The 55,433-nt window shown below is 61.3% G+C and carries 54 protein-coding genes, 2 tRNA genes and 2 pseudogenes (2 of these 58 running past the window's edge); 41 read left to right on the top strand and 17 right to left on the bottom strand.

The window, feature by feature from the left end:
* From ACX3P1_RS04765 to ACX3P1_RS04665, 21 genes are all read left to right on the top strand, one after another.
* Positions 1-464 carry the 3' portion of a NuoB/complex I 20 kDa subunit family protein gene (locus ACX3P1_RS04765; RefSeq protein WP_459078405.1) on the top strand. 118 nt of this gene lie to the left of the window's left edge, so only the last 464 of its 582 coding nucleotides appear in the window; its start codon lies off the left edge, out of view; it ends in the stop codon at positions 462-464.
* 4 nt (positions 465-468) lie between these two features.
* Positions 469-1,074 (top strand): NADH-quinone oxidoreductase subunit C, encoded by a 606-nt coding sequence (locus ACX3P1_RS04760; RefSeq protein WP_459078404.1) that lies wholly within the window; start codon positions 469-471, stop codon positions 1,072-1,074.
* Positions 1,075-1,082: 8 nt separating this feature from the next.
* Positions 1,083-2,273: an NADH-quinone oxidoreductase subunit D gene (locus tag ACX3P1_RS04755; RefSeq protein ID WP_459078403.1), complete on the top strand. Its 1,191-nt coding sequence runs from the start codon at positions 1,083-1,085 to the stop codon at positions 2,271-2,273.
* Positions 2,273-3,517, top strand: a complete 1,245-nt coding sequence (locus tag ACX3P1_RS04750) for an NADH-quinone oxidoreductase subunit E (RefSeq protein ID WP_459078402.1) — start codon at positions 2,273-2,275, stop codon at positions 3,515-3,517. Before ACX3P1_RS04755 ends, ACX3P1_RS04750 begins: the two co-directional genes overlap by 1 nt.
* Positions 3,518-3,527: 10 nt before the next feature.
* Positions 3,528-4,832, top strand: coding sequence for an NADH-quinone oxidoreductase subunit NuoF (gene nuoF, locus ACX3P1_RS04745; protein ID WP_459078401.1), 1,305 nt, complete (start codon positions 3,528-3,530; stop codon positions 4,830-4,832).
* A gap of 2 nt (positions 4,833-4,834) precedes the next feature.
* Positions 4,835-5,350 carry an NADH-ubiquinone dehydrogenase gene (locus ACX3P1_RS04740; RefSeq protein ID WP_459078400.1) on the top strand — a complete coding sequence of 172 codons (516 nt, stop codon included), beginning with the start codon at positions 4,835-4,837 and terminating at the stop codon, positions 5,348-5,350.
* A 73-nt stretch (positions 5,351-5,423) separates the two neighbouring features.
* On the top strand, positions 5,424-7,505 hold the full coding sequence (gene nuoG, locus ACX3P1_RS04735) for an NADH-quinone oxidoreductase subunit NuoG (RefSeq protein ID WP_459078399.1): 2,082 nt from the start codon (positions 5,424-5,426) through the stop codon (positions 7,503-7,505).
* Positions 7,506-7,507: 2 nt separating this feature from the next.
* Positions 7,508-8,551, top strand: a complete 1,044-nt coding sequence (nuoH, locus tag ACX3P1_RS04730; RefSeq protein WP_459078398.1) for an NADH-quinone oxidoreductase subunit NuoH — start codon at positions 7,508-7,510, stop codon at positions 8,549-8,551.
* On the top strand, positions 8,551-9,042 hold the full coding sequence (gene nuoI / locus ACX3P1_RS04725; protein ID WP_459078397.1) for an NADH-quinone oxidoreductase subunit NuoI: 492 nt from the start codon (positions 8,551-8,553) through the stop codon (positions 9,040-9,042). Before nuoH ends, nuoI begins: the two co-directional genes overlap by 1 nt.
* 231 nt (positions 9,043-9,273) lie before the next feature.
* The gene (locus ACX3P1_RS04720) at positions 9,274-9,894 is read left to right on the top strand and encodes an NADH-quinone oxidoreductase subunit J (RefSeq protein ID WP_459078396.1); all 621 of its coding nucleotides are present in this window, start codon (positions 9,274-9,276) and stop codon (positions 9,892-9,894) included.
* 1 nt (position 9,895) lies between these two features.
* Positions 9,896-10,204, top strand: coding sequence for an NADH-quinone oxidoreductase subunit NuoK (gene nuoK, locus ACX3P1_RS04715; protein WP_459078395.1), 309 nt, complete (start codon positions 9,896-9,898; stop codon positions 10,202-10,204).
* Between the two features lie 3 nt (positions 10,205-10,207).
* Positions 10,208-12,181: an NADH-quinone oxidoreductase subunit L gene (gene nuoL / locus ACX3P1_RS04710; protein WP_459078394.1), complete on the top strand. Its 1,974-nt coding sequence runs from the start codon at positions 10,208-10,210 to the stop codon at positions 12,179-12,181.
* Positions 12,181-13,686: an NADH-quinone oxidoreductase subunit M gene (locus ACX3P1_RS04705; protein WP_459078393.1), complete on the top strand. Its 1,506-nt coding sequence runs from the start codon at positions 12,181-12,183 to the stop codon at positions 13,684-13,686. The genes nuoL and ACX3P1_RS04705 overlap by 1 nt, the downstream gene beginning before the upstream one ends.
* 11 nt (positions 13,687-13,697) lie before the next feature.
* Entirely contained in the window at positions 13,698-15,131 is a 1,434-nt protein-coding gene (gene nuoN / locus ACX3P1_RS04700) for an NADH-quinone oxidoreductase subunit NuoN (RefSeq protein ID WP_459078392.1), read from the top strand.
* 8 nt (positions 15,132-15,139) lie between these two features.
* Positions 15,140-15,961 carry a biotin--[acetyl-CoA-carboxylase] ligase gene (locus tag ACX3P1_RS04695; RefSeq protein ID WP_459078391.1) on the top strand — a complete coding sequence of 274 codons (822 nt, stop codon included), beginning with the start codon at positions 15,140-15,142 and terminating at the stop codon, positions 15,959-15,961.
* Between the two features lie 77 nt (positions 15,962-16,038).
* Positions 16,039-17,709, top strand: coding sequence for a ribonuclease J (locus tag ACX3P1_RS04690; RefSeq protein ID WP_459078390.1), 1,671 nt, complete (start codon positions 16,039-16,041; stop codon positions 17,707-17,709).
* Between the two features lie 37 nt (positions 17,710-17,746).
* Positions 17,747-18,151, top strand: coding sequence for a methylmalonyl-CoA epimerase (gene mce / locus ACX3P1_RS04685; protein WP_459078389.1), 405 nt, complete (start codon positions 17,747-17,749; stop codon positions 18,149-18,151).
* A complete protein-coding gene (locus ACX3P1_RS04680; protein ID WP_459078388.1) occupies positions 18,148-18,411 on the top strand; it encodes a DUF1467 family protein in 264 nt (87 codons plus the stop codon). The genes mce and ACX3P1_RS04680 overlap by 4 nt, the downstream gene beginning before the upstream one ends.
* 536 nt (positions 18,412-18,947) lie before the next feature.
* Positions 18,948-20,276 (top strand): proline--tRNA ligase, encoded by a 1,329-nt coding sequence (proS, locus tag ACX3P1_RS04675; RefSeq protein WP_459078387.1) that lies wholly within the window; start codon positions 18,948-18,950, stop codon positions 20,274-20,276.
* A complete protein-coding gene (locus ACX3P1_RS04670; RefSeq protein ID WP_459078386.1) occupies positions 20,273-21,559 on the top strand; it encodes a lipoprotein-releasing ABC transporter permease subunit in 1,287 nt (428 codons plus the stop codon). Before proS ends, ACX3P1_RS04670 begins: the two co-directional genes overlap by 4 nt.
* Positions 21,556-22,239 carry an ABC transporter ATP-binding protein gene (locus tag ACX3P1_RS04665; protein ID WP_459078385.1) on the top strand — a complete coding sequence of 228 codons (684 nt, stop codon included), beginning with the start codon at positions 21,556-21,558 and terminating at the stop codon, positions 22,237-22,239. Before ACX3P1_RS04670 ends, ACX3P1_RS04665 begins: the two co-directional genes overlap by 4 nt.
* Before the next feature lie 564 nt (positions 22,240-22,803).
* Here the strand turns inward: ACX3P1_RS04665 and lipB are convergent.
* Entirely contained in the window at positions 22,804-23,541 is a 738-nt protein-coding gene (gene lipB, locus ACX3P1_RS04660; RefSeq protein WP_459078384.1) for a lipoyl(octanoyl) transferase LipB, read from the bottom strand.
* Between the two features lie 293 nt (positions 23,542-23,834).
* Between lipB and ACX3P1_RS04655 the strand changes: the two genes are divergently transcribed.
* The 3 genes from ACX3P1_RS04655 (at position 23,835) to ACX3P1_RS04645 (ending at position 26,181) form a co-directional block, all read left to right on the top strand.
* Positions 23,835-23,919, top strand: a tRNA-Leu gene (locus ACX3P1_RS04655).
* A gap of 251 nt (positions 23,920-24,170) precedes the next feature.
* Positions 24,171-25,589, top strand: a complete 1,419-nt coding sequence (mgtE, locus tag ACX3P1_RS04650; protein ID WP_459078383.1) for a magnesium transporter — start codon at positions 24,171-24,173, stop codon at positions 25,587-25,589.
* Between the two features lie 205 nt (positions 25,590-25,794).
* On the top strand, positions 25,795-26,181 hold the full coding sequence (locus tag ACX3P1_RS04645; protein ID WP_459078382.1) for a MerR family transcriptional regulator: 387 nt from the start codon (positions 25,795-25,797) through the stop codon (positions 26,179-26,181).
* A 120-nt stretch (positions 26,182-26,301) separates the two neighbouring features.
* Here ACX3P1_RS04645 and ACX3P1_RS04640 read toward each other — a convergent pair whose 3' ends face one another.
* The 6 genes and pseudogenes from ACX3P1_RS04640 to ACX3P1_RS04615 form a co-directional block, all read right to left on the bottom strand.
* Positions 26,302-26,574 (bottom strand): hypothetical protein, encoded by a 273-nt coding sequence (locus tag ACX3P1_RS04640; RefSeq protein WP_459078381.1) that lies wholly within the window; start codon positions 26,572-26,574, stop codon positions 26,302-26,304.
* Between the two features lie 3 nt (positions 26,575-26,577).
* Entirely contained in the window at positions 26,578-27,390 is an 813-nt protein-coding gene (locus ACX3P1_RS04635; RefSeq protein ID WP_459078380.1) for a Gfo/Idh/MocA family protein, read from the bottom strand.
* Positions 27,391-27,424: 34 nt separating this feature from the next.
* Positions 27,425-27,763: pseudogene (locus ACX3P1_RS04630) on the bottom strand (Gfo/Idh/MocA family protein); the annotation flags it as partial.
* Between the two features lie 191 nt (positions 27,764-27,954).
* A complete protein-coding gene (locus ACX3P1_RS04625; protein WP_459078379.1) occupies positions 27,955-28,773 on the bottom strand; it encodes an SDR family oxidoreductase in 819 nt (272 codons plus the stop codon).
* A 2-nt stretch (positions 28,774-28,775) separates the two neighbouring features.
* Positions 28,776-28,931, bottom strand: a complete 156-nt coding sequence (locus tag ACX3P1_RS04620) for a hypothetical protein (RefSeq protein WP_459078571.1) — start codon at positions 28,929-28,931, stop codon at positions 28,776-28,778.
* A gap of 122 nt (positions 28,932-29,053) precedes the next feature.
* Positions 29,054-29,131: pseudogene (locus ACX3P1_RS04615) on the bottom strand (hypothetical protein); the annotation flags it as partial.
* 392 nt (positions 29,132-29,523) lie between these two features.
* Between ACX3P1_RS04615 and ACX3P1_RS04610 the strand changes: the two are divergent.
* On the top strand, positions 29,524-31,038 hold the full coding sequence (locus tag ACX3P1_RS04610) for a DegQ family serine endoprotease (RefSeq protein WP_459078378.1): 1,515 nt from the start codon (positions 29,524-29,526) through the stop codon (positions 31,036-31,038).
* A gap of 43 nt (positions 31,039-31,081) precedes the next feature.
* Here the strand turns inward: ACX3P1_RS04610 and ACX3P1_RS04605 are convergent, their stop codons facing one another.
* On the bottom strand, positions 31,082-31,654 hold the full coding sequence (locus ACX3P1_RS04605; protein ID WP_459078377.1) for a GNAT family N-acetyltransferase: 573 nt from the start codon (positions 31,652-31,654) through the stop codon (positions 31,082-31,084).
* On the bottom strand, positions 31,651-32,538 hold the full coding sequence (gene serB / locus ACX3P1_RS04600; protein ID WP_459078376.1) for a phosphoserine phosphatase SerB: 888 nt from the start codon (positions 32,536-32,538) through the stop codon (positions 31,651-31,653). Before serB ends, ACX3P1_RS04605 begins: the two co-directional genes overlap by 4 nt.
* Here serB and miaA point away from each other — a divergent pair.
* Together miaA and ACX3P1_RS04590 are read left to right on the top strand one after the other, a co-directional pair.
* Entirely contained in the window at positions 32,537-33,460 is a 924-nt protein-coding gene (gene miaA, locus ACX3P1_RS04595; protein ID WP_459078375.1) for a tRNA (adenosine(37)-N6)-dimethylallyltransferase MiaA, read from the top strand. The two genes, serB and miaA, sit on opposite strands and share 2 nt — an antisense overlap.
* Positions 33,461-33,580: 120 nt before the next feature.
* Positions 33,581-34,372, top strand: a complete 792-nt coding sequence (locus ACX3P1_RS04590) for a GGDEF domain-containing protein (protein WP_459078374.1) — start codon at positions 33,581-33,583, stop codon at positions 34,370-34,372.
* Positions 34,373-34,431: 59 nt separating this feature from the next.
* Here ACX3P1_RS04590 and ACX3P1_RS04585 read toward each other — a convergent pair whose 3' ends face one another.
* Positions 34,432-36,261 (bottom strand): ATP-binding protein, encoded by a 1,830-nt coding sequence (locus ACX3P1_RS04585; RefSeq protein ID WP_459078373.1) that lies wholly within the window; start codon positions 36,259-36,261, stop codon positions 34,432-34,434.
* Positions 36,262-36,667: 406 nt separating this feature from the next.
* Between ACX3P1_RS04585 and ACX3P1_RS04580 the strand changes: the two genes are divergently transcribed.
* The 5 genes from ACX3P1_RS04580 to ACX3P1_RS04560 all read left to right on the top strand — a co-directional run bounded on the left by ACX3P1_RS04580 (position 36,668) and on the right by ACX3P1_RS04560 (position 41,326).
* Positions 36,668-38,449: an acetolactate synthase 3 large subunit gene (locus ACX3P1_RS04580; protein ID WP_459078372.1), complete on the top strand. Its 1,782-nt coding sequence runs from the start codon at positions 36,668-36,670 to the stop codon at positions 38,447-38,449.
* A gap of 80 nt (positions 38,450-38,529) precedes the next feature.
* Positions 38,530-39,102 (top strand): acetolactate synthase small subunit, encoded by a 573-nt coding sequence (gene ilvN / locus ACX3P1_RS04575; protein WP_459078371.1) that lies wholly within the window; start codon positions 38,530-38,532, stop codon positions 39,100-39,102.
* A 59-nt stretch (positions 39,103-39,161) separates the two neighbouring features.
* Entirely contained in the window at positions 39,162-39,758 is a 597-nt protein-coding gene (locus tag ACX3P1_RS04570; RefSeq protein ID WP_459078370.1) for a LysE family translocator, read from the top strand.
* A gap of 201 nt (positions 39,759-39,959) precedes the next feature.
* On the top strand, positions 39,960-40,112 hold the full coding sequence (locus ACX3P1_RS04565) for a hypothetical protein (RefSeq protein WP_459078369.1): 153 nt from the start codon (positions 39,960-39,962) through the stop codon (positions 40,110-40,112).
* Positions 40,113-40,198: 86 nt separating this feature from the next.
* The gene (locus ACX3P1_RS04560; RefSeq protein WP_459078368.1) at positions 40,199-41,326 is read left to right on the top strand and encodes an ATP-dependent DNA helicase; all 1,128 of its coding nucleotides are present in this window, start codon (positions 40,199-40,201) and stop codon (positions 41,324-41,326) included.
* Here the strand turns inward: ACX3P1_RS04560 and ACX3P1_RS04555 are convergent, their stop codons facing one another.
* Positions 41,327-41,725: a SpoIIAA family protein gene (locus ACX3P1_RS04555; RefSeq protein WP_459078367.1), complete on the bottom strand. Its 399-nt coding sequence runs from the start codon at positions 41,723-41,725 to the stop codon at positions 41,327-41,329. It lies immediately after the preceding gene.
* 112 nt (positions 41,726-41,837) lie between these two features.
* Between ACX3P1_RS04555 and ACX3P1_RS04550 the strand changes: the two genes are divergently transcribed.
* From ACX3P1_RS04550 to ilvC, 4 genes are all read left to right on the top strand, one after another.
* Entirely contained in the window at positions 41,838-42,578 is a 741-nt protein-coding gene (locus ACX3P1_RS04550) for a pyridoxine 5'-phosphate synthase (RefSeq protein WP_459078366.1), read from the top strand.
* Between the two features lie 102 nt (positions 42,579-42,680).
* Positions 42,681-44,600, top strand: coding sequence for a potassium transporter Kup (locus tag ACX3P1_RS04545; protein WP_459078365.1), 1,920 nt, complete (start codon positions 42,681-42,683; stop codon positions 44,598-44,600).
* A gap of 104 nt (positions 44,601-44,704) precedes the next feature.
* Positions 44,705-45,364, top strand: a complete 660-nt coding sequence (locus ACX3P1_RS04540) for a TetR/AcrR family transcriptional regulator (protein WP_459078364.1) — start codon at positions 44,705-44,707, stop codon at positions 45,362-45,364.
* A 35-nt stretch (positions 45,365-45,399) separates the two neighbouring features.
* On the top strand, positions 45,400-46,419 hold the full coding sequence (gene ilvC / locus ACX3P1_RS04535; protein ID WP_459078363.1) for a ketol-acid reductoisomerase: 1,020 nt from the start codon (positions 45,400-45,402) through the stop codon (positions 46,417-46,419).
* A gap of 142 nt (positions 46,420-46,561) precedes the next feature.
* On the opposite strand, the gene ACX3P1_RS04530 is transcribed toward ilvC, so the two are convergent.
* Entirely contained in the window at positions 46,562-47,062 is a 501-nt protein-coding gene (locus ACX3P1_RS04530) for a BA14K family protein (protein ID WP_459078362.1), read from the bottom strand.
* Positions 47,063-47,231: 169 nt separating this feature from the next.
* Between ACX3P1_RS04530 and ACX3P1_RS04525 the strand changes: the two genes are divergently transcribed.
* Together ACX3P1_RS04525 and ACX3P1_RS04520 are read left to right on the top strand one after the other, a co-directional pair.
* Positions 47,232-48,338: an endonuclease/exonuclease/phosphatase family protein gene (locus tag ACX3P1_RS04525; protein WP_459078361.1), complete on the top strand. Its 1,107-nt coding sequence runs from the start codon at positions 47,232-47,234 to the stop codon at positions 48,336-48,338.
* A 10-nt stretch (positions 48,339-48,348) separates the two neighbouring features.
* The gene (locus tag ACX3P1_RS04520) at positions 48,349-49,065 is read left to right on the top strand and encodes a hypothetical protein (RefSeq protein WP_459078360.1); all 717 of its coding nucleotides are present in this window, start codon (positions 48,349-48,351) and stop codon (positions 49,063-49,065) included.
* A gap of 147 nt (positions 49,066-49,212) precedes the next feature.
* Here ACX3P1_RS04520 and ACX3P1_RS04515 read toward each other — a convergent pair whose 3' ends face one another.
* Genes ACX3P1_RS04515 through ACX3P1_RS04505 form a run of 3 tightly spaced genes read right to left on the bottom strand, consistent with a single transcriptional unit; the run spans position 49,213 to position 52,427 of the window.
* Complete coding sequence (locus tag ACX3P1_RS04515; protein WP_459078359.1) at positions 49,213-50,421, bottom strand: ABC transporter permease; 1,209 nt, start codon at positions 50,419-50,421, stop codon at positions 49,213-49,215.
* On the bottom strand, positions 50,418-51,125 hold the full coding sequence (locus tag ACX3P1_RS04510) for an ABC transporter ATP-binding protein (protein ID WP_459078358.1): 708 nt from the start codon (positions 51,123-51,125) through the stop codon (positions 50,418-50,420). The genes ACX3P1_RS04515 and ACX3P1_RS04510 overlap by 4 nt, the downstream gene beginning before the upstream one ends.
* A 3-nt stretch (positions 51,126-51,128) precedes the next feature.
* Positions 51,129-52,427: an efflux RND transporter periplasmic adaptor subunit gene (locus ACX3P1_RS04505; protein WP_459078357.1), complete on the bottom strand. Its 1,299-nt coding sequence runs from the start codon at positions 52,425-52,427 to the stop codon at positions 51,129-51,131.
* Positions 52,428-52,540: 113 nt separating this feature from the next.
* On the opposite strand from ACX3P1_RS04505, the gene ACX3P1_RS04500 reads away from it, so the two are divergent.
* The 3 genes from ACX3P1_RS04500 to ACX3P1_RS04490 all read left to right on the top strand — a co-directional run bounded on the left by ACX3P1_RS04500 (position 52,541) and on the right by ACX3P1_RS04490 (position 54,972).
* A complete protein-coding gene (locus ACX3P1_RS04500; protein WP_459078356.1) occupies positions 52,541-53,449 on the top strand; it encodes a PhzF family phenazine biosynthesis protein in 909 nt (302 codons plus the stop codon).
* 198 nt (positions 53,450-53,647) lie between these two features.
* Positions 53,648-53,723 (top strand) — tRNA-Lys (locus ACX3P1_RS04495).
* Between the two features lie 121 nt (positions 53,724-53,844).
* Entirely contained in the window at positions 53,845-54,972 is a 1,128-nt protein-coding gene (locus tag ACX3P1_RS04490) for a metallophosphoesterase (protein WP_459078355.1), read from the top strand.
* A 45-nt stretch (positions 54,973-55,017) separates the two neighbouring features.
* Here ACX3P1_RS04490 and ACX3P1_RS04485 read toward each other — a convergent pair whose 3' ends face one another.
* Together ACX3P1_RS04485 and groL are read right to left on the bottom strand one after the other, a co-directional pair.
* On the bottom strand, positions 55,018-55,197 hold the full coding sequence (locus ACX3P1_RS04485) for a CsbD family protein (RefSeq protein ID WP_459078354.1): 180 nt from the start codon (positions 55,195-55,197) through the stop codon (positions 55,018-55,020).
* A 150-nt stretch (positions 55,198-55,347) separates the two neighbouring features.
* Positions 55,348-55,433: the end of a chaperonin GroEL gene (gene groL, locus ACX3P1_RS04480; protein ID WP_459078353.1), read on the bottom strand. Its footprint extends 1,567 nt past the window's final position; only the last 86 of its 1,653 coding nucleotides appear in the window; its start codon lies off the right edge, out of view; its stop codon occupies positions 55,348-55,350.

The raw sequence follows: 55,433 nt of genomic DNA, 5'->3' as shown, positions 1-55,433 counted from the left end.
AGCTTTCCGACAAGGGATTTCTGGTCACCTCGACCGAGGCGTTGATTACGTGGGCGCGTACTGGCTCGCTGATGTACATGACCTTCGGCCTGGCCTGCTGCGCTGTGGAAATGATCCACTCCGCCATGCCGCGCTATGACAGCGAGCGTTTCGGCATTGCGCCGCGCGCTTCTCCGCGCCAGTCGGACGTGATGATTGTGGCGGGCACACTGACCAACAAGATGGCGCCGGCGCTGCGCAAGGTCTACGACCAGATGCCGGAGCCGCGCTACGTCATCTCCATGGGTTCCTGCGCCAATGGCGGCGGCTATTACCATTATTCCTATTCGGTGGTGCGCGGATGCGACCGCATCGTGCCTGTGGATATTTATGTGCCCGGCTGTCCGCCCAGCGCGGAAGCGTTGATGTACGGCCTTCTTCTGTTGCAGAAGAAAATCCGCCGCACCGGCACGATCGAGCGGTGAGCGCATGAGCGACCTACTTCACGACCTCGCGGATCATATCGCGGCAACCGTCGGTGCGGACGTCCTCGAAAGCGTCGTCGCCTATGGCGACCTGACGCTGACGGTGAAGGCCGCCGACATCGTCCATGTGGCGACTTTCCTGCGGGACGATCCGAAATGCCGGTTCATCTCCATCATCGATGTTTGCGGGGCGGATTACCCGTCGCGCCCTGACCGTTTCGAGGTGGTTTATCACTTCCTGTCGCCGCATTTGAACCATCGTATTCGCATCAAGGTTTTGGCGAATGAGGATACGCTGGTGCCGTCGATTACCGGCGTCTTTGTTGGCGCCGACTGGTTCGAGCGCGAGACTTACGATCTTTACGGCATCCTGTTTTCCGGTCACCCGGACTTGCGGCGCATCCTCACCGATTACGGTTTCGAAGGGCATCCGCTGCGCAAGGATTTTCCGCTGACCGGCTTTGTCGAGGTGCGCTATGACGACGAGGCCAAGCGCGTCATCTACGAGCCGGTGGAATTGAAGCAGGAATTCCGCAATTTTGATTTTCTCTCGCCGTGGGAAGGCACCGACTACGTGCTGCCGGGCGATGAAAAAGCCAAGGCGAACTGAGGCAAACTATGGCCGAAACGTCGGTACGTAATTTCAACATCAATTTCGGTCCGCAGCATCCGGCGGCACATGGCGTCTTGCGCCTTGTGCTGGAACTGGACGGCGAGGTCGTGGACCGTGTCGATCCGCATATCGGACTGCTGCATCGCGGCACCGAAAAGCTGATGGAGCACAAGACCTATCTCCAGGCTGTGCCCTATCTCGACCGGCTCGATTATTGCGCGCCGATGAACCAGGAGCATGCGTTCGCGCTCGCCGTCGAGCGCCTGCTCGGCATCGAGGTGCCGAAGCGCGGGCAACTGATCCGGGTTCTCTTTTCCGAGATCGGCCGCATCATGTCGCACCTGCTCAACGTGACGACGCAGGCCATGGACGTCGGTGCGCTGACGCCGCCGCTGTGGGGCTTCGTCGAGCGCGAAAAGCTGATGGTTTTCTACGAGCGCGCTTCCGGCTCGCGCATGCATGCCGCGTATTTCCGGCCAGGCGGCGTGCATCAGGACCTGCCTGAACAACTGATCGAGGACATCGGCCGCTGGATCGATCCGTTCCTGAAGTCGGTCGACGATCTTGACGTGCTTTTGACGCCGAACCGTATCTTCAAGCAGCGCAATGCCGACATCGGTGTCGTTTCGCTGGAAGATGCCTGGGCCTGGGGCTTTTCCGGCGTCATGGTGCGCGGCTCGGGCGCCGCATGGGATTTACGCAAGTCGCAGCCCTACGAATGCTATGACGAGATGGAATTCGACATCCCCGTCGGCAAGAACGGCGACTGTTTCGACCGTTACCTGATCCGCATGGAAGAAATGCGCCAGTCGGCGCGGATCATGCGCCAGTGCGTGGACCGGCTGCTTGGCAAGGACGGCACCGGGCCGGTATCCAATCTCGACGGCAAGGTGGTGCCGCCGAAGCGGGCCGCGATGAAGCGCTCGATGGAAGCGCTCATCCATCACTTCAAGCTTTACACCGAGGGCTACAAGGTGCCGGCGGGCGAGGTCTATGCGGCCGTCGAGGCGCCGAAGGGCGAGTTTGGCGTCTATCTTGTCTCGGACGGCACCAACAAGCCTTATCGCTGCAAGCTGCGCGCGCCGGGGTTTGCCCATTTGCAGGCCATGGATTTCCTCTGCCGCGGCCACATGCTGGCGGACGTCACCGCGATCCTCGGCTCCCTCGATATCGTGTTTGGTGAGGTCGATCGCTAATGAGTGTGCGCCGTCTAGCAGAAGCCAGCGTCCAGCCAGCAAGCTTCGCCTTCGACCAGGCGAATACGGCGGCCGTGAAGCAGTGGATCAAGAAGTATCCGAAGGGCCGCGAGCAGTCTGCGATCATTCCGCTTTTGATGATCGCGCAGGAGCAGGAAGGCTGGGTCACGAAGGCGGCCATCGAGTCGGTCTGTACCATGCTGGACATGCCCTTTATCCGCGGGCTGGAAGTCGCGACCTTCTACACGCAGTTCCAGCTGAATCCTGTCGGCACCCGCGCCCATGTGCAGGTCTGCGGCACCACGCCCTGCATGCTGCGCGGCTCAGGCGATCTGATGGATGTGTGTCGCTCCAAAATCCACCATGACCAGTTCCACACCAACGATGGCGGCACGCTGTCGTGGGAAGAGGTCGAATGCCCCGGCGCTTGCGTCAACGCGCCGATGGTGATGATTTTCAAGGATGCCTATGAGGATTTGACGCCGGAGCGGCTGGCCGAAATCATCGATGCGTTTGAAGCGGGCAAGGGCGACACGGTGAAGCCCGGTCCGCAGAACGGCCGCATGAATTCGGAGCCGTTTGGCGGACTCACCTCGTTGACCGACGAGAAGGCCATTCTGAAGTCGACGCGCGACCGGGAAGCAAAGGCTGCTTCCAAGGCCGCGAAAATTCCACCTTCCGATGCCGCCAAGCCCGCGACCGACAAGGCGGAGACCAATCCCGCATTGAAAACGCCGGCCAAGCCCGCACCCGCCGCTGAGACGAAGTCGCCTTCGCCGACTTTCAGCGCCAAGCAGGCCAACAAGGCCGAGCCGGCTGTCGAGGCCGTCGAAGGCAAGCAGCGTACCGGGCTGAAGGTGACTGCGGCGCCGAAGGGCGCGTATCAATCGCCACAGTTGCTCAAGGGCGAGCCGGTCGGAGCCGGCGGCAAAAAGGTCGCCGCAGCGGCTAAGCCTTCGTTGGAACACAAGGATCGCCCTGCCGCCATCGCCAAGCCTGCCGCGGTGGACGATCTCAAGCTGATTTCAGGTATCGGGCCGAAGAACGAGGGCATCTTGCATTCGCTTGGTATCTTCACTTTCGCGCAGGTCGCTTCTTGGAAGAAGGCCGAACGCGACTGGGTCGACGGCTATCTCAATTTCCATGGCCGGGTCGAGCGCGAGGATTGGGTGAAGCAGGCCAAGGCGCTCGCCAAGGGCGGCGTCGCCGAATACATCCGCGTCTTCGGCAAGAAGCCGGTCTGAGGGACGAAAAATGCTTCAGGACAAAGACCGCATCTTCACCAATATCTACGGCCGGTTCGACAAGTCGCTGGCCGGCGCGATGGCGCGTGGCGCATGGGACAATACCCCCGGCATCATCGCCAAGGGCCGCGAGTGGATCGTCAACGAGATGAAGGCGTCCGGCCTGCGCGGGCGCGGCGGGGCGGGCTTTCCGACCGGTCTCAAATGGTCGTTCATGCCCAAGCAGAGCGACGGCCGCCCGAGCTACCTTGTCGTCAATGCCGACGAATCCGAACCCGGCACCTGCAAGGACCGCGATATATTGCGCCACGATCCGCACACGCTGGTCGAAGGCTGCCTGCTCGCCGGTTTCGCGATGGGCGCGGTTGCCGCCTACATTTATGTGCGCGGCGAGTTCATCCGCGAGCGCGAGGCGTTGCAGCGCGCCATCGACGAGGCCTATGCGGCCAAGCTGATCGGCAAGGGCAACACATCCGGCTACGACTTCGATATCTACATGCACCACGGCGCCGGTGCTTATATTTGCGGCGAAGAGACGGCGCTGCTGGAAAGCCTTGAGGGCAAAAAAGGCCAGCCGCGGCTGAAGCCGCCATTCCCGGCCAATGTCGGTCTCTATGGTTGCCCGACGACGGTCAACAATGTCGAATCCATTGCCGTTGCTCCGACCATCCTGCGGCGTGGCGCGGCCTGGTTCTCTTCGTTCGGCCGCCCCAACAATGCCGGCACCAAGCTTTTCTGCATCTCCGGCCACGTCAACAATCCGTGCACGGTCGAAGAAGCGATGTCGATCCCGTTCCGCGAACTGATCGAGACGCATTGCGGCGGCATTCGCGGCGGCTGGGACAATCTGCTGGCGGTTATCCCGGGCGGAGCCTCGGTGCCGCTGGTGCCGGCCGAGCAGATCATCGATACGCCGATGGATTTCGACGCCCTGCGCGATCTCAAGTCGGGTCTCGGCACGGCTGCCGTCATCGTCATGGACAAGTCGACCGACATCGTGAAGGCGATCGCGCGGCTATCCTATTTCTACAAGCACGAAAGCTGCGGCCAGTGCACGCCGTGCCGCGAAGGCACCGGCTGGATGTGGCGGGTGATGGAACGGCTGGTGGTCGGTCAGGCGCAAAAGCGCGAGATCGACATGCTGCTCGACGTCACCAAGCAGGTGGAAGGCCATACGATCTGCGCGCTTGGCGATGCGGCGGCGTGGCCGATCCAGGGCCTGATGCGGCATTTCCGTGGCGAAGTGGAACGGCGCATCGACGAATTTTCGCGCAATGCGCACCAGGCCGAGCCGGTGCTGGTGGCGGCGGAGTGACGATGACGAAGGACACGAAAGACATTTTGCCGAAGGAGGTCGCTAACGCTGTCGACCTGCTCGCGAATCCTGTTGCGGGTGCTGTGGCGATGTCGGCGTTCGGCATCGGGCTTGCCAGCCATGCCTTCGGCGTCTGGGTGGGTGCTATGACGGGCGCGGCAGGCGTGTCCAAGCAGTTTTTCGACCCGGAAGTTGCTGGGCAGCCAACTGAGGTGGCGAAGCCGTCGAAAGTCGTGGCCAAGTCCAAGCGCGTCAAAGCGGACGTTCTGGCCGAGGATGTTCGTCAGTCGATACCGGCCGACAAACTGGGTGCAGCCGATGATTTGAAGGCGATTTCGGGTGTCGGGCCGAAGCTGGAGCAGGTTCTGAACGGGCTCGGCATCCGGTCTTACGGGCAGATTGCCGCGTGGACACCCGACGAGATCGAGGCGACGGAAGAGACACTTGGCTTCAACGGTCGAATCGTTCGTGACGATTGGATCGGTCAGGCTGCGGCGTTGGCTGGAACGAAACATTGAATTGCTGCCGCTGGCCGCTTCGGTGGCTGCGGAGAAGAAGAATTGCGGAATGTCCGCAGAGGTTTGAGGCGACATGACTAAGCTCAAGGTCGACGGGAAAGAGATCGAGGTACCCGACCACTACACGCTGTTGCAGGCGGCGGAAGAGGCGGGTGCGGAAGTGCCGCGCTTCTGCTTCCACGAGCGGTTGTCGATTGCCGGCAACTGCCGCATGTGCCTGGTCGAAGTGAAGGGCGGGCCGCCCAAGCCGCAGGCTTCCTGCGCCATGGGCGTGCGCGATCTGCGCCCTGGCCCGAATGGCGAGCCGCCGGAAGTCTTTACCAATACGCCGATGGTCAAGAAGGCCCGCGAAGGCGTGATGGAATTCCTGCTGATCAACCATCCGCTCGATTGCCCGATCTGCGACCAGGGCGGCGAGTGCGACCTGCAGGACCAGGCGATGGCGTTCGGTACCGACGGCTCGCGCTACAAGGAAAACAAACGCGCGGTCGAGGACAAATATATCGGCCCGCTGGTCAAGACGATCATGACGCGCTGCATCCACTGCACGCGCTGCGTCCGCTTCACCACGGAAGTGGCCGGCATTTCCGAGCTTGGCCTGATCGGCCGTGGCGAGGATGCCGAGATCACCACCTATCTCGAAAGCGCGATGACTTCCGAGTTGCAGGGCAACGTCATCGACCTGTGCCCGGTCGGCGCGCTGACCTCGAAACCCTATGCGTTCCAGGCTCGTCCGTGGGAATTGACCAAGACCGAATCCATCGACGTGATGGATGCGGTGGGTTCGGCTATTCGTGTCGATTCTCGTGGCCGCGAAGTGATGCGCATCCTTCCGCGCATCAACGAGCAGGTGAACGAGGAATGGATTTCCGACAAGACCCGCTTCATCTGGGACGGCCTTCGCACGCAGCGCCTTGACCGGCCCTATGTGCGCAAGGACGGCAAACTGGTGCCGGCTAGCTGGGCCGAAGCCTTTGCCGCGATCAAGGACGCCGTCTCAAAAACTTCGCCAGACAAGATCGGTGCGATTGCCGGCGATCTGGCCGCCGTCGAGGAAATGTATGCGCTGAAGCAGTTGATGGCGTCGCTGGGATCGGCGAACCTTGATTGCCGGCAGGACGGTGCGGCGCTCGATCCAGCGCTTGGCCGGGCAAGCTACATCTTCAACTCGACCATCGAGGGCATCGAGCAAGCTGATGCCGTGCTGATCATCGGCGCTAATCCTCGTTTCGAGGCTTCCGTGCTCAACACGCGAATTCGCAAGCGCTTCCGCGCCGGCCCGCTGCCGGTCGGTGTCATCGGCGATATCGGCGACACGCGCTATGACTACGAACAACTGGGCGCCGGCCCCGAATCGCTGAAGGATCTGGCCGATGGAAACGGCAAGTTCTTCCAGACGCTCAAGAAGGCCAGCCATCCGCTGATTATCGTTGGACAAGGCGCGTTGGCGCGTGCCGACGGTGCGGCGGTGCTGGGCCAGGCGGCCAGGCTTGCGGCTGCCGTCAAGGCAAACCGTGCGGACTGGAATGGCTTTGCCGTGCTGCATACGGCTGCGGCGCGCGTCGGCGGTCTCGATCTGGGCTTTGTCCCGGGCGAGGGCGGCAAGGACGTTGCCGCCATGCTCGGCGGCACCGAAGTCCTGTTTCTGCTTGGTGCTGACGAACTCGACATGGCCCGGACCGGCGGCGCATTCGTCGTCTATATCGGCACGCATGGCGATGCCGGCGCGCATCGCGCCAACGTCATCCTACCGGGCGCGGCCTATACGGAAAAGTCGGGCACCTATGTCAACACGGAAGGCCGCGTGCAGCAGGCAAGCCGCGCCGGTTTCGCACCCGGCGACGCGCGCGAGGACTGGGCGATTTTGCGGGCGCTGTCGGATGTGCTCGGCCATAAACTGCCGTTTGATTCGCTGCCGCAGCTTCGCGCCAAGCTTTATGCGGAATATCCGCATTTCGCCCGCATCGACCAGATCGCCGCAGGAGACGAGGCCGATATCGCCAACGTGGCGAAGCTGGGCGGGACGCTGGGCAAAGGTGCTTTCACCTCGCCGATCAGGGATTTTTACCTCACCAACCCGATTGCGCGCGCTTCGGCGGTAATGGCGGAGTGCTCCGCTCTGGCCCATAACGGCTTCAAGCAGGCGGCGGAATAAGCATGGACACCTTCTTCTCCTTCTACGTACTGCCGGCGCTGATCATCCTGTTGAAGTCGGTCGTGCTGATCGTCGTGCTTTTGATCTTCGTGGCCTATATTCTCTACGCCGACCGCAAGATCTGGGCGGCGGTGCAGTTGCGTCGTGGTCCCAACGTCGTCGGCCCCTGGGGCACGCTGCAGGCTTTCGCTGACCTTTTGAAGTTCGTTTTCAAGGAACCGATCATTCCCTCCGGTGCCAACAAGGGCGTGTTCCTGCTGGCCCCGCTGGTATCGGCGGTGCTGGCGATCTCGGCATGGGCCGTCATTCCGGTCGATGCCGGCTGGGCCATTGCCAACATCAATGTCGGCATCCTGTTCGTGCTCGCCATCTCCTCGCTCGAAGTCTATGGCGTAATCATGGGCGGCTGGGCGTCCAACTCGAAATATCCGTTCCTCGGCGCGCTGCGCTCGGCGGCGCAGATGGTGTCCTATGAAGTCTCGATCGGCTTCGTCATCGTCACCGTGCTGCTCTGCGTGGGGTCGCTCAACCTGTCGGATATCGTGTTGTCGCAGCAGGATGGGCTCGGAACGCGCCTTGGCCTGCCCAATACGCTGCTCGACTGGCATTGGCTGTCGCTGTTTCCGATGTTCATCATCTTCATGATCTCGGCGATGGCCGAGACGAACAGGCCGCCCTTCGACCTCGTGGAGGCGGAATCGGAACTGGTGGCAGGTCACATGGTCGAGTATTCCTCGACGCCGTTCCTGCTGTTCTTCCTCGGTGAATATGTCGCCATCGTGCTGATGTGCGCGCTGACCACCATCCTGTTCCTCGGCGGATGGCTGCCGCCCTTCGACTTCGCGCCGTTCACCTGGGTTCCGGGCGTGATCTGGTTCGTGCTGAAGGTGTGCTTCGTCTTCTTCATCTTCTCGATGGCCAAGGCGGTGCTGCCGCGCTACCGCTACGATCAGTTGATGCGGCTCGGCTGGAAGGTGTTCCTGCCGATCTCGCTGTTCATGGTCGTGGCAACGGCCGCGTTTCTCAAATTGACGGGATTTGCCTGATGTCCGGGTTCAGCCAGGCGGCGGTATCGCTGCTTCTCAAGGATATTGTCGCCGGCTACGTACTCGGCTTGCGCCAGTTCTTTGCGCCCAAGGAAACGATCAACTATCCGCACGAGAAGGGGCCGATCAGCCCGCGTTTTCGTGGCGAACACGCCTTGCGCCGCTATCCGAACGGTGAAGAACGCTGCATCGCCTGCAAGCTGTGCGAGGCAATCTGCCCGGCGCAGGCGATCACCATCGAGGCCGGACCGCGCCGCAACGACGGCACGCGCCGCACCGTGCGCTACGACATCGACATGGTGAAGTGCATTTATTGTGGCTTCTGCCAGGAAGCCTGCCCGGTGGACGCGATCGTCGAGGGGCCGAACTTCGAATTCGCGACGGAAACGCGCGAGGAACTTTATTACGACAAGGACAAGCTTCTGGCGAACGGTGACCGCTGGGAGCGCGAACTGGCGCGCAATATGGAGTTGGACGCTCCGTATCGCTGACAAATCGGACGAACAGGGGACATGGCTGGAAGATGAAGCCGAAGAGTTTGCGAACCTTTCGGACACGCCCATCCCCTGAATTTTGAGTTGTGCATGTTTCTTTCGGCTCAGGTCTTTGAACCGGATCGGAACATGCGCTAGGAACACGCGGCTTCGCTACCGGAGGCGGTACGAGGCATTGTAGACGGGCAGGGCGCTGGCGCTTTGCCGGACAGGAACCCGGGGGAACCCATGCTGAACGGACTAGAGGCGGCCTTCTTCTACCTCTTCGCCTTTGTCGCGGTGGCGTCGGCCTTTATGGTCATCGCCTCGCGCAATCCCGTGCATTCCGTGCTGTTCCTCATCCTCACCTTCTTCAACGCGGCCGGGCTGTTCATGCTGGCGGGCGCTGAATTCCTGGCGATGATCCTGCTCATCGTCTATGTCGGCGCGGTCATGGTGCTGTTTTTGTTCGTCATCATGATGCTGGATGTGGACTTTGCCGAGTTCAAGAGCGGAGCGCTGCAATATGCGCCCATTGGCGCGCTGGTCGGCCTCATCCTGGCCGTGGAATTGATCGTGGTGACCGGCGGCTATGTGTTTTCGCCGAAGATCGACGCCGTCGCCTCCCACCCCATTCCAGACCTCGCGGTGCGCTCGAATACGGCGGCGCTCGGCGACATCATCTACACGGACTATCTCGTTTTCTTCCAGATCGCGGGCATGGTTCTGCTCGTCGCCATGATCGGCGCCATTGTGCTCACGCTGCGTCACAAGCCGAACGTCAAGCGCCAGCATATTCCGACGCAGAACGCCCGCACGCCGGAAACGGCAATCGAAATCAAGAAGGTTGTGACGGGGAAGGGTATCTGACATGAGCGTCGGCATCGGACACTACCTGACCCTTTCGGCCGTGCTGTTCACGCTCGGCATCTTCGGCATCTTTCTCAACCGCAAGAACGTCATCGTCATCTTGATGTCGATCGAGCTTCTGTTGCTGGCCGCAAATCTCAATTTCGTGGCGTTCGCCTCGGTGCTGGGTGATCTCGTCGGGCAGGTGTTCACCCTGTTCGTACTGACGGTCGCTGCGGCGGAAGCCGCGATCGGGCTTGCCATTCTCGTCGTATTCTTCCGCAATCGCGGCTCGATCGCGGTCGAAGACGTCAACATGATGAAGGGCTGAGGAATGTATCAGGCCATAGTCTTTCTTCCCCTTATCGGCTTTCTGGTCGTCGGCCTGTTTGGCACGCCGCTTGGCGCCAAGGCGTCGGAATATATCACCTCCGGCCTGCTGGTGATCTCGGCGGTGCTGTCGTGGGTCGCCTTCTTCTCCATCGGTTTTTCGAATACGGAAGTATTCACCGTGCCGGTGCTGCGCTGGATCCAGTCCGGCGGCATCGACGCGGCATGGGCGCTGCGCATCGACACGCTGACCGTGGTCATGATGGTGGTGGTCAACACCGTGTCGGCGCTGGTTCACATCTATTCGATCGGCTACATGCACCACGATCCGAACCGGCCGCGCTTCTTCGCCTATCTGTCGCTGTTCACCTTCGCCATGCTGATGCTGGTGACCTCCGACAATCTGATCCAGATGTTCTTCGGCTGGGAGGGCGTCGGCCTCGCCTCCTATCTGCTGATCGGTTTCTGGTACAAGAAGCCGACCGCCAATGCCGCCGCCATCAAGGCGTTCGTCGTCAACCGTGTTGGCGATTTCGGCTTCATCCTCGGTATTTTCGGCGTGTTCGTGCTGTTCGGCTCGCTCAACCTCGGCACCATCTTCGCCAATGCCGCGACGTATCTGCCGGCCGAGGGTGCGCCGGAGGGGGCTGCGGTGCTGAATTTCCTCGGCTACATGCTCGATAAGCAGGCGGCCATTACCATCGTTTGTCTGCTCCTGTTCATGGGCGCGATGGGCAAGTCGGCGCAGGTGCCGCTGCACACCTGGCTGCCGGACGCCATGGAAGGCCCGACGCCGGTTTCGGCGCTTATCCATGCGGCAACCATGGTTACCGCCGGCGTGTTCATGCTGGCGCGCCTGTCGCCGCTGTTCGAGCTTTCGCACACGGCGCTCCTGATCGTGACCTTTATCGGCGCGATTACCGCCTTCTTCGCGGCGACGGTCGGCCTGGTGCAAAACGACATCAAGCGCGTCATCGCCTATTCGACCTGCTCGCAGCTCGGCTACATGTTCGTGGCGCTGGGCGTCGGCGCCTATGGCGTCGCCATCTTCCACCTGTTCACGCACGCCTTCTTCAAGGCGCTTTTGTTCCTTGGCTCCGGCTCGGTCATCCATGCGGTGTCGGACGAGCAGGACATGCGCAAGATGGGCGGCCTGCGCAAGCTGATCCCATCCACCTACTGGACCATGATCATCGGCACGCTGGCGCTGACCGGCGTCGGCATTCCGGCGACGATCATCGGCACCGCCGGCTTCTTCTCCAAGGACGCCATCATCGAGGCCTCTTTCGTTGGTCAGAACTCGATGGCCGGCTTTGCCTTCCTGCTTCTGGTCATCGCGGCCGGCTTCACCAGTTTCTATTCGTGGCGGGTGATTTTCATGACCTTCCACGGCGAACCGCGCGCCAGCCACGAGGTCATGCACCATGTGCACGAATCGCCGCCGGTGATGCTGGTGCCGCTGTACATCCTGGCCGCAGGCTCGCTGTTTGCCGGTGTGCTCTTTGCCCACTATTTCATTGGCGAGGGCTATGCCGAGTTCTGGAAGGCGTCGCTGTTCACGCTGCCGGACAACCACGTGCTGCATGCCATGCATGAAGTGCCGTTGTGGGTGCAATTGGCGCCGATCGTCGTCACCGTCATCGGCTTCCTCTTGGCGTACCAGTTCTATATCCGCGATCCGCAAATGCCGAAGAACCTCGCGGCGCAGCATCGCGGCCTTTACGCCTTCCTGCTCAACAAATGGTATTTCGACGAACTGTACGACTTCCTGTTCGTGCGGCCGGCAAAGCGCCTCAGCACCTTCCTGTGGAAGACAGGCGACGGCAGGATCATCGACGGGCTCGGGCCTGACGGTATTTCGGCGCGTGTCATCGACGTCACCAACCGCGTGGTCAAGCTGCAGACCGGCTACCTCTATCACTACGCCTTCGCCATGCTGATCGGCGTTGCGGCTCTCGTCACCTGGATGATGCTCTGATGACCGACTGGCCAATTCTATCGACGGTGACGTTCCTGCCGCTGGTGGGCGTGCTTTTGGTGCTGCTCATTCGCGACGATAGCGAGAACGCGCGCCGCAACGTGCGCGCCATCACGCTGCTGACCACCGCCGTCACTTTCATCGTTTCGCTGTTCGTCTGGATCGGCTTCGACAATTCGCAGGCCGGCTTCCAGATGGTGGAGAAGCACGCCTGGCTGGATTCCGGCATCTCCTACCATATGGGCGTCGACGGCATCTCGATGCTGTTCGTGATCCTGACGACGTTCCTGATGCCGCTGTGCATCCTGGCTTCGTGGGAGACGATCCAGAAGAACGTCAAAGCCTACATGATTTCGTTCCTGCTACTGGAAACGCTGATGGTCGGCGTGTTCTGTGCGCTCGACATCGTGCTGTTCTACGTGTTCTTCGAAGGCAGCCTGATCCCGATGTTCATCATCATCGGCGTGTGGGGCGGCAAGCGGCGCGTCTATGCCTCGTTCAAGTTCTTCCTCTATACGCTGCTCGGATCGGTGCTGATGCTGCTCGCCATCATGGCGATGTTCTTCCAGTCCGGCACGACCGATATTCCGACGCTGTTGACGCATAATTTCCCGGCATCGATGCAGACCTGGCTGTGGCTGGCCTTCCTCGCCTCGTTCGCGGTGAAAATCCCGATGTGGCCGGTGCATACCTGGTTGCCCGACGCCCACGTCGAGGCGCCGACGGCGGGGTCGGTGATCCTTGCCGGCATCATGCTGAAGCTTGGCGGGTACGGTCTCATCCGCTTCTCGCTGCCGATGTTCCCGCTTGCCTCGGACATGTTCGCGCCGCTGGTCTTCACGCTTTCGGTCGTCGCCATCCTCTACACCTCGCTGGTCGCGCTGATGCAGGACGACATGAAGAAGCTGATCGCCTATTCGTCGGTGGCGCATATGGGCTTCGTCACCATGGGCATCTTCGCCGCCAACCAGCAGGGTGTGCAGGGCGCGATCTTCCAGATGCTGTCGCATGGCCTGGTTTCCAGCGCGCTGTTCCTGTGTGTCGGCGTCATCTACGACCGGATGCATACACGCGAAATCGACGCTTATGGCGGGCTGGTCAACACCATGCCGAAATATGCGGTCGCGTTCCTGATCTTCACCATGGCCAATGTCGGCCTGCCCGGCACCTCCGGCTTCGTCGGCGAGTTCCTGACGATGCTCGGCGCCTTCCGCGTCAATACGTGGGTTGCGGTTCTGGCGGCCATCGGCGTCATCCTCTCAGCGTCTTATGCGCTGTGGCTTTATCGGCGCATCATTTACGGCGCGCTGACCAAGGAAAGCCTGAAGGGCATGCTGGACCTGTCGCTCCGTGAAAAGGCGATCCTCTACCCGCTGGTGATCCTCATCATCTTCTTCGGCGTCTATCCGGCGCCGGTGCTCGATGCGACGGCCCAATCGGTCAACAACCTCGTCACCAACGTTACTGCATCCATCGAAGCCGCGCAGACTGCGGCGGCGAACTGACCGGGGGAACTATGACGCCGGACCTTTATTTCAGTCTTTCGCTCACCACGCCCGAACTGATCGTCGCCGTCGGCGCGCTGGCGCTGCTGATGGTCGGCGTCTATGCGCGCGGCAATACCAGTACGCTTGTCACCACGCTGGCGGTCCTTGTGATGGCTGCCGCCGGTGCCTGGATCGTGTTGTTCACGGGCGACGGCTACGCCTTCAACAACGCGTTCGTCAGCGATCCGTTTGCCAGGTTCATGCAGGTGCTGACGCTGATCGGCTCGAGCGTGACACTCATCATGTCCATCGGCTTCGCCAAGGCGGAGAAATTCGACACGTTCGAATATCCCGTGCTGGTCATGCTTTCGACGCTGGGCATGATGCTGATGGCGTCGGCCAACAATCTGATTGCGCTTTACATCTGCTTCGAGTTGCAGTCGCTGGCGCTTTATATCGTCGCCGCGATCAACCGCGAAAGCCTGCGTTCGAGCGAAGCCGGCCTGAAGTATTTCGTGCTCGGCGCGCTTGCCACCGGCATGATGCTCTACGGCATCTCGCTGATTTATGGCTACACCGGCTCGGTCGAGTTCGCCACGATCCGCGATGCGGTCGGTGCGGAGCGGCAGGTCGGCGTGCTGTTTGGCCTGGTGTTCATCCTGGCCGGCCTGGTGTTCAAGATTTCCGCCGCCCCGTTCCACATGTGGACGCCGGACGTCTATGAAGGCTCGCCGACGCCGGTGACCGCCTTTTTCGCGGTGGCGCCCAAGGTGGCGACCATGGCGCTCATCCTGCGCCTCGTCATGGCTCCCTTCGAGCCCGCCGCCGCCGACTGGCAGCAGATCATCGTCTTCGTGTCCATCGCCTCGATGGCGGTCGGCTCGTTTGCCGCCATCGGGCAACGCAACTTCAAGCGCCTGATGGCCTATTCCTCGATCGGTCATATGGGTTTTGCGCTGGTCGGCCTTTCGGCCAACAGCCAGGACGGCGTGCGCGGCGTCGTCATCTACATGCTGATCTACGTGGCGATGACGCTGGGCACTTTCGCGTTCATCATCGCCATGCGCCGCAAGGAAGGGCCGGTGGAAAAGATCGACGACCTTGCCGGCCTGTCGAGCACCAATCCTGTCATGGCCACGATGCTGACGATCCTCCTGTTCTCGCTGGCCGGCATTCCGCCGCTCGCCGGGTTCTGGGCAAAATGGTACGTGTTCCTCGCCGCTATCAATGCCGGCCTCTATGCCCTTGCGATCATCGGCGTGCTGACCTCGGTGGTTGCCGCGTTCTACTATCTGCGGATCATCAAGATCATGTGGTTCGATGAGCCCGTCGGCGGCTTCGTGCCGATGGCCGGCGAATTGCGGGTGGTTCTTGGTCTTTCGGGTGCTTTCGTTCTGTTTTACGTGCTGATCGGCGGGCCTATAGGCACCTTGGCGCAGGCTGCGGCCAAGAGCTTCTTCTGACGGACGGCATGGCATTTCGCCTGGCCCCACCCTGCGAGGCGGAAGGGTTCCGCCTTGAAGCCCATGAAACGGTAGGGTCGACCAATGCGCTGGCGCTCGAGCATGCCCGCGCAGGCGACCCCGGAAAACTCTGGGTCGTTTCCAAGCAGCAGGAAAGCGGTCGGGGGCGGCGCGGCCGCGTATGGGCTACGCCGCACGGCAATCTGGCCGCGACGCTGTTGCTTCGCCTCGAAGGCGATCTCCGGCTTGCCGCGACGCTGGGCTTCGTCGCCGGGCTGGCGCTGGCCGATGCGCTCGACGCGGTGGTTCCCAAGGGCCGCATCGCTATCGGCCTTGACGGGGCGAGCGCTGGAAAAAACCGCTTCGAACTGAAATGGCCGAACGACGTTCTGGCTTCGGGCGCCAAGCTTGCCGGAATATTGCTGGAATCATCGATGCTCGATGGCGGGCGATTGGCGGTTGCCGTCGGGATCGGTGTCAATGTGGTGGCTTATCCGCCGGATTTGCCTTATCCGGCAACTTCGCTTCATGCGCTTGGTGCCGAGTGCGATGCGGAAACGTTGTTCCTGGCGTTGTCGGATGCCTGGAGCGCCAATGCGCGCCTCTGGAATGACGGGCGTGGTCTCGGTGCCATTCGCGAGCGCTGGCTGGCGCGGGCAGCGGGGCTTGGCGGACAGGTTGCCGTTAGACTGGATGGCAAGGTAGTGCGCGGGATTTTTGAGACGATTGACGAAGACTGCCGGTTCGTGATCCGCGACGACCAGGGTTCGGTTCTGACGATCGCGGCGGGCGACGTGCATTTCGGAGCAGTTGCCTCGGCCCACGCCTGAACGGCGAGAATTATCGGCCCCAGATTTATAGGCCAGTGCCAAGCCCCTCGGTCCGGCCGGCCAGAAAAGGAAAGACAATGGCGAAAGCAACCACAACCGATCTCGTATTCGTGCCGCTTGGTGGCGTCGGCGAGATCGGCATGAACTTCGCTATTTATGGCTACGGTCCGGCCAATGCCCGCGAATGGATCGTCATCGACGTCGGCGTGACCTTCCCGGATGCAACGCTGCCCGGCGTCGACCTGGTGCTGCCCGATACGCAATTCATCGAGCGGCATCTCGACAAGTTGCGCGGCATCGTCATCACGCACGCGCACGAGGACCACTATGGCGCGCTGCTCGACCTCTGGCCGAAGCTGAAGGCGCCGGTCTGGATGACGCCGTTCTCGGCCGGTCTGCTCGACGCCAAGCGGCAGGGGGAGCACAACGCGCCGAAAATTCCCGTGACGATTTTCCGGGCCGGCGAAAAATTCACCGTCGGTCCGTTCGAGATCGAGGCGATCCCTGTCGCGCACTCCATTCCCGAGCCGATGTCGCTGGCGATCACAACGCCGTTGGGGACCGTCATCCACACGGGCGACTGGAAGATCGATCCGGCACCCACCGTCGGGCCAAAGACCGACGAGGCGCGCTTCCGCGCCTATGGCGACAAGGGCGTGCTGGCGTTGATCTGCGATTCCACCAATGCGATGCGGGAAGGCGACTCGCCCTCCGAGCAGGCGGTGGGCGAGGGCATCAAGGGTGTGATCCAGAAGGCCGTGGGGCGAGTTGCCGTTACCACCTTTTCTTCCAATGTCGGGCGTATCGTTTCCATCGCCAGGGCGGCGCGCGATGCCGGGCGCCAGTGCCTGGTGCTTGGCCGTTCGTTGAAACGCGTCATCGATGTGGCCGGTGAACTCGGCTATCTGGACGGTCTGCCGGAATTCATCAGCGAGGAAGATTTCGGGTTCATCCCGCGCGAAAATCTCGTCATCATCTGCACCGGCAGCCAGGGTGAGCCGCTGGCTGCGCTGGCAAAACTGTCGCGCGGCGAAATGAAGGCGGTGGCGCTGACGGCCGGCGATACGGTGGTGTTCTCGTCGCGCACGATTCCGGGCAACGAGAAGGCGATCCTGGCGATCCAGAACGGCCTGATCGATCTCGGCATGAAGATCATCGAGGATGGCGATGCGCTGGTGCATGTTTCCGGCCACCCGCGCCGCAGCGAACTGAAGCAGATGTATTCATGGGTGCGCCCGCAAATCGGCGTGCCGGTGCATGGCGAGGCGGCGCACCTGGCCGCACAGGGCTCGCTGATGGCGATGTCCGGTATCGGCCAGGTGGCGCAGGTGCGCGACGGCGATATGCTGCGGCTGGCGCCCGGACCGGCAGCTATTATCGACAAGGTGCCTTTCGGGCGCATCTACAAGGACGGGCGGCTGATCGGCTCCGAGCAGGCAATGGGCATCAAGGACCGGCGCAAGCTTTCCTTTGCCGGCCATGTCGTGGTCAATGTCGTGCTGGACGAGAAATACGAACTGGCCGGCGACCCGGATCTGGTCTCGATCGGCGTGGCGGAAGTCGACCGGCGCGGCGAGGCGCTAGAAGATTTGATGCTCGATGCGGCAATCGGCGCCGTGGACTCCATACCCCGGCAGCGCCGAAAAGACCTGGACATGATACAAGAAGCCGTTCGGCGCGCGGTGCGTAGTGCTGCCAACGAAGCCTGGGGTAAGAAGCCGGTGGTGACGGTGTTCGTCACGAGGTAAAAACTGCCGGCGAGGACAAGGCCGTAAAGGCGAAAAAATGCTTGGACCCCTGAATCACGTGGCGATTGCCGTACCGGACCTTTCGGCGGCAATTGCACTCTATCGAGATACGCTGGGCGCCAGCGTGACCGTGCCGCAGGACTTGCCCGAACATGGCGTGACGGTGGCTTTCGTCGATGTCGGCAACACCAAGATCGAATTGCTGTCGCCGCTGGGCGAAGGGTCGCCGATTTCTGCATTCCTGGAAAAGAATCCATCAGGCGGCATGCACCATATCTGCTATGAAGTAGACGATATACTGGCTGCGCGCGACCGCCTTAAAGCCGGTGGAGCGCGGGTTATGGGCGACGGCAATCCGAAGTTCGGCGCGCATGGCAAGCCGGTGCTTTTCCTTCATCCGAAGGATCTTTTCGGTACACTGGTCGAATTGGAGCAGGCATGAGCTGGATTTCTTTCGCGGCCCTGTATTTCATCACCTGGTGGACCGTGTTGTTCGCGGTCCTGCCCTTCAGCGTAACAACGCAGGACGACGACCAGAACGTGACGCTCGGTACCGTGTCGAGTGCGCCGCGCGGGCCGCATATGCGGCGTGCGATTGTGCGGACGACCCTTATCGCCGGCGTCATCATGGGCATTTTCTGGTGGGTGACGCACGGGCTTGGATTGGGCTTCGACGATATTCCGCGCGTCGTACCGGTCTGAAGTAATCCACTGCGCCAGAGCATCGGACCGAAAAGCGGTTAGTTGCCGGCTTTCGGATTGTTCCACCACTCAATCAAAGCATTAGAGCATCCCGAAATATTCGGGCGTCCTTTTGGATGCACGGCGCTCTGAACTGGATATAGCCGCCAAAAAAAAGCAAGGCACGAAGCCTTGCAAATAAACGCGTCCGATCTGTTTCCACAAACGGCGGCTGCGAATTACCGCGCCTAGATCGCATCCTCCCAAGACTTTGACCGCGTAGGAGAGCAGATTTGTCTCTGCCCTCTCGGTTATCGCGGCACACTAAACTAACCCGAGCGCCGGAGTCACGAAAAATATTGCTTTGAAACAAGCTTTTATGTGCTGCATCGCACAATGAATCGTCCTCGGCGCTTCGACCATAGGATGGGCGAAGCCGGCGACATTGCCGCGCCCGGTGCGGGTTCCCATCCCGCCATGAAATGGCTATGAAGCCCATGCAAGCAAGCTTCGGTGGCCCGATTCCTGCGCCGCCATCCTCAGTCACGGACGATATCATGCGTTTGTCGCGCTATTTCCTGCCCATCCTCAAAGAAAATCCGCGTGAAGCCGAGATCATCTCGCATCGGTTGATGTTGCGCGCCGGCATGATTCGTCAGCAGGCGGCGGGCAGTTTTTCCTGGCTGCCGCTGGGCAAGCGGGTGCTGGACAAGGTCTGTGCGATCGTGCGCGAGGAGCAGAACAGGGCCGGCGCGCTGGAAATCCTGATGCCGACCATCCAGTCGGCCGATCTGTGGCGCGAAAGCGGACGTTACGACGACTATGGCAAGGAGATGCTGCGGCTTAAGGACCGGCACGAGCGCGACATGCTCTTTGGCCCGACCAATGAGGAAATGGTGACGGAAATCTTCCGTTCCTACGTCCGATCCTACAAGGATCTACCGCTCAATCTTTACCATATCCAGTGGAAGTTCCGCGACGAAGTGCGGCCGCGTTTCGGCGTGATGCGCTCGCGCGAGTTCCTGATGAAGGATGCCTATAGTTTCGACCTCGATTTCGAGGGCGCGAAGGCAGCCTATAACCGGATGTTCGTTTCCTACCTGCGCACCTTTACCCGTCTGGGATTGCAGGCAATTCCGATGCGCGCCGACACCGGGCCTATCGGCGGCGATCTCAGCCATGAATTCATCATTCTGGCCGACACCGGCGAGAGCCAGGTTTATTGCCATCGCGACTATCTCGGCCTTCCCGTCCCAGGCGAGGACACCGACTTCTCGAACGACGCCTCGATCGGCGACATCGTCACGAAATGGACGACCCCTTACGCCGCGACCGACGAGATGCACGACGAAGCGGCGTGGGCCAAGGTGGCGGAAGGCGATCGGCTTTCGGCGCGTGGCATCGAGGTCGGTCACATCTTCCACTTCGGCGACAAATATTCGAAGGCCATGGGCGCCAAGGTGACCGGCCCGGACGGCAAGGATCATTTCGTGTCGATGGGTTCTTACGGCATCGGGCCTTCGCGGCTGATTGCCGCGATCATCGAGGCCAGCCACGACGACAACGGCATCATCTGGCCGGAATCGATCGCGCCGTTTGACATCGGCCTCATCAACATGAAGGCGGGCGATGCCGAATGCGACCGGGTTTCAAGCGAACTCCATGCCGCGTTGGTCGCCGCCGGCAAGGAAGTGCTTTACGACGACACCGATCAACGGCCGGGCGGCAAGTTCGCGACCGCTGACCTGATCGGCCTGCCATGGCAGGTCATCGTCGGTCCGCGCGGTGTGGCGGCCGGTGAAGTCGAGATCAAGAACCGCAAGACGGGCGAGCGCGAGACGCTGCCTATCGCAGCCGTGGCCAAGCGTTTCGGTGCAATCGCATGAGCGAAGCGGCTGTGGCGAAACAGGCGGCGGCAGGCCCGTTTTCGGTATTCGAGCGCATGGTGGCCTGGCGCTATCTGCGTTCGCGGCGCAAGGAGACGGTGATCTCGGTCATCGCCTCGATTTCGTTTCTCGGCATCATGCTGGGTGTCGCCACGCTGATCGTCGTGATGGCGGTCATGAATGGTTTTCGCGCCGAATTGCTGTCTCGCATTCTTGGCGTAAACGGTCATCTGATTGTCACGCCAATCGACATGCCGCTGGACGATTATGCTGCCGTCGCAACCCGTATCAACGGTGTTCCCGGCGTAAAATACGCCATTCCGCTGATCGATGGGCAGGTATTGGCGCAGGGCAATGTCGGCAGCGGCACCGGCGCCCTGGTGCGCGGCATCCGCGGTGAGGATCTCGGCAAGATCGCCATCGTCGCCAACAACATCAAGCAGGGTTCGATTGTCGGTTTCGATGGCGGCGAGGGCGTTGCCATTGGCAGCCGCATGGCGGAAAGCCTCGGCTTGGTGCTCGGCGACATGATCACGCTGATCTCGCCGGACGGCGATGTGACGCCGCTCGGCACCACGCCGCGCATGAAGGGCTATCCGGTCACCGCGATCTTCGAGGTCGGCATGTCGGAATATGACAGTTCCATTATCTACATGCCGTTTTCGGAAGCGCAGCTCTATTTCAACATGGAGAACAAGGCGCAGACCATCGAGATTTACGTCGACGATCCCGACGACATAGATGCGTTGAAACCGAAGGTGGAGGAGGCGGCGCAGCGCCAGATATTTTTGACCGACTGGCGCCAGCGCAACCAGACCTTTTTCTCCGCGCTTCAGGTCGAGCGCAATGTCATGTTCATGATCTTGACGTTGATCGTGCTGGTGGCGGCGTTGAACATCATTTCGGGCTTGATCATGCTGGTGAAGGACAAGGGACACGACATCGCCATCCTGCGCACCATGGGCGCTTCGCGCGGCGCTATTCTGCGCATCTTCATGATGACCGGGGCGGCGATCGGCGTGACCGGAACGCTGGCGGGCGTCGCGCTGGGCGTCGTGATCTGCCTTAATGTCGAGCGGATACGGGAGTTCTTTTCCTGGGTTTCGGGCACGGTGTTGTTCAATCCCGAGCTGTATTTCCTGAGCCAGTTGCCGGCCAAGATGGATTTTTCCGAAACGTTCTCGGTGGTGCTGATGGCGTTGGGGCTGTCCTTCCTGGCAACGCTTTTCCCCGCCTGGCGCGCAGCTAGACTCGATCCGGTCGAAGCGCTGAGGTACGAATGATGGCAGAAGCCATTATCGAGTTGAAGGCGGTCGAACGCCATTACGTGCAGGGCGCGCGCAAGCTTACCATCCTGAACGGCGCTGATTTCTCGCTGCATCGTGGCGAGATCGTCGCGCTGGTGGCGCCCTCCGGCGTCGGAAAATCGACACTGCTGCATACGGCGGGCCTGCTGGAACGGCCGGACGCCGGTGATGTCATGCTGGCCGGGCGTGCCTGCGGCCGGCTGAACGACGAGCAGCGCACGGCGATCCGCCGCAACGATATCGGTTTCGTCTACCAGTTCCATCATCTGCTGCCGGAATTCTCGGCGCTTGAAAACATCATGATGCCGCAGTTGATCAAGGGGCTTACGCGCCCCGTGGCCGCCGAAAGGGCGGCGCAACTGCTCGACTATATGCAGATCGGCAAGCGCGCCGCCCACAGGCCGTCTGAGCTTTCGGGCGGCGAACAGCAACGGGTGGCGATTGCACGTGCCGTCGCCAATGCGCCGCTGGTGCTGCTGGCGGATGAGCCGACCGGCAATCTCGACCCGGTGACGGCGTCCTATGTGTTCGAGGCGCTGGAGGCTCTGGTCCGGCAATCCGGCCTCGCTGCCTTGATCGCCACACATAACCTTGCCCTGGCCGAGCGCATGGACCGCCGCGTTACCCTTGCCGACGGAAAAGTCGTGCCGCTATAAACGGTGCGGATAATTATTCCTGCTGAACATAGAACCCCGTGCGTCCAATCGGACGCACCGCGCTCTGACGGTTTGATTGAGCATCGGAATAATCCAAAAAACCGATTCCCCTTTTCGGTTCGATTTTTTAGCCGCTGGCATCGCGACCGCTAAAATCCGGCTGCGGCCGATCGCGCCGGACGACCCGCAAGCCGACCTTTGGCGGTCATGCCCGGCTCAGGCTCTCCCACCCGGTTTTTGATTCTCCCGCAATTCACCGCATCAAGGCTTCAACTTACGCTTTCTTTACCATGGCCTCCGGCTCTGCGCGCGCGGTGCCCGACCGTGTTCAAAGTGCTTGACATTTGAACAAAACTAGAACAAAGTGAAAACATAACAACAACAGGAGAGAGTTATGAGCGATCTGGTTCAGGATGTCGTCTCGCTGGTGTGCATGAGTACGTTTCTCGTTTCGATGGCCATCTGGATCGGCGCGATGTGAGGAGCCGACTTGCGGGTTGCGGGCTTCTGCCACGCCCGTTCCAAGGCAGCAGGCTGCTGCCGGCTGATCGGCGCCGAAATGCGTCAGGCCGTCAGCTCGGCGGGTGATGGAATTTCCGCCGCGCCGAAAACGCCCACGAAGGCACTTTTCAATGCGGCATCGAGATCGGCCATCGTAACTGGCAGGCCAAGGTCGACAAGGCTGGTGACGCCATGGTCCTGCACGCCGCAGGGCACGATGCCGCCGAAATGGCCAAGGTCGGGTTCGACGTTGATCGCGATGCCGTGGAAACTGACCCAGCGGCGCAGCCTTATGCCGATGGCGGCGATCTTGTCTTCTGTGGCCGAGCCGTCCGGCATGGGCGGGCGGTCTGGCCGTACCACCCATACGCCGACGCGATCCTCGCGCCGTTCGCCCCGAACGTTGAAGGCGGCGAGGGTGGCGATGATCCACTGCTCGAGCGCCGCGACGAAGGCCCGAACGTCCTCGCGTCGTTGCTTCAGGTCGAGCATGACATAGGCAACGCGCTGGCCGGGGCCGTGATAGGTATATTCGCCGCCGCGTCCCGCCGCAAAGACCGGGAATCGATTTGGGTCGATCAGGTCTTGTGCATGTGCGCTGGTGCCCGCCGTATAGAGTGGCGGGTGTTCCACCAGCCAGACCAGCTCGCAAGCGCGGCCTGCCCGGATCGCCTCGGCCCGCGCCTCCATGACGGCGATGGCGTGCGGATAGGGGGTGAGGCCCGGTTCGACCAGCCATTCTACCGGTGCGGAGCCGGGCAGGGGTAGAAACGAGGTGGCAAGTTGGCTGCGTTCAGGCATGGTGTGTCTCTAGAGCGCCGTGCGTCCAATTGGTCGCACAAAGGACGCTCTAATACTTTGATTGAACATTGGATTTTCCGAAAACCGGCAACCACTTTTCGGTCCAATGCTCTAGCTCTATTCCATATGGCAATTACTTGATCAAACGTCCAGTTTTGAGACTGACGGATGGCTCACGGTCGTCATGGCAAATTAGGATCGATCAGCCCTGCGAATATTGCAGCGCGCACCCTTGTTTCGCCCGGAACGATTTGCTACACGCCGCGAGCCGGTTGTTGCCGGCTCTACCACGTGCGGTCGTGGCGGAATTGGTAGACGCGCAGCGTTGAGGTCGCTGTGGGGCAACCCGTGGAAGTTCGAGTCTTCTCGACCGCACCATTTTTTCTTCTATCGCAATTCGGATGCGCAGCCGACATTCGCCAAAGGTGGATGGGGCCAAAGGCAGCGCATTTCGTTTGATACTCCCGTGTTTTGCGCGCCAGAGCGTCGTGCGTCCCATTGGACGCACAAAGGACGCTCTAACATTTTGATTGAGCATCGGAATAATCCGAAAACCGATTTCACTTTTCGGTCCGATGCTCTAGACGTGACGCGCATCCTTGCCCGGATTCTGGTAGCGGGACGAGCCGATGGAAAGTCAGAACGAACAGCATACCGGCGCCAAGGCGGTCGATACCACCCGCGCCGACATCTATGGCGAGGATGGGGTCATGCTTGGCTCTTTCCTGGCGCAGGTCGGGGCGGCGATCGCCGATCGCGATACGCCGGCGCTAAAGCGATATGTCGACGACCTGCACCAGTCTGAACTGGGCGATCTGCTCGAAGCGTTGCAGCCCGAGCAACGCCGCTCGCTGGTGGAACTTCTCGGCTCCGATTTCGATTTCTCCTCGCTGACCGAAGTCGATGAGGCGATTCGTCTTGATATCGTGGACAGCCTGCCGAACGCCCGGATCGCACAGGCGGTACAGGAACTCGATTCGGACGATGCGGTCTACATTCTGGAAGATCTCGACCAGGAGGATCAGGACGAGATCCTGTCCCAGTTGCCCTTCACGGAACGCATCCGGCTGCGGCGCTCGCTGGATTATCCGGAGGAAACCGCCGGTCGGCGCATGCAGACCGAATTCGTCGCGGTGCCGCCATTCTGGACGATCGGCCAGACCATCGACTACATGCGCGAGGATAATAATCTCCCCGAGCGCTTCAGCCAGATTTTCGTCATCGACCCGAACTTCAAGCTGCTCGGCGCGATCGATCTCGACCAGATCCTGCGTACCAAGCGCGGCACCAAGGTCGAGGACGTCATGCACGAAACGCGGCATGCCATTCCAGCCACCATGGACCAGGAAGAGGCCTCGCGCGAATTCGAGCAATACGATCTTCTGTCGGCGGCCGTCGTCGATGAGAACGAGCGGCTGGTGGGCGTGCTTACCATCGACGACGTCGTCGACGTCATCCAGCAGGAAGCCGAAGAGGACTTGCTGCGCATGGGCGGCGTCGGCGACGAGGAACTGTCCGACAGCATATTAGCGACGTCGCGCTCACGCGTGCCGTGGCTGCTGGTCAATCTGTTCACGGCATTCCTGGCCGCCTCGGTCATCGCCCTGTTCGACCGCACGATCGAGCATATCGTGGCGCTTGCCGTGCTGATGCCGATCGTGGCGGGCATGGGCGGCAATGCCGGTTCGCAGACCATGACGGTTACGGTCCGCGCGCTGGCGACCAAGGATCTCGACATCTACAATGCCTGGCGCATCATTCGCCGTGAGATGGGCGTCGGCTTCATCAACGGCATTATCTTTGCCGTCCTGATCGGGATCGTTGCCGCATCCTGGTTTCGCGATCCCAATCTTGGCGGCATCATCGCGGCGGCGATGATCATCAACATGTTCGTCGCGGCATTGGCCGGTATCCTGATCCCGCTGTTGCTGGACCGGTACAAGATCGATCCGGCCGTAGCCTCCGCGGTCTTTGTCACCACCGTGACCGATGTCGTCGGCTTTTTCGCCTTTCTGGGCCTTGCCACCTGGTGGTTCGGCGTTTCCTGAAGGGCTCGACGCTTTCGCGACCTGGGTCCGGCGTGCGCGCCGGAAACTGGCACAGCGGTCGGGCATGCCTTTAATTGACTTTTACGTAATGCCCGTGCGAAGCTTGTGCTGATTATGGGATGAATCGTCGCTTGATTCCGGCAAGGTTGGCAGCGCAAGACGCCGGCATACTTCGATGTTTTGCCGTGCCGGGTATGGAGCATCGATGCGCGAGTATTACTCGATTACTGAACTGACCCGCGAGTTCGAAATTTCGACCCGTACGCTTCGGTTCTACGAAGACGAAGGGCTGGTCCAGCCTGTACGCAGGGGGCGCACGCGGTTGTTTCGCCCCTCGGACCGCCATCTGGTGCGGCAGATCATGCGGGGCAAGCGTCTCGGCTTCTCGATCAACGAGATTCGCGAGATCATCCAGATGTACAAGACGCCGCCCGGCGAGGTCGGCCAGCTTAAGCTGATGATCCGGCGCATCGAGGAAAAGCGTGAGAGTTTGCGGCAGAAGCGTCGCGACCTGGAAGAAACACTCGCCGAACTCGACCAGGCCGAAGAGTCCTGTGTTGAGCGGCTGGTGGAGTTGGGCGTCAATACCTGACAGCCCCCAATCTCCGACCGCGTCCACGCTGTTACGCGGCGGATTCACATGCAAGGCGCGTCAAGACTTCGCCGTGCGTGCGCCCGTGTCCTGATTGGTCAGGAGACCGCGACGGGGCGGCTACGCATCCGGGCTATGGTCTCGCGCTCGGCGTGTTTGCAGATTTGCGGCGGCGACGCCGGCCCGGATATGCTTGCTGCATACAGCCTTTGCAGGGCATCGAATCGACGATCCCGGCGCGTCGGCATAGACGACGACCTTAGCCAACCCTTGCAGGCGCGCCATGACTTCCGGCTCGAAGATCATGTCGAGCGTGCGGGGTTCCGGGTCGGCAATCAGGATCAGCGGCTTGGCGTCAAGGACACGGGCACTTTCCTTCAGGGCATGCGGCAACAATCAGAGCGATAAACGGCAATCCGCCCAGTCGCCTGATGCGTTGGACTGGATTGCCGCCTCGATGAATTTCACGCCTTTTGCGCCGTCGATGACGTTCGGAAAGGTGAGCAGCCCTTCCGGCAAGGTCCGGCCGGACCGGCGGGCATCGATGGCCACCGCTGCTTCAGTATAAAGATTGGCCCAGGCGTCGGTCAGCGCTTCGGGGTGGCCGCGCGGCATGCGGACAAAACGGACCGCGGGTTCCAGCATGCCCGCACCATAGCCGCGCCCGATGATCTGGGTTGGCGAGTCCAGTGAAGTGAAGCGAACGAAGTCGGGGTTTTCTTGGTCCCACTCCAGCCCGGCCAGAGTACCGAACACGCGCAAGCGCAAGCCGCACTGAGTTCCGGCCGCCGCCTGCGACACCATCAAGGTGCCGGGCACGTTGCCCTCGAAGCGCAGATGCATGAAAGCTGTGTCCTCCAGTGCCTTCGGCTTGCCGGAAACGTGGAACTGCGCCCGAACCTGATCGACATCGCGCCCGGTCGCGAAACAAGCCAGATGATAAGCATGCGTGCCGATGTCGCCGACCGTGAAAACCGGACCACCTTTTGTGGGATCGAGACGCCAGGGTGCGCCGTCTTCCTCGTCGGTAACGTTCAGCGCCCATTCCTGGAAATACTCGACATGGACCTGCCGAATATCGCCCAGCATTCCGGCGCCGATCATTTCGCGCGCTTGGCGAACCATGGCATGCGAAGCGTAGGCGTAGCTGACCACGAACACCCAGGCCGGTTTGGCTCTGCCGGCGCACCAGGTCGAGTGCGTCGGCATTTGTGGTCAGCGGCTTGTCGGAAATGATGTCGATCCCTGCATCCAGGAACGTGGTGGCGACAGCGTAATGGAGGTGGTTCGGCGTGGCGATCACGACGGCTTCGATGCCATCGGCGCGTGCTGACTCACGCGCGGCCATTTCGCGGAAATCGGAGTAGATGCGATCTGGCGGCAGCATCCATTGCTCGCCGGAGCGCCTCGAACGTTCCGGATCGGACGACAATGCACCGGCGACCACCTCCCAGCGGTTGGAAAGGCGTGCTCCGTTGGCATGGATTTCGCCGATCAAGGCTCCCTGTCCGCCGCCGACAAAGCCGAGTCGAAGCCGCCGCGATGGGCGGGGAAACTCCGGCTTCGGTGCATCTGTCGCCATCGTCCAATCCTTCGTTGCCGGTCTGGGGTCTTTGTCGTTCGAGGGAGGAAACCGGCTGGCTCACAGAAAGAATTTGGGGCAGGCGGCGACGCATAAGTTCCTCCCGAACAGTTACGGTCCTACGACGGAAATCCACTATTCATTTCAGTTTTCTATTTATGGAACGTATGTTCTGTCTCGCGTATGGCGAGTCAACGCGCCAACGTCATGGGCGCATCCGGAACGGGCATCTGCATCGCGCCGCCCCAAACGGACTGGTCGTAGTTGATGATCGCGCCGGTCATCATGCCGGAATCGTCAGACGCCATGAAATTCACCGCGCGCGCGGCTTCCTCCGGATCGATCAGCCGGCCGAAGGGCAGGGCGGCGGCGGCCTTGGTCTCCCAATCCGCACCGCCCGAAGATTTTTCCTGCAGCGTCCGTTCGTTGTCGGAAGCCATCCAGCCGACATTCAGCTGGTTGACCCGGATACGGTTCTTCATGACGGCGAATGCGGTATTCCGCGTCAGGGTCGTCAACGCGCCCTTGGAGGCGCAATAGGGACTGATGAAGGGTTGTCCCGCATGCGCCGAGATCGATCCGATGTTGACGATCGAGCCCTCGATGCCGTCGCGGATCATCAAACGGATCGCCTCCTGCATCAGGAAGAACGGCGCCCGTACATTGACGGCGAAAAGCCTGTCGAAAAGCTCCGGTGCGGTGTCGAGTATCGTGCCGCGATCGGTCAGTCCGGCGGCGTTTACCAGGACGTGCACCTTACCGAAAGTTTGGTCCGTTTCGGCCAGCACGTTTCGGCAATCGTCAACACTCTCCATATCGGCCCGGACAAAATGGACCGGAACATTGGTGGCCGCGGTTACGGCCTTGGCGACGGCGCGTCCTTTCGTTTCGTTACGTCCAAGCGTCACGATGCCCGCAGCGCCGGCCTTTGCCAAGCGATGCGCGATCGCCGCGCCCAGTCCTTGCGTCGAGCCTGTTACGACGCAAATCTTTTCATCCATGCGGTTCATTCTCAAGCCTCCACTGCGTATCCGGCTGCGATCATTTCGAGCCGTGGATTCTTCACCGAATCCTGCTCCGCCTCGACCGCGAGCCAGCCTTCATAGCCATGACCGGCCGGCCGAATGCCCTTGCGGGCCTCGGCCTGCGCCTCATGCGCCTCGCGCACTTCCTTGCGGGCGCTGACGGCCGGTACGCCGACATTCCACCAGACGTCGCCCGGCGTCCAGGTGAAGGCGTCGGAAACGATGCGCCACCATTGGCGTTCTGCAGCCGGTTGATGACCGCGTAGCCGCCATTGTCACAGACGATCAGGATCATCTTGTGGCCGGCGAGCACTGAGGAATAGATATCGGAATTCATCGTCATGTAGGTACCATCGCCGATCATGACGATCGGCGTGCGGGTCGGATCGGCCATGGCGGCTTGAGCAAGGGGTGCTTACGCCGCACATCGCCGGGTTGACAGAGGAATGCGCAGAGCGAATGGCGATTTCCAGCGTTCAAAACGTGTTTGATTTCTTTGACGGCCATATCGACCCGAAGCTTCTCGTTCACACCGACATTTCATCGGGCAGATAAGCCGGCCCTGCGTGTTGGCCTGATTGCGCACGCTTTCGGCTTCGCAGCGTTCAGACAGGATAACGCAGGATTTATCTTTCCGGCATGGTCAAGGTCGCAAACGTGCCGTATTCCTTGCCAAGATGAGGCGAGGCGGCATGTGGGTCGCCGAGCCAGCTTTCTTCAATGCCGGGAGTTCATATGACGTCCAGAACCCTTTTGCGCGCACTTGCCAGCACGCACGCCGCCATCGTGGCCGTGGCGCTGCTTGGCGCTGCGGCAACGCCCGCCTATACCGCCCCCGTTACCGGGCATGGTCCGGAATCCGTGGCGGACCTGGCGCAAGGCCTGCTCGGGGCGGTGGTCAACATCTCGACCTCGCAGACCGTCAAGGGGACGGAAGGCCCCGGCGCGGTGCCGATGCCGCAGCTGCCGGAAGGCTCGCCCTTCCAGGACTTTTTCGATGACTTCTTCAAGAATCGCGAAGGCGAAAAGGGCGGCGGTTCGCAGAAGGTACAGTCGCTCGGCTCGGGTTTCGTCGTGGATGCCGACCAGGGCATCGTCGTCACCAACAATCACGTCATTGCCGACGCCGACGATATAGAGGTGAATTTCTCGGATGGCGTAACACTGAAGGCGACATTGGTCGGCACCGACACCAAGACCGACATCGCCGTGCTCAAGGTCGACCCGAAAGGCCACAAGTTGACGGCGGTAAAGTTCGGCGATTCCAACAAGATGCGGATCGGCGATTGGGTAATGGCGGTCGGCAACCCGTTCGGTCTTGGCGGATCGGTCACCCTGGGCATCGTATCGGCGCGTAACCGCGACATCAATTCCGGCCCCTATGACGATTTCATCCAGACCGATGCCGCGATCAATCGCGGCAATTCCGGTGGACCGCTGTTCAACATGGATGGCGAGGTTATCGGCATCAATACCGCGATCATCTCGCCGTCGGGCGGGTCGATCGGCATCGGGTTTTCGATCCCCTCGCAACTCGCCTCGGGCGTGGTCGGCCAGTTGCGCGAATTCGGCGAAACACGGCGCGGGTGGTTGGGCGTGCGTATCCAGCCGGTAACGGACGATATTGCCGAAAGCCTCGGCATGGCGACGGCCAAGGGCGCGCTGGTTGCCGGTATCATCAAGGGCGGGCCGGTCGACAACGGTTCGATTCAACCCGGCGACGTCATCGTCAAGTTCGACGACAAGGACGTTCACGAAATGCGCGACCTGCCGCGCGTCGTGGCCGAAAGCCCTGTCGGCAAGGCCGTCGACGTGGTGATTGTGCGCAAGGGCAAGGAACAGACCGTCAAGGTGACGCTCGGGCGGCTCGAGGATGGCGAGAAGGCGGTGACCGAAGAAGAGGGCACTGCCGGGGAGGATCAGGGGGAGGAAGACAGCGCACCGGTTGCGACCGCCTCGGTTCTCGGCATGACCGTAGGCGAACTGGACGACGACGCGCGGGCGAAGTTCGGCATTGCGGCGGACATTTCAGGCGTCGTGATTACCGAAGTTGCCAAGGATTCGGCAGCGGCCGAACGCGGCATTAAGCCCGGTGAGGTCATCACCGAAGTCGCGCAGGAATCGGTCGCGACACCCAAGGACGTGATGGACCGGATCGGTTCCCTTAAAGAGCAGGGACGCAAGAATGCGCTGCTGATGCTGGCATCGAAAACGGGAGAATTGCGCTTCGTGACGATCCGAATGGATTGAGGGAAACGCCAGAAGCGATTGCTTTATAATGAAGAAAGGGCGGCTACAGAGTCGCCCTTTTTGCTATCTCCCAATCGGCGCGCTTCAGCCTGTAAAAGAGGTGGTGCTTCAGGTGCGGGTGGCTGTCGGACACGCCGGGATGATCGAAGTCGCTTGACGGGTCGGCCTTCATGCCGATGCGTTCCATGACGGCCGTGGAACGGCGATTGGCTGCGACCGCAAAGGAAACGATCTCGTCAAGTCCAAGCGTGTCGAAGCCAAAGGCGAGCCAAGCCCGCGCGGCCTCCGTGACATAGCCGTGGCCCCAGAATTCCGGCGCGACCCGCCAGCCGATCTCGACCGTGCCTTCGGGCAGGAACGGCATGTGATCGGCATCCGTGATGCCGACGAAGCCGATGCATTCCCCGGTGGCGGTGATTTCAGCAGCCGTCCAGCCAATGCCATGCGTGTCGATTCGCTGCCGGAACTCGTCCATCTTGACGTCCGCCAGCGCTCGATCGCGGCGGAACGGAAAGAATTCCATGACCCGTTCATCGGAATTGATGCGATGAAACAGCGCGCGGTCCCGCTCTTCCCAATTGCGCAGGGTAAGACGCTTGGTGTGGATCGGGGTCATGCTGAAAACTCAGCGCTTGCATAGCCTTGCAGATAGAGCAGGGCGGTCAGGTCGCCATGGTCGATACGCACGCCCGCTTCCGCAGCCACGGAGGCCTTGGCGTGCAGGGCCACGCCGCATCCGGCAAGATGGATCATGTCGAGATCGTTGGCGCCGTCGCCTACCGCGATGGCATCGGCCGGCGTCAGGCCGAGACGGGCGGAAATCTGGACGAGCGCGTCGGCCTTGGCGGCACGCCCGAGAATGGGTTCGGCTACCTCGCCCGTGAACCGGTCGCCCTGCGCGATCAGGTGGTTGGCGCGGTGTTCGTCGAAGCCGAGTTTTTCCGCGATGCGGGTCGTGAACACGTCGAAACCGCCGGAAACCAGCGCCGTCCAGGCGCCGTTTGCGCGCATGGTCGCAACCAGTGTCCGGCCGCCCGAGGCCAGCGTCAGCCGGTTGGCGACGATACGGTCCACCACCGCCGCCTCAAGACCCTTCAGCAAGGCCACGCGCTCGCGCAGCGCCGGTTCGAAGGCGATCTCGCCATTCATGGAGCGCGCGGTTATGGCCGCGACATGGGTTTTCAGGCCGATCTCGTCGGCCAGTTCGTCGATGCACTCCTGGTCGATCATGGTCGAATCCATATCGGCGATCAGGATTTTTTTGCGCCTGCCTTGCGTGTCCTGTACCGCAACGTCGATCGGGTGCGGGGCCAGCGCGGCTCGCAGGGTTTTCAGCATATCCGCATGGACGGCGCTGCCCGGCAAGGCGATATCGCAGGCAATTTCGTCGGCCAGCCAGAGAACGGTGCTTGCCTCGACCGCCTTTGCCGCCATATTCGCAATCGCCGGCGACAGTGCGCGGGCGGCGGGGTGAGAAACAAGCGTGGCAACAAGCGACATGACAGGTTCCGGTGCGGGCGAGGGGCGGGTGAAAAACGCTATCCTGATAGCCGGGCCGACCGCCAGCGGCAAGTCGGCCTTTGCGCTCGACCTCGCAGAGCGTCACGGGGGCGTTATCGTCAACACCGATTCCATGCAGGGTTATTCGATCCTGAACGTCCTGACGGCCCGGCCCGGTATGGCGGAACTGGCGCGCGTGCCGCATCACCTCTACGGGCACGTTCATCCGTCCGTCGCCTACTCGACCGGTGAGTGGATGCGCGATGTGACGAAACTGATCGACGACGGGGCGTTGTCGGCTGGTCCGACGATCTTCGTCGGCGGCACCGGGCTTTATTTTCGCGCGCTGATCGACGGTATTTCCGAAATGCCCGACATCCCGACCCCGATTCGCGACCGCTGGCGCACCGAGTTGCATGAACAGGGGGCGGCGCGGCTGCATCAAATTCTCATGAAGGAGGACGCTGGCGCGGCGATGGCACTGAAGGCCAGCGACGGCCAGCGCATCGTGCGGGCGCTGGAAGTGCTGCAGGCGTCCGGCCGGTCCATCCTCGACTGGCAGGCATTGCGCGGAACGCCTCTTGTCGACAGGAACAGCGCCCGGCTTTTCGCAATCGAGCCGGACCGGTCCGAACTGGTTGCGCGCATCGACGCGCGTTTCGACGCCATGATCGGATCAGGTGCTCTGGACGAAGTGGCGGAACTTCTCGCGCTTGATCTCGACCCGGCGCTGCCGGCGATGAAAGCCATCGGCGTACGGGAATTGCAGGCGGCGATGTCCGGAGAGATGACATTTCCTGACGCAATCGAGCGCGCAAAGATTGCAACGCGGCAATATGCCAAACGGCAAACGACGTGGTTCAGGCATCAGTTGGACGCCACCTGGACGAGATTAAGCGGCGGCAAGCGCCTGGATATCTAAATTTTTCGAGTATCGCCAAAAGCGAAGGGCGCAACAAAATACACGTTTTTGTTGTGGAGATTAACGCTCTGTAAGCCGGTGGGTGGCATAACCCACTTCACCGATCTGGCCGGAGAAAATATGCGCTTCCACAAGGCGGAATCAGCCTTTTTCGTCTTTATAGCCGTGATCCTCGCCGCAGGCCTGGTGATGGCGCACGCCTATGATTTCGTGCAAGCCAACGCCACCGACTTCTGGCGTCCTTCTGCGGGCGAGACCCTCGCTTATCTGAACACGCTGCTTTTCCTGACCGGCGTGCTTCTGGCGACGGCCTTGTTCTTCGGCGTTTTCTTCATCTACCCGCTCATCCGCGGTCAGGTGAAGGAAGAAGACAAATTGCGCGCCATGACCGTTTCACTCAGCGCCCGCTCCGAGACACTGGCGCATGCGGCGCTGACCGACGGTCTTACCGGGATGCAGAACCGCCGCTATTTTGACGACGCATTACGCGAATATCTCGTGGAGTTCCGGCGCGTCGAGCGGCCGATAAGCTTGATGATCCTCGATCTCGACCACTTCAAGCAGGTCAACGATACGCATGGCCACGACATTGGCGACGAGGTGCTGAAAGCCGTCGCTAACTGCCTGAAGGACTTGACCCGGCACCACGACGTGGTTGCCCGTCTGGGTGGTGAAGAGTTCGCGGTCGTCACGCCGAACATGGATGCCGAGCTTCTGGCGACGTTCGCCGAGCGTATCCGCAAGGCAATTGCGAACCTCTCGATCATGTCGGGAAACGTGCGGCTACGGGTTACCACCAGCGTCGGCCTGGCTGTCTGGGACAGGAAGGAAACCGCCGAGGAATTTTACCGCCGCGCCGACCGCCAATTGTACGAGGCAAAGCGAACGGGCCGCAACCGGATCTGCGCCTGAGGTCGAAGGCAAGCCGCACTGCCGCTGGTGTTTCCGCCCGGCTTCCGGTCCGGTGGCAATCAGTCGTTCTGCGGCCGCATCCCGAAAGTGGCCGGTTTCAAGCCGTAGCGAAGATCGAGATCGTCACTCGCCTGGATACGCAGTGCAGCGGGCTTCCTGTAGTCTGGATCGCCGGCTTGCCGCGCTGTATCCACTGGCTGAATCAGGCTCATGGCGGGCTGAGGTTTCGTCACATTGCGCAACCGGTCGACGATTGCCGCAAGGTCGACATCGCCGTTGTCTCCGTCGGCATCCGTAACGGTCTGTTTGGCCGCGCCTGGCAACAGAGCCTGATCCAGTTTGGCGAACTTCATCCGCATCGTGGTGGCAACCCCTTCGCCGAAGGCGATGGCTTCGCGCTGGCCCATCGAGGACAGGAACGACAATGTCGAGGCCGAAGAGTCGGCGATGGCCGACCGGATGATCGCCTGATCCTTCTCGTTGGCTAGGCGCATGGCAAAGAAGGTCGAGCACTGCGACAGGATCGTCGGATCGAGTTCTCCGGGCCGCTGCGTGACGACGCCGAGGTAGCAGCCATATTTGCGGCCTTCCTTGGCGATGCGGGACAAAGCGTGCCGCGTCGGCGCGAAGCCGAGGCGGGGATCGGACGGCATATAGCGGTGGGCTTCCTCGCACATCAAAAGCAGTTTCAACCGCCCCTCGCTCCATAGCGCGAGGTCGAAGGCAAGGCGCGCAAGCACGGAGCAGACGGAATTGACCACCTCGGCCGGCATGCCGGCCATTTCAAAACACGTTACCGGGCGTCCCTGGTGCGGAACGCGGAAGATATGGCCGATCGTTTCGTGGATGGAATCCTCGACCATGCGGGAATTGAACATAAAACGGTAGCGCGGGTCAGCGGCGGCGGAATCGATGCGCGCCCTCAGCGATTTGAGGATCGGCCGGTCGTTCTTGCTGTCCAGCATGCCGACGCGCTCATCGATCTGCCGGATGAGGTCGGCGATGCGATAGGGCACCGGCGTATCGGCCGTCATCGTCTCCGAACCCCGCCGAACATAACTGCCGGAATTGCCCGTGCGATAGATGTTCTTGGCAACGGGAATAAGCTCGCGAAGCAGGTCGACCTCTTCTTGTATCGTCTCGCGGCCGCGAAACAGCACTTCGGCAAATTCTTCCAGCCTGAACATCCAGAAGGGCAGGTCGAGCGTCGTCGAATCGATCCTGACACAATATTCGGGAAGAGACGCCGCGAACTCGTTATGCGGGTCGAGGATCAGCACGCGGAGATCAGGGCATGCGGCGATCGATTTGCGCAAAAGCAGCGCAACCGCGGTGGATTTTCCGACGCCAGTGGTGCCGACCACGGCGAAATGGCGGGCCAGCGTGTCGTCGATGGCAATTTTGGCGTCGATAGCCTCGTCCTGGGACAGCGAGCCGATGGTGATCGCATGGCGTCCAGCCAGGTCGTAAACGGCCTGCAGGTCGCGGCTGCGAATGCGATGGGCCAGCGCGCCGATATGCGGATATTCGGTAATGCCGCGATCGAAGAACGGCTTTGCGTTCGGCTCGGAACCATCGCGAACCTCGCCGACAAGCTCCACGCTGACTTCGATGGCGTTTTGGGCCTCGTTGTCCCATGCGCGGTCGGCCTTGTCGATGGAATAGACCAGGCCCACTGTGCGAATGGCGCCGAGATTGATCGAAATCATCTTGCCGACGGTCCAGCGGCCGGTGTCCAGGTCGCCGCTTTCGTCGGCAAAGGCCGATATCACGGCTCGCGCACCGTCGCATTGCACCACATTGCCGAGAATGCGGCGGTCGGCCTGTGCGGCCGCACGACGCTCTTGCGAGGTCGCTTCTCCGGCGGAAGCTTCGCGTTCAACGAACATATATACTTATCCAGTACCCCAGAAGACCCGAACCTACAGGACGCGCGTTAAAGCGAAGTGTTGCCGGATGGTTTCGTGCTCCTTAACGCGCGTTCGAGTATTTGATGCATGCTTGCCGCCGGCAGCTATGCGGCAGGGGGGCTCAGTCTAGCGCTGGCACGAGCCGGCGGCGAGCCAAGCAACAATCTGTTTTCACCCCATTGACGGGGGCACGTTTTCGCCCTTATTGTCCGCGCCCATGAACAAGAAGATCATTCTCGTAGTAGGAAGGCGTGTGGGCAAGGCGGTGTAACCGCCGGGCGAAATCCTCCCATGCGCAAGACACAGGCTCCCTCGGGGGCCTTTTTTATTGCCGAAAACCAGACTAAACCGCTGGAAAAGCGAAAAGAAAACGGAAGCCAGACCGATGAGCAACGGACAAAACGAGCGGCGCGAAATGACGGGCGCCGAAATGGTGGTGCAGGCGCTGATAGACAACGGCGTCAAGCATGTTTTCGGCTATCCGGGCGGTGCTGTCCTTCCGATCTATGACGAGCTTTTCCAGCAGGACCAACTCGAACATATCCTGGTGCGCCACGAACAGGGGGCCGGGCACGCTGCCGAGGGCTATGCGCGCTCGACCGGCAAGGCGGGCGTCATGCTGGTCACTTCCGGTCCGGGCGCCACCAATGCGGTGACGCCGCTGCAGGATGCGCTGATGGATTCCATCCCGCTGGTCTGCCTGACCGGGCAGGTGCCGACCTCGCTGATCGGCTCGGACGGTTTTCAGGAATGCGACACGGTCGGTATCACCCGGCCCTGCACCAAGCACAACTGGCTGGTGAAGGACGTCAACGATCTGGCCAAGACGATCCACGAAGCGTTCCACGTCGCAACGACCGGGCGTCCCGGCCCCGTGGTGGTCGACATCCCCAAGGACGTGCAGTTCGCGCGCGGCATCTATGTGTCGCCACAGACAGCACCCCGCACCAGCTATCAGCCGCAGGTCCAGGGCGACCTGGAGAAGATCAAGGCGGCTGTCGCCTTGATGGCGGGCGCGAAAAAGCCCGTTCTCTACACTGGCGGCGGCGTCATCAACGCCGGCCCGGAGGCCAGCCATCTGTTGCGCGAATTGGTCGAACTGACCGGCTTTCCGATCACCTCCACGCTGATGGGCCTCGGTGCCTATCCGGCGTCGGGAAAGAACTGGCTCGGCATGCTGGGCATGCACGGCACTTATGAAGCCAATCTGGCCATGCACGATTGCGACGTGATGGTGTGTATCGGCGCGCGCTTCGACGACCGCATCACCGGACGGCTGAATGCCTTTTCTCCGAATTCGAAGAAGATCCATATCGACGTCGACGCTTCGTCCATCAACAAGAACGTGCGCGCCGACATCGGCATCATCGGCGACGCCGGTCGCGTGCTGGAAGATATGGTGCGGCTGTGGCGCGCGACCGTGAAGCCCGACAAGAAGGCGCTGTACCCGTGGTGGGAGCAGATCGCCCGCTGGCGCGCGCGCGATTCGCTCGCCTACAAGCCGAACCCGGACGTCATCATGCCGCAATATGCCATCGAGCGGCTTTATGAACTGACCAAGGACATGGACACCTACATCACCACCGAGGTCGGCCAGCACCAGATGTGGGCGGCGCAGCACTATCATTTCGAAAAGCCGAACCGCTGGATGACCTCGGGCGGGCTGGGCACGATGGGCTACGGCCTGCCGGCGGCACTTGGCGCGCAGATCGCGCATCCCGATGCGCTGGTCATCGATATCGCCGGCGACGCTTCCGTGCAGATGACGATGCAGGAAATGTCGGCAGCGGTGCAGCACAATGCGCCGATCAAGATCTTCATACTGAACAACCAGTATATGGGCATGGTGCGCCAGTGGCAGCAATTGCTTCACGGCAACCGGCTGTCGCATTCCTACACCGAGGCGATGCCCGATTTCGTCAAGCTTGCCGAAGCCTATGGCGGTCACGGAATTCGCTGCGACAAGCCCGACGAACTGGACGATGCCATCCGGGAAATGATCTCGGTGAAGAAGCCGGTGCTGTTCGACTGCCGCGTGGCGGCGCTCGCCAATTGCTTCCCGATGATCCCATCCGGCAAAGCGCATAACGAGATGCTGTTGCCCGACGAGGCCACGGACGAAGCCGTGGCCAACGCCATCGACGCCAAGGGCAGGGAACTGGTTTAGTCGATTTCCGATTGTTTCCTGTCGCGATAATCGTGCGGAAACAAAGTGGTAGCTCAAGTTTTTAAGATCGAGATCGCAACATGAACGCACAGCTTCAACCGACCGGATCGGCCTATTTCATCGCCAAGGAAACCGAAAAGCCGGAAAAACACACGCTTTCCGTGCTGGTCGATAACGAGCCGGGCGTGCTCGCGCGGGTCATCGGCCTGTTTTCCGGCCGCGGCTACAATATCGAAAGCCTGACGGTTTCCGAGACCGAGCACGAGACGCATCTGTCTCGCATCACCATCGTCACCAGCGGCACGCCGCATGTGCTGGAGCAGATCAAGCATCAGCTTGAACGCATTGTTCCGGTGCACCGCGTCGTCGACCTGACCGTGCGCTCGCAGGAGTTGGGGCAGGAACGGCCGCTCGAGCGCGAGCTTGCGCTGGTGAAGGTGGCCGGCACAGGCGTCAACCGCGTCGAGGCGCTTCGTCTTGCCGACGCCTTCCGCGCCCATGTGACGGACGCCAATACCGAGCATTTCATTTTCCAGCTTACGGGCAAAAGCTCGAAGATCGACCAGTTCATCGCCATCATGCGGCCGCTCGGCCTGGTCGAGATCTGCCGGACCGGCGTGGCGGCGATGAATCGCGGCGCACAAGGCATGTAGCCAAAACTCCCGGCCTTTGCGCCGGGAAGACGCCATCTATCGAACCTTGGATAAGCCAGATGTCCTACGACATGCTGTTCGCATTGCTCGTCTATGCCTTCGTGACGTCGATCACGCCCGGACCCAACAACCTCATGTTGCTGGCTTCGGGCGTTAATTTCGGGTTCGCCCGCTCTATTCCCCATATGTTGGGGATCGGCATCGGCTTCGTCGTGCTTCTGCTGGCGGTCGGCCTGGGCCTGGGCGCTGTACTGACGGCTTTTCCGGCGTTGCATACCGCGCTGAAAATCGCCGGTGCCGCCTATCTGCTCTATCTGGCGTGGAAGATCGCCATGGCGCGATCCATGAACAGCAAGGCTGGGAACGATGCCCGCCCGCTGACCTTTCTCGACGCCGCCGCGTTCCAGTGGGTGAACCCCAAGGCCTGGGTGATGGCGATCACCGCAATGGCAGTCTACACGGTTCCCGAACGCCCGTTTTTATCGGTGCTGCTGGTGGCCGGCGCGTTCGGCGCGGTGAATCTGCCCAGCGTCTCGGTCTGGGCTGGTTTTGGCACGGCCTTGCGCGGCTTTCTGGCCGACCCGGTGCGGTTGAAATGGTTCAACATCGCCATGGGCCTGCTGCTCGCCGCGACGCTGTGGCCGATGCTGCGTTGAGACTGGCTACTTGCGTGGACGATGCGCCCGCTTTGGCTTTTTGTCTGGGCGCATCACAACTCGGTGGCCTCACGCTCTGATCGCTAAATGTCGATTGGCCCTGGCTTCCCGAAGCAAACAAGGAGTTCCAGACGACGACCGTAGCAGTTCTCATCGGCAGCCTGCGCAAGGAATCTGCGCCAGTCGCTGGCCTTCCTCAACATGCCGGTGCTTGCCCAACCGGAAGCCTATATCGGCAATTCCGCCAGCCTGTTTGCCGAAACCGGCGGGCTGACCAACGACTCGACGAAGGAGTATCTGGTTGCGTTCGGCAAGGCGTTCGAACACTTCATCCGCCACAACGCCAGAAAATAGGCCGGTGCGACTGTTTGCCGGCAGCAGGCGGCGACGGGAGCTGCAAACGCCTTGCCCTGAGCCGCCGAATCCTGTCTCTCAAGGACATGGAATTTTCACCCCAACAAGATGAGGCCCTGAAGGCCGTCGCGCGCTGGCTCAAGGCGAGCCGCCCGCAGGTGTTCCGGCTGTTCGGTTATGCGGGCACCGGCAAGACGACGCTTGCGCGCTATTTCGCCGAGCATGTCGACGGGCAGGTGCAGTTCGCCGCCTTCACCGGCAAGGCAGCCCAAGTGCTGCGCTCCAAGGGGGCGACCAATGCCCGCACCATTCATTCGCTGATCTATCGGCCCAAGGGCGAGGAATCGGTGGAAGACGAGGTGACGGGCAAGACCTCGATGTCGCCAACTTTTTCGCTCAACCGGCAAAGCCCGATTTCGAAAGCGGCGCTGGTCATCATCGACGAATGCTCGATGGTGGACGAACAACTCGGGCGCGATCTGCAAAGTTTCGGCACGCCGATCCTCGTGCTGGGCGATCCCGGCCAGTTGCCCCCGATTTCCGGCGGCGGGTTCTTCACTGAGCACGAGCCGGATTTTTTGCTCACCGAAATCCATCGGCAGGCACGTGACAATCCCATCATCCGGCTGGCGCTTGACGTGCGGGAGGGGCGCGAGTTCCCGCGTGGCGACTATGGCACCGCGCAGGTGATCGGCAAGGAAGAGGTAACGCAGGAACTGGTGCTGAAGGCCGATCAGGTTCTGGTCGGCACCAACCGCACCCGCCGGCGCTACAACCAGCGCCTGCGCGAGTTGAAGGGCTTTTCCGCCGACTACCCGCAGGCCGGCGACAAGTTGGTCTGCCTGCGCAACGATCCCGCCAAGGGACTGCTCAACGGCTCGCTGTGGAAGGTGATGACCTCGTCGCGGGAAACCGTCAAACCCGGCATCAACCTTCTGGTTTCGCCGGAGGAGGACGATCCCGATCGCGGCGTCGCCAAGATCAAGCTCCTGAAAGCCGTGTTTGAAGATCCGGACGCCGACATTCCCTGGCAGCAGAAGAAGCGGTTCGACGATTTCGATTATGGCTACGCGCTGACGGTGCACAAGGCGCAGGGCTCGCAGTGGAACGAGATCGTACTGTTCGACGAAAGCTATGCCTTTAAGGAAACCCGCCAGCGCTGGCTCTACACGGCGATCACGCGGGCGGCAGAGCGGCTGACCATCGTGCGGTAGTCATGCCGGGAGCGGCTTGGCGCCGAGCCATGCCCATGCGTCGGGCTCGTCTTCCGTGTCGAAATGACGAAGGTCGGTCGGCAGCGTCGTGAACAGGCCTTGCACCTGGCCGGTCCAGTTCGGCTCACCGACCGTTGCACATCGCTGGACGTGCTCGATGGCATTGGCCTTTCCACGTTCGAGTGTCTGTCTGGACAGTTCCGCCCAATCGACGCCGTCATGCTCGATGAGGCGCACCAGCACATCGATTTTTGGATGAAGCGCATAGGCGGCCTCCAGCAGCCCGAACAGGTTTTCCGCATCGGCGGCCGAAACATGGCCGACGATATCGACTGCGAGCAGATCGTCTCGGTCGGTGTCGATACGTCGGATAGCGGGCACGGACTCAAGAGAATTCATGATTTTTCCTCGTCCGGGATTGTCATTCCTGGTTGTGGAACACCGAAATACCCCTGCGTGTTCCCTTCAAAGCCTCTATAGGTGGCGCGCCAAGCGATTTCAGAGGCCGATCATGCCCACAAAACTATCCGTCAATCTTAATGCCGTCGCCATGCTGCGCAATCGGCGCGACCTGCCATGGCCGAGCGTTACGGGGCTGGGACGCATTGCCCTTGCGGCTGGCGCACACGGTCTGACGGTTCATCCGCGCCCGGACGAGCGCCATACACGCCTCAGCGACCTGCCGGAAATCCGCGCCCTGATCGATGACGAGTTCCCCGGCGCCGAATTCAATATCGAGGGGTATCCGACGGAGGAATTCCTGGCGCTTGTGGAAAAGAACCAGCCGGAGCAGGTGACGCTGGTGCCCGACGACCCGGCCCAGGCGACGTCCGACCATGGCTGGAATTTTGCGGAAAAGGCCGAATTCCTCGCGCCGATCGTCCGTCGGTTGAAAAAGGGCGGCTTTCGCGTTTCCTTGTTTTGCGATCCCAATCCCGATGATGTGGGGCAGGCAAAGGCAACCGGATGCGACCGGATCGAACTTTATACGGGGCCTTATGGCAGCTTCCATTCGAATCCAGGTAATGCGACCAACGAATTGGAAAGGCTGGTGAAAACCGCTGACGCGGCACTGGCTGCGGGGCTCCAGGTCAACGCCGGGCACGACCTCGTCGTCGGCAATCTGCCGCCCTTGATAAAGCGCATTCCAAGCCTCGCTGAAGTGTCCATCGGCCATGGGTTGACAGCGGATGCGCTCGAATACGGCATGGCGGGGACGGTCGGCCGGTTTCTCAAGGCTTGTGGATGGTGACAAGTCCCCTACATCGGGATTACGCGGGAGGCAACTTGCATTGGTCCTTGATATTGCGATGCAGCAAGGCTAGAGCACCCAGCGCTTAACGGAGAACCGTCCATGGCCCTTGCCGACAATGGTGGTGAGGCAGAGTCCATTGATCAGCTAGGTCAGCCCGAGACAGAACAACACGGCACCAAGGTGCTGATGCTCGGTGCGCTTGGCGTGGTCTATGGCGACATCGGCACGAGCCCGATCTATGCGTTCCGTGAAGCGCTTGTTGCGGCGACGGGACCCGGCGGTGTCGAGCGGGGTCAGATTCTTGGCGTTCTGTCGCTGATCATCTGGTCGCTGACCATCATCGTCACCATCAAATACATTATGTTCGTCTTGCGGGCCAACAACCGCGGCGAGGGCGGCGTGCTGTCGCTGATGGCGCTTGTGCGCAACGCCCTGCAGAAGCGGCCGGCCATCGTTTTGGGCATCGGCATGGTCGGCGCATCGCTTTTTTACGGCGATGCGGTGATTACGCCAGCGATTTCCGTGCTTTCGGCGGTGGAAGGCATCAATGTTATCACGCCAACGTTCGAGCCTTATGTCGTCCCGATGACGCTCGTCATTCTCGCCATCCTGTTTTCAGTGCAGCGCTTCGGTACCGGAAGCGTGGCGATGATATTCGGGCCGATCATGGCCCTGTGGTTCCTGGCGATCGGCTATTCGGGAATTATCCATATCGTCGACGATCCTGAGATTTTGCTGGCGATCAATCCGATCTACATTGTCGGCTTCCTCCAGAACTCACCGGAAGTCGCTTTCATAACGATTGGCGCCATCTTCCTGGCTGTCACAGGTGCCGAAGCGCTTTATGCCGATCTTGGCCATTTCGGCCGCAAGCCCATCGTGCTTGCCTGGCTTTCCATCGTTTTCCCGTGCCTGCTGCTCAATTATGCCGGGCAGGGCGCTTATGTGCTGGCCAAAGGCGGGCAGGTTGGCCATCCGTTTTTCGAGATGAACGAAGGCTGGATGCTGATTCCGATGGTGGCATTGGCGACAGCCGCGACCGTGATCGCCAGCCAGGCGGTTATTTCGGGCGCGTTTTCGCTGACCCGGCAGGCCGTGCAGTTGAACATCCTGCCCCGTCTCGAGATTCAGCACACGTCGGAGAAGCAATCGGGGCAGATCTACATGCCGCGCGTCAACCTGATCCTGGCGCTGGTGGTCATGCTGCTGGTGGTGGGCTTCGAGGAGTCCAGCGCGCTGGCTTCCGCCTACGGCATATCCGTGACGGGCAACATGCTGGTGACCACCGTGCTGCTGTATTTTGTGATGACGCGTATCTGGAACTGGCCGCAGTGGCGCGCGGTAGCCTTGACCGCCGTGTTCGGCTTCATCGACATCGGCTTCTTCTTTTCCAACATCGTCAAGGTTTTCGAAGGCGGTTGGGCCTCGCTCGTCGTCGCGTTTACCGTGGTTTTGACGATGTGGACCTGGGTGCGGGGCAGCCGCTATCTGTTCGACAAGACCCGGAAGAACGAAGTCCCGCTGGATTTTCTGGCGGCCAACCTCGTGAAGAAAAAGCCGCATCTGGTGCCCGGTACGGCGATCTTCCTGACCAGCGACCCGTTCAGCGCGCCGACCGCGCTGATGCACAGCCTCAAGCACTACAAGGTGCTGCATGAGCAGAACGTGATCCTGTCGGTGGTGACGGCGCCCCAGCCGATAGCCTCCCGCGAGGAGCGGGTGAAGATCGAAGCCGTCAACGACCTTTTCATGCGGGTGACGCTGACCTTCGGCTACATGGAGCAGCCGAACATCCCGCGCGCGCTCGCCACCTGTCGAAAGCAGGGGTGGAAGTTTGACATCATGACGACTTCCTTCTTCCTGTCGCGGCGCTCGCTCAAGGCATCGCCCAATTCGGGCATGCCGATGTGGCAGGACCGGTTGTTCATTGGCCTGGCCCGCACCGCGGCGGATGCCACGGAGTACTTCCAGATTCCTACCGGGCGCGTCGTCGAGATCGGTACGCAGGTGGCGATCTAGCTGCGATTATGGAGCCGTCTGCGAATAGCGCTTGACTGTTCAGCGCAATGCCACTTATAGCCGAACCGTAACGTACGGTACGCATTGCTTGCGATGTGTGCCAGATGGCCGGAAGCGACGTGTTGCAGAAAACCGTTCTCAACGAGGACAAAAGGGTCCTGACCGAGCGCCAGCAGACAGTGCTGGACGCGGCGTTGCGCCTTTTAGTCGAGGATGGGGACAATCTGACCATGACGGCGGTGGCGCGGCGCGCAAGCTGCTCCAAGGAAACGCTCTACAAATGGTTCGGCGATCGCGACGGGCTGTTGATCGCCACCGTGCAATGGCAGGCTTCGAAAGTGCGGGTAACGCCGGTCGATCCCGGCAATGTCGATCTCGCTTCGCTGACCGAAAGCCTGGAAGGGTATGCGCGCGATTGGCTCAAGGTCATCGCCAGCGACACGTCCATCGCGCTGAACCGGGTTGCCGTCAGTCATGCGGCGTCCGGCAAGGATAATCTCGGCGCCATCGTGCTCGAAAATGGGCGGTTTGCGCTGGCCAAGCGGCTGAAGCCGGTGCTGGACGCCGGCAAGCGCGCCGGTTATCTCGTCTTCGACAATGCCGAAACGGCGTTTAGAACCTTTTTCGGCCTGGTCGCGCGCGACGTGCAGATCAGGCTGCTGCTGGGCGACTGGCCCGGCCTGACGGAAGCGGCCATAGAAGATGACGCGGCGCGCGCCACAAGACAGTTTCTCGCCCTCTATGGGGCAAGGAAAGATCCATAGAAACCACGGTTTTCAAGCACGGGAAGGAAAGTAACATGCGTGTCTATTACGATCGCGACGCCGATCTCAATCTCATCAAGGGCAAGAAGGTCGCCATTATCGGCTACGGTTCGCAGGGGCGGGCGCATGCGCTCAACCTGAAGGATTCCGGCGTCAAGGAAATCGCCATCGGCCTCAAGGCCGGTTCGGCGACCGCCAAGAAGGTCGAAGCTGACGGCCTCAAGGTCATGACCGTGGCCGAGGTCGCCAAGTGGGCCGACCTGATGATGATGGCCACGCCTGACGAGTTGCAGGCAGACATCTACCGCGACGAGATCGCGCCGAATATCCGCGATGGGGCCGCGATTGCGTTCGCGCACGGGCTCAACGTGCATTTCGGGCTGATCGAGCCGAAGGATACGATTGACGTAGTCATGATCGCGCCAAAGGGGCCCGGCCATACCGTGCGCGGCGAATACCAGAAGGGCGGCGGCGTGCCGTGCCTGGTTGCGGTCAACCACGACGCATCGGGCAATGCCCACGATCTCGCGCTATCCTACGCCTGCGGCGTCGGCGGCGGCCGCTCGGGCGTCATCGAGACGAACTTCAAGGAAGAGTGCGAAACCGATCTGTTCGGCGAGCAGGTGGTTCTGTGCGGCGGTCTGGTCGAACTCATCCGTGCCGGCTTCGAGACGCTGGTCGAGGCCGGTTACGCACCCGAAATGGCCTATTTCGAGTGCCTGCACGAAGTGAAGCTGATCGTCGACCTGATCTATGAGGGCGGCATCGCCAACATGAACTACTCGATCTCCAACACGGCCGAGTGGGGCGAATACGTGTCGGGTCCCCGCATCATCACCGCCGACACCAAGGCCGAGATGAAGCGCGTGCTGAACGACATCCAGACCGGCAAGTTCACGTCGGAGTGGATGCAGGAGTACCGCGCCGGCCTGTCCCGCTTCAAGGGCATCCGCCGCAACAACGACAGCCACCAGATCGAGGAAGTCGGTGCGAAGCTGCGTGCCATGATGCCGTGGATCGCCAAGAACCAGCTCGTGGACAAGGCCAAGAACTGATCCCATGCCTTTTTCGCCTGCACGTCCTGGGTTTTCGGGGCGCACAGGCCGAAGACTCAAGGTTGGAATCAAAAAGCCGGCGAAGCGATTCGCCGGCTTTTTGTTTTAGATAAAGCCGCAGCGCGGGCTGTGCTTTGCTACCTCACCGATATGGCGAATAGCATTGCTGGCGCGGACCGTTATAGGGCTGGAACGTATTGTCCGCTGCGCGGTAGGAGCGGTAGCGGTTGTAGCACCAGCGGACGTGCGCGTTGGAACCGCGATAGACACGACGCGGTTCATAATACCGAATCGCCGGTCCGATCGCCATGCCACCCAGCCCGAGATAAAAGCCGGAGCCGCCATAGTGGCGCCGATGACCGCGCCAGCGCCGATCATTATAGGAGCGGCGATGCGCGTTGTTGTGGTTCCAGCGGTTGCCTTGCCAATGACGGTTGTGCCGGTCACGGCGCCAATAGTCGCCGCGGCTGTTCCCGCCGGCCCACGCGTCGCGTACGGGGATGATTTCAGGCGCCGCTGTGCTCGACGGCACCGAGGGGGCAGGCTGCGGCATGGGTCCGGCGAATGTTGGACCCGCCAGTCCGAACACCAGTCCAAGCGCCATCACGCTTGTTTTGATCGAATGGGCAAATAGCGGTTTCATTTGCACTCTCCAGCAATTCATTGGCCCCGCGCCACGAGTCCGAGAATGGCTACAATGCTGAACCTTTCACCCTGAACGGAGAATGAACGAGAAAGTTCCAGGTGCTGGCCCTGAAGGGATTGGCCCATGTGCCCTTGTTTTCAAGGCCCCCAGCGGGCAAACGTCTTGCATGTCCTTGCGTCTTGCAACGTTTAACGTCGAAAACCTGATGAGCAGGTTCGATTTCTCCGGTTATCAAAACCATGGCCAGGATCGGACACTTTCGCTGTTCGACATTGGCAGCGAAGCCGAGTACCGGGCGTTGGAACAGGCCCGCGCAATCGCGCAATCGGACGATACGCGCCAGCTTTCCGCGCTCGCCATCGCGGCGACCCGCGCCGACATCCTGTGCCTGCAGGAGGTCGACAATATCGAGGCGCTCAAGGCTTTCGAGTATGGGTATCTGTTCAGGATGATCGGCGAGGGCTACCGCCAGAAATACACCACGGCCGGCAACGATACGCGCGGTATCGATGTCGCGGTGATGATGCGCCATGAAACGGCGGACGGCGAGCCGATCGAGTTTGTGCGCATGACCAGCCATGCCGATGTCACTTACGAACAATTCGGCCTGCATACGCCGGAACTGGCGGCCACCGGTAACGCTGCCAACGAGCGTATTTTCAGGCGCGACTGCCTGGAGATAGACGTCACGGTTGGCGGCAAGCCGCTGACGCTCTATCTCGTGCATTTCAAGTCGATGGGGCCGCCGCGCAATGGGCTTGACGGACGCCAGGCCTCGATGCCGATTCGAATTGCCGAGGCTCAGGCGGTTCGCCAAATCATCGAGGAAAGGTTCGGCAAGGAACACGCCGCCAGGAACTGGGCGATCTGCGGCGATATGAACGACTACCGCCAGCGCGTGAAAATCGACGGCGACCAGTTTGGCGGCTACCGCTTCGACGTGCTGGGCGAAGACCGGTCTTGCCTCGATGTCCTTCTGGCCGACGGTTTTTGCGAGAACGTCGTCGAGCGGAGGCCGGAAATGGATCGCTGGTCATTTTACCACACAAGAGGGCCACAGGAGCGACATCTATGCCAGCTAGACTATATCCTGCTGTCCAAGGGGCTTGCCGCGCGAAATGCTGCCGCTATTCCCGATATTGTCCGCAACGGGCAACCTTGGCGCACCGTCTTCCCGCCGGGGCAGGAAGTGGAACGGTTTCCACGCGCAGGCTGGGACAGACCGAAGGCGTCGGACCATTGTCCGGTCGCCGTCACACTGGATATGAGTTAAGGAGCCTGGCATGAGTTTCGATCTCCCGCGAGACGTCGTCCTTCCGGTCGAAAGTATCGACGTAAGGCTCGAACCCGCCCCGCATCCGTTGGAACGGACGCATATGCGGGAGATCGATGCCAACTGGGATTACGAGATTTCCGTCAATCCGCATCTGTTCGATGGACGGGTGGCGCTGCTTTCCGAACTTTCCTACGCCAGCGAGCGGCTTGTCGGACGCTGTCATATCGTGCGCTACGCAACCTTCATGTACTGGCGCAGGAACCGCCAGATGCCGGGTGTCGGCCATGTCTTCGCGCACGCCATGCTCGTCTCGAGCGACAATGCGCTGGTGGCCATCCGCATGGGCAAGCACACGCTGAACGCCGGCAGGGTGTATTTCGCGGCCGGCTCCTTCGAGTTGGAGGATTTTCGCGACGGGCTGGTCGACGTCGACTTCAACATGCGGCGCGAGGTCAAGGAGGAAACCGGCATCGATATAAGCGAGGCTTCGCCTGCCAAGCGCTACTACCTTTTGTCGACGCGCAGCGGCACGGTCATCTTCCGCCGTTATCGCATGCCGCTGACGGCCAATGCCATGATTGCCAGCATCAATGGCTTCGTCGCGGCGGAAGCCAATCCGGAAATAGAGGCGCCCGTCGTCATCCACAGCGCCGGCGACCTGCCCGACGACCTTGCCGGCCATATGAAACCGCTGATCGAGTGGCATTTCTCGACGCAGGGCTGAGAGTCCGTTTGGAAACTCTACCCAGCCGGACATCTGGCGCAATTTTCTGCGCTTCCGGTGCTCACGTACTTGTGTACGCTCCGCTCCGGTTCTCGAAAACCACGCCATATGCCTCGGCTGGGCGAGTTATCAAACGGTCTCTGAGGCTTACTCGTGCCGTAGCGCGTCGATCGGGTTGAGCCGCGCGCCGCGCAACGCCGGGAAGAAGCCGAACACCATGCCGATCAGCGCGGAAAAGCCGACTGCGATCAAAATGGTGGCAAGGCTGGGCGCAAACGGGATGGCGAGCGTCAGCGAAGCGATGCCGGCCAGCGACAGGCCAAGCAGGATGCCGAAGATGCCGCCCATCAACGACAACACCGTTGCCTCGACCAAAAACTGTATCAGGATGTGCTTTTCATGCGCGCCGATGGCCAGCCTGATGCCGATCTCGCGCGTCCGCTCCGTTACCGACACCAGCATGATGTTCATGATGCCGATGCCGCCGACCAGCAGGCTGACGCCTGCCACCGCTCCCAGCATGCCCGTCATGGTGGTTGTAGCCGCGGCCATCGTGTCCGCGATCTGCGTCATGTCGCGGATGGAGAAATTGTCTGCCTGGTCGGGGCCGATGCGCCTAGTGTCGCGTAAAATATCCTCGACGCGGGGCAGGAGCACGCTGGTCGGCGTCGTGTCGTCGGCGGCGACATAGATGGAATCGATATCGCGGTTTCCCGCGATACGACGCTGGTATGCGGCAAGCGGCATCAGCACGACATTGTCCTGATCCTGCCCGAATCCGGTAAACCCTTTCGATTCCAGCAGGCCGATAATTTTGCAGGAGGTGCGGTTGACGCGGATCGTCTCGCCTTCAGGATCGGCAGCACCGAAAAATTGCTGCCGCACCGTCTCGCCGATCAGGCAGACGCCCGCGCCGCTGCGTGCCTCCGAATCCGAAAAGGACCGGCCCGAAGCAAGCTGCCAGTCCCGCGCCACCAGATAGTCGCTATTCGTGCCGGTCACGCCGCTGGTGAGGTTTTCCGTACCGTAGATGACGCGAACCTGTTTTTGGGACGCGGGCGAGATGGCGCGCGCACCGACGAGGTGCTTGGTAAGGGCTTCGACATCCTTGTCGTTGAGCTGACGCGCGACATTATCGGTGGCGCTGGGGCCGCCGGCCCGGCCTGAACGCACGACAAGCAGGTTGGAGCCGAGCTTGGCAATGTCCGCCTTGACCTTCTCGGTCGTGCCGTTGCCGATGGTCAGCATGGCGATGACGGCGGCGACGCCGATAACGATGCCAAGCAGCGTCAGGAACGAGCGCAGAACGTTGCGGCGGATGGACAAGAGCGCGAGGCGAACCGTTTCCCAGATCATTTCGCGGCCACCATTCGCGGTGTGTCGGCGGCGACATTGCCGTCGAGGAAATGGATTGTGCGCTGCGCATAGGCGGCGACATCGGCTTCGTGCGTCACCATGACGATGGTCAGGCCATGCTCCGTATTGAGCCGGGTCAAGAGTTCCATGATTTCGTGGCTGCGGGCGGTGTCGAGATTGCCTGTCGGTTCGTCCGCTACCAGCAAGGTGGGGCGTGTGACGATGGCGCGGGCTATCGCCACGCGCTGCTGCTGGCCGCCTGAAAGCTCGCCGGGCGTATGGTGCTCGCGGCTGGTTAGGCCAACCTCTGCCAGCGCCTGCATCGCCAGCGCGCGCCGCTCTGCCTTCGGCGCGCCGCGATAGATCAGCGGCAGTTCGACATTCTCGGCAGCCGTCGTGCGCGGCAGCAGATTATAGCCCTGGAAGACGAAGCCGACATAGAGATTGCGCAAGATAGCGCGGCGGGTGCGGTCGAGCCGGCCGGCATCTACGCCCATGAAGGAATAGGTGCCGGCGCTGGGCGTATCGAGGCAGCCGATGATGTTCATCGAGGTGGATTTGCCGGAACCGGAAGGGCCCATGATCGCCACGAATTGCCCTTGCCGGATGGAAAGGTCGACGCCGGCCAGCGCGTTTACACGCGCTTCGCCTTGGCCGTAGCTTTTCCAGACCTTGTCGAAGGTGATGAGGAGCGGCGCGGCCATTGCTTAACCGCGCTGCTGCGACGCGGTGATGACCGCGTCGCCTTCGGAGAGGCCAGAAAGGATTTCGGTCAGTTCGCCGTTGGTGGCGCCCGTCTTGACGTCGACCGCATGCGGACGGCCATCCTTCAGGACGTAAAGCGTGCGCGATCCGTCTGCGGGCTTCGCGGCAGCCTGTGAGCGGCCGCGTCCACGCCGTCCACCCATGCGCCCGGTGAACAGGCTCGTCAGGCTCCAGCCGCCGCCGTTGCTTGCCGTCGGCGCGGGCTTGTAGCGGAACGCGATCGCGGGAACGGCCAGAACATCCTTGGCCTGCTTGGTGACAACGGAAACGGTCGCCGTCATGCCGGGGCGCAGGAGCAGTTCGTCATTGGCGACATTCAGGCGTGCATCGTAGGTCACGACCCCGTCCGTGGTCAGCGAGGCAAAGGAAATGTCGCGAATTTCCGCGTCGAACGGCCGCTCTGGAAAAGCATCGACGGTAAACCGGGCGTGCTGACCCGCCTTGACCGAGCCGATATCGGCCTCGTCGATGGTCGCCTTCAACTCCATGCTTTTCAGGTCGGCGGCGATGACGAAAAGAACGGGCGCCTGCAGCGAGGAGGCGACCGTCTGGCCGGGATCGACCGAGCGCGTCAGCACGATGCCGTCGATGGGGGCGTAGATGGTGCTCTTGTCGAGGTCCGACTGCTGCAGCTTCAAATCCGCCTGGGCAATGGCAAGATTGGCTTCGGCGCTGTCCAGAGCCGCCCTGGCGCGGTCGCGCGTGGCGGTCGCGGCTTCCAGCGCCTGGTTGGTCGTCTGGCCACGCCTGGCCAGTTCGGCCGCACGCACCAGCGCCTGCTCGTTCTCCTTCAAGGTGATCCGGGCATTCTCGACATTGGCTTGCGCGGCCTTTGCCGAAGCCTGCGCCCGCTCGACCTGCGCTTGCAGGCGCGAGGTGTCGAGCGCGGCCAGCACGTCGCCTTTCTTGACCTGCTGGTTTTCGTTGACCGCCACGGAACGAACGACGCCGGATAGCTCGCTGGAAATGTCGACCTGGGTGAGGGGTTGCAGCGTGCCCGTCGCGGTAACCTGCACGGTCAGGTCGGCCTTGGCCGCAGGCACGGTCGTATAGTCGGTTTTGACAGCGGAGCCTGCAACCCATTGATAGGCGAAAATGGCTGCCGCAACGATTACCAGAGCCGCCAGCCCATAAAGCCAGCCGCGGCGACGCTGCTTTTTCTGGTCGCCACCGTCCAACCCCAGGGCCGTCTCGATGGTGGCGGCGGATTCGCCATTTGGCGGATTGACAAGCTGGTCCACGCAAGACCCCTATAATGCGTATGTCGTCCCTAAGCATGGACACATCAGGCTTAACGGCCGGAATTACAAATTAAATTTCGCCCATGTTGGGTGATGATGCGGGGAGTGGGCCGATGGCTGGCCGGAAATACATGCTCTACGACGTGTTCGCCAAGACGCCGTTGGCCGGCAATCCGCTGGCTGTCGTTTTGCAAAGCGAAGGCCTCGAGACCGCTGCCATGCAGGCGATTGCGCGAGAATTCAACCTGTCCGAAACCGTCTTCGTCCTGCCGCCCGAAAACGCTCGGCATCGCGCCCGCATCCGCATCTTCACGCCGGAATACGAAATGCCGTTTGCGGGTCATCCGACAGTCGGCGCGGCGGTGGCGCTGGCGGAACTGACCGGTGAAAAGGCCGCCGGCATCTTCGTGCTGGAAGAAAATATCGGACCTGTGCGCTGTGTCGTGCAAACAGGCGAGGGCGCATCCTATGGCGAGTTCGACCTGGCCAAGCTGCCGGAGCGCCTTGAATTTTCGGCTGACGCGGACGCGATCGGCGCGGCACTCGGCCTCAGCCCCCATGAAATCGGCTTCGAAAATCACCGGGTCTCGTTCTGGTCGGCTGGCGTTCCCTATGTGACAATCCCCGTGGCCGGCCTCAAGGAGGCTGCGCGGATAAGGCTGGACAATCAGGCCTGGGCCGAACTCGCGCCAGCAAAGAGCGAGTGGGCCAATGCCAGCCCCTATGTCTATTGCCGCGAGACGGTAAGCCACGACAGCGCGTTTCATGTCCGGATGATCGTGCCCGGAACGCCGTCCTACGAAGATCCTGCAACCGGCTCGGCAGCGGCGGCCTTTGCCGGCGCAATCATGCATTTCGACGGTCCGCGCGACGGTACCGCACGCTACTGGCTGGAGCAGGGCCTGGAAATGGGACGTCCGTCGCGGATTCGCCTTGAGTTGGAGGTAGCCCAAGGCCGGCTAGCGGCAGCGCGTATCGGCGGCCATGCGGTCAAGGTCGCGGAAGGCACGCTTTATGTGTGAGTCGTGCCTGTGACCCGCTGATTAAGAGTCATCTGCTCTACCGGCGGAGCCAGGCACCGATTTTTGGCTGTTTCTAAGGCGTCATGGCAATGCTTTGGACATAGTGGCCCGATTTCCAGAGAAATCCCGGCATAGGGCTGGACATGGCCAATGGTGCCGGATATATGCCCGCCAGCGCTGGTTTTTCCAGCGCGCCGTGGGTGCGTAGCTCAGTTGGTAGAGCAGCTGACTCTTAATCAGCGGGTCACAGGTTCGATCCCTGTCGCACCCACCACAAACTTCTTTCGATACATACCGCTGTGACTTTTCCTTGAAGAGTTGGTAAAGGTGCCGCGCAGGCCAATTTCGCGAGCGCTTGACTTTGTCGGCGGCGATGATGTTCAAATCGTTGCGCCATGAAAAAGCGACTCCCAATCCTCTCGCGGCGCACCTTCCTCGCGGAGATGGCTGGCGTGGCTGCATTGGGCGTCCTGCCGTCAGGCGCTCGCGCGCAATCGACACCGGTAATTCCGCCCGTGGATGCGACGTTTCTGTTCATCAGCGACGTTCACGCATGCCGCATGGCGAGCGGCCTTAGTCCCCATTGCCAGCAGGAGGGCAAGACCGACGCCGCTTTGCTGCGCAATGTAGCGGCGCTGAACGCCATAAGCCTCAGGGAATGGCCAAGTGAGATCGACGGCGTGCCTACGGCCTTGCGCTCTGCGGGCCAGCGTATCGATACGCCGCTCGGCATCGTCGTGGGCGGCGATATGACCGACGACGGCGGCGGGCAGGTGACGCTGCCCAGCGAAGGCACGCAACTGCTCCAGTTCAGCCAACGCTACCAGCAAGGCGTCGGGCAGGATCGTGTCCATGTGCCGGTCTATGTCGGGCTCGGCAACCATGATCTCGACCAGAACGGTCCGCGCCGCCACGTAAACTGGTACCGGCGTGAAATGCGCGACTATGTCGAGGTCAATCACCGCCCCAGCGTGTTCTTCAAGCCGGCGGTTCCAGCGGGCAATTACGATGTGGAGTCCGATTGCTATTCCTGGGATTGGGGCGGCTTGCATCTTGTCCAGACGCACCGCTTCGCCGGCGATGTCGGTCATGGCGCGGTAAGCGGCCTGTCGTGGCTGAAGGACGACTTGGCGAACAATGCCTCGGATGGCCGGCCAATCGTCCTTTTCCAGCATTATGGCTGGGATACGTTCTCGCAGGAAAAATGGGATCCGGTCGCGCGAACTTTCGACGACCAGGGCACGGGGCCGGCACATTGGTGGAGCCGGGCGGAACAGGACGCATTGCTGGCCATCCTGCAAGGCTACAACGTCGTCGGCATCTTTCATGGACACCAGCATGAAACGCCCATGATCTACAAACATGGCGACCTCGATCTGTTCAAGCCGAAAGCGGCCTATATGGGCGGCTTCGCGCTCGCACGGATAACAAGCAGCGCGCTGGACGTGGTACTTGGCGAGGCGGCGGGCGACAGCGGCGAGGTGAAATTCACCAACGCCTTCAGCAAGGCGCTCATTCAATGAAAAAGGCAGCCGAAGCTGCCTTTTTCATTGAATGGTGGTGACGCGTCAGAGGGCTTTCTTGACCTTTTCCTTGGCGTCTCCAAAGGTCTTTTGCACTTTGCCTGCTGCCTTTTCGACCTTGCCTTCGGCCTCGGTCTGCTTGCTTCCGGCCACCTTGCCGGCGGCTTCCTTGACCGATCCCTTGGCCTGCTTGGCCACGCCGGCAATCTGATCCTTGTTCACCATATCGCATCTCCTGGGGGTTCGTTTCGACTTGCGGACCGAAACGGGCGAATGCCATCCAGGTTCCGGGCGGCATTCGATTTGTGCGGTGAACGCAACAAAAAAGGGCGCCCGAAGGCGCCCTTTCCGTAAGCAAGGTTTTGGTAGGCTGGATTAGAAATCCATGCCGCCCATGCCGCCCATGCCGCCGCCCATGCCGCCAGGCATGCCGCCGCCGCCATTGTCCTTCTTCGGAGCAT

It is taken from the genome of Mesorhizobium sp. A623 (genome assembly GCF_054489405.1).
The sequence above is the reverse complement of the archived record's forward strand: the minus strand, read 5'-3'. Positions and strand labels throughout refer to the sequence as shown.

What these genes read in the sequence shown, in the direction of transcription:
- ACX3P1_RS04760 (WP_459078404.1), top strand. Translation starts at nt 469, where the DNA reads ATGAGCGACCTACTTCACGACCTCGCGGATCATATCGCGGCAACCGTC.
- ACX3P1_RS04755 (WP_459078403.1), top strand. Translation starts at nt 1,083, where the DNA reads ATGGCCGAAACGTCGGTACGTAATTTCAACATCAATTTCGGTCCGCAG.
- ACX3P1_RS04750 (WP_459078402.1), top strand. Translation starts at nt 2,273, where the DNA reads ATGAGTGTGCGCCGTCTAGCAGAAGCCAGCGTCCAGCCAGCAAGCTTC.
- nuoF (WP_459078401.1), top strand. Translation starts at nt 3,528, where the DNA reads ATGCTTCAGGACAAAGACCGCATCTTCACCAATATCTACGGCCGGTTC.
- ACX3P1_RS04740 (WP_459078400.1), top strand. Translation starts at nt 4,835, where the DNA reads ATGACGAAGGACACGAAAGACATTTTGCCGAAGGAGGTCGCTAACGCT.
- nuoG (WP_459078399.1), top strand. Translation starts at nt 5,424, where the DNA reads ATGACTAAGCTCAAGGTCGACGGGAAAGAGATCGAGGTACCCGACCAC.
- nuoH (WP_459078398.1), top strand. Translation starts at nt 7,508, where the DNA reads ATGGACACCTTCTTCTCCTTCTACGTACTGCCGGCGCTGATCATCCTG.
- nuoI (WP_459078397.1), top strand. Translation starts at nt 8,551, where the DNA reads ATGTCCGGGTTCAGCCAGGCGGCGGTATCGCTGCTTCTCAAGGATATT.
- ACX3P1_RS04720 (WP_459078396.1), top strand. Translation starts at nt 9,274, where the DNA reads ATGCTGAACGGACTAGAGGCGGCCTTCTTCTACCTCTTCGCCTTTGTC.
- nuoK (WP_459078395.1), top strand. Translation starts at nt 9,896, where the DNA reads ATGAGCGTCGGCATCGGACACTACCTGACCCTTTCGGCCGTGCTGTTC.
- nuoL (WP_459078394.1), top strand. Translation starts at nt 10,208, where the DNA reads ATGTATCAGGCCATAGTCTTTCTTCCCCTTATCGGCTTTCTGGTCGTC.
- ACX3P1_RS04705 (WP_459078393.1), top strand. Translation starts at nt 12,181, where the DNA reads ATGACCGACTGGCCAATTCTATCGACGGTGACGTTCCTGCCGCTGGTG.
- nuoN (WP_459078392.1), top strand. Translation starts at nt 13,698, where the DNA reads ATGACGCCGGACCTTTATTTCAGTCTTTCGCTCACCACGCCCGAACTG.
- ACX3P1_RS04695 (WP_459078391.1), top strand. Translation starts at nt 15,140, where the DNA reads ATGGCATTTCGCCTGGCCCCACCCTGCGAGGCGGAAGGGTTCCGCCTT.
- ACX3P1_RS04690 (WP_459078390.1), top strand. Translation starts at nt 16,039, where the DNA reads ATGGCGAAAGCAACCACAACCGATCTCGTATTCGTGCCGCTTGGTGGC.
- mce (WP_459078389.1), top strand. Translation starts at nt 17,747, where the DNA reads ATGCTTGGACCCCTGAATCACGTGGCGATTGCCGTACCGGACCTTTCG.
- ACX3P1_RS04680 (WP_459078388.1), top strand. Translation starts at nt 18,148, where the DNA reads ATGAGCTGGATTTCTTTCGCGGCCCTGTATTTCATCACCTGGTGGACC.
- proS (WP_459078387.1), top strand. Translation starts at nt 18,948, where the DNA reads ATGCGTTTGTCGCGCTATTTCCTGCCCATCCTCAAAGAAAATCCGCGT.
- ACX3P1_RS04670 (WP_459078386.1), top strand. Translation starts at nt 20,273, where the DNA reads ATGAGCGAAGCGGCTGTGGCGAAACAGGCGGCGGCAGGCCCGTTTTCG.
- ACX3P1_RS04665 (WP_459078385.1), top strand. Translation starts at nt 21,556, where the DNA reads ATGATGGCAGAAGCCATTATCGAGTTGAAGGCGGTCGAACGCCATTAC.
- lipB (WP_459078384.1), bottom strand. Translation starts at nt 23,541, where the DNA reads ATGCCTGAACGCAGCCAACTTGCCACCTCGTTTCTACCCCTGCCCGGC.
- mgtE (WP_459078383.1), top strand. Translation starts at nt 24,171, where the DNA reads ATGGAAAGTCAGAACGAACAGCATACCGGCGCCAAGGCGGTCGATACC.
- ACX3P1_RS04645 (WP_459078382.1), top strand. Translation starts at nt 25,795, where the DNA reads ATGCGCGAGTATTACTCGATTACTGAACTGACCCGCGAGTTCGAAATT.
- ACX3P1_RS04635 (WP_459078380.1), bottom strand. Translation starts at nt 27,390, where the DNA reads ATGCCGACGCACTCGACCTGGTGCGCCGGCAGAGCCAAACCGGCCTGG.
- ACX3P1_RS04625 (WP_459078379.1), bottom strand. Translation starts at nt 28,773, where the DNA reads ATGAACCGCATGGATGAAAAGATTTGCGTCGTAACAGGCTCGACGCAA.
- ACX3P1_RS04610 (WP_459078378.1), top strand. Translation starts at nt 29,524, where the DNA reads ATGACGTCCAGAACCCTTTTGCGCGCACTTGCCAGCACGCACGCCGCC.
- ACX3P1_RS04605 (WP_459078377.1), bottom strand. Translation starts at nt 31,654, where the DNA reads ATGACCCCGATCCACACCAAGCGTCTTACCCTGCGCAATTGGGAAGAG.
- miaA (WP_459078375.1), top strand. Translation starts at nt 32,537, where the DNA reads ATGACAGGTTCCGGTGCGGGCGAGGGGCGGGTGAAAAACGCTATCCTG.
- serB (WP_459078376.1), bottom strand. Translation starts at nt 32,538, where the DNA reads ATGTCGCTTGTTGCCACGCTTGTTTCTCACCCCGCCGCCCGCGCACTG.
- ACX3P1_RS04590 (WP_459078374.1), top strand. Translation starts at nt 33,581, where the DNA reads ATGCGCTTCCACAAGGCGGAATCAGCCTTTTTCGTCTTTATAGCCGTG.
- ACX3P1_RS04585 (WP_459078373.1), bottom strand. Translation starts at nt 36,261, where the DNA reads ATGTTCGTTGAACGCGAAGCTTCCGCCGGAGAAGCGACCTCGCAAGAG.
- ACX3P1_RS04580 (WP_459078372.1), top strand. Translation starts at nt 36,668, where the DNA reads ATGAGCAACGGACAAAACGAGCGGCGCGAAATGACGGGCGCCGAAATG.
- ilvN (WP_459078371.1), top strand. Translation starts at nt 38,530, where the DNA reads ATGAACGCACAGCTTCAACCGACCGGATCGGCCTATTTCATCGCCAAG.
- ACX3P1_RS04570 (WP_459078370.1), top strand. Translation starts at nt 39,162, where the DNA reads ATGTCCTACGACATGCTGTTCGCATTGCTCGTCTATGCCTTCGTGACG.
- ACX3P1_RS04565 (WP_459078369.1), top strand. Translation starts at nt 39,960, where the DNA reads ATGCCGGTGCTTGCCCAACCGGAAGCCTATATCGGCAATTCCGCCAGC.
- ACX3P1_RS04560 (WP_459078368.1), top strand. Translation starts at nt 40,199, where the DNA reads ATGGAATTTTCACCCCAACAAGATGAGGCCCTGAAGGCCGTCGCGCGC.
- ACX3P1_RS04555 (WP_459078367.1), bottom strand. Translation starts at nt 41,725, where the DNA reads ATGAATTCTCTTGAGTCCGTGCCCGCTATCCGACGTATCGACACCGAC.
- ACX3P1_RS04550 (WP_459078366.1), top strand. Translation starts at nt 41,838, where the DNA reads ATGCCCACAAAACTATCCGTCAATCTTAATGCCGTCGCCATGCTGCGC.
- ACX3P1_RS04545 (WP_459078365.1), top strand. Translation starts at nt 42,681, where the DNA reads ATGGCCCTTGCCGACAATGGTGGTGAGGCAGAGTCCATTGATCAGCTA.
- ACX3P1_RS04540 (WP_459078364.1), top strand. Translation starts at nt 44,705, where the DNA reads ATGGCCGGAAGCGACGTGTTGCAGAAAACCGTTCTCAACGAGGACAAA.
- ilvC (WP_459078363.1), top strand. Translation starts at nt 45,400, where the DNA reads ATGCGTGTCTATTACGATCGCGACGCCGATCTCAATCTCATCAAGGGC.
- ACX3P1_RS04530 (WP_459078362.1), bottom strand. Translation starts at nt 47,062, where the DNA reads ATGAAACCGCTATTTGCCCATTCGATCAAAACAAGCGTGATGGCGCTT.
- ACX3P1_RS04525 (WP_459078361.1), top strand. Translation starts at nt 47,232, where the DNA reads ATGTCCTTGCGTCTTGCAACGTTTAACGTCGAAAACCTGATGAGCAGG.
- ACX3P1_RS04520 (WP_459078360.1), top strand. Translation starts at nt 48,349, where the DNA reads ATGAGTTTCGATCTCCCGCGAGACGTCGTCCTTCCGGTCGAAAGTATC.
- ACX3P1_RS04515 (WP_459078359.1), bottom strand. Translation starts at nt 50,421, where the DNA reads ATGATCTGGGAAACGGTTCGCCTCGCGCTCTTGTCCATCCGCCGCAAC.
- ACX3P1_RS04510 (WP_459078358.1), bottom strand. Translation starts at nt 51,125, where the DNA reads ATGGCCGCGCCGCTCCTCATCACCTTCGACAAGGTCTGGAAAAGCTAC.
- ACX3P1_RS04500 (WP_459078356.1), top strand. Translation starts at nt 52,541, where the DNA reads ATGGCTGGCCGGAAATACATGCTCTACGACGTGTTCGCCAAGACGCCG.
- ACX3P1_RS04490 (WP_459078355.1), top strand. Translation starts at nt 53,845, where the DNA reads ATGAAAAAGCGACTCCCAATCCTCTCGCGGCGCACCTTCCTCGCGGAG.
- ACX3P1_RS04485 (WP_459078354.1), bottom strand. Translation starts at nt 55,197, where the DNA reads ATGGTGAACAAGGATCAGATTGCCGGCGTGGCCAAGCAGGCCAAGGGA.